This is a genomic window from Helicobacter sp. L8, assembly GCF_003660355.1.
GTDB classification, from domain to species: Bacteria; Campylobacterota; Campylobacteria; order Campylobacterales; family Helicobacteraceae; genus Helicobacter; species Helicobacter labacensis.
The window spans coordinates 1-42,575 of sequence record NZ_QXQR01000011.1; the positions used below are offsets into that span (position 1 = coordinate 1).

Here is a 42,575-nt window from a genome sequence, read left to right on the forward strand (position 1 = left end):
TGTTGGGGGCTGGGGGGTGTTGGGGGGTGGTGATGATGATATAGAGGTGCTTGTCCGTGTGGTTGATCTTATAACTCCCCTCTGGATAGAGCACGACTATCTTAGCCAAGCCTGCTTTACTGCGTGCAATACTAATAGAAGTCTGGTTATCAAAATGGTAATGTTTGGGCGGGAGTTTGAAATGCGCCCTGATGTCTAGCACGCTCTCAAACTTGCCCACATGGGTTTGTTTGATATGGTGTTTGCCAAGGGGTTGATCAAAGCTCAAACGCACGCTACTTGTGCCAAAGGGCACAACCTGCGTGATACTCAAGGCATGCGCGTAAATCCCAATGAGCAGACAAATGACAAAGCGCACCCATTTAGCCCTTGATGAGTTCTTGCACCAGCTCGTGCACGCTTAAAATGCGCTCGATTCTATACCCATTGGCCCCCGTGAAATAAAGCCCCTCTTCTTTATTGCCCAGATAACTGCGCCCCAGCCCATCGGCGATACAATAACCCACTTTCTTGGCTTCTTCGCCACGGTTGCAGGGCGCGACACAATTACTCACACAGGCGATCTTAGGGGCATTGCCCTCTTTGATGCGTTTGAGCACCCCCGTATTGATCGCGCGCGCGGGGTAACCCACCGGGGATTTAATAAGCAAGATGTCCTCTTTTTGCAAAGAGGGTAAAATCTGCGCATACACCTTAGCATCGCATTCTTTGGTGCCTAGAAAGCGTGTTGCCATCTGCACCCCACTAGCCCCCAAAGAGAGCATGGTGTCTATGTCCTTGCGATCCCAAATGCCCCCAGCTGCAATAATGGGAATATTGCCCCATTCTTTGGAGGCTTCTACAATGCCCGGGACCAAGTTTTCTAGCTGGAACTCTTCTTTAAAGCAATCCTCATATTTAAAGCCCTGATGCCCCCCGCTTAGAGGTCCTTCTACGATGATCGCATCGGGCACGCGTTTATAGCGCGCGCTCCAGCGTTTGCAGATGATGTGTAAGGCTTTAATAGAGGAGATAATGGGCACCAGTGCCACATTGGGGAAATCTTTAGTGAATTCGGGCATGTTGGTGGGCAAGCCCGCTCCAGTGATGATCACATTCGCCCCTGCCTCACAGGCATCGCGCACCACCCGCCCGTATTCATTGATCGCATGCAAGATATTCGCGCCCAAAGGGTTAGAACCACAGATTTTACGGGCGTTTTTAAAGATTTCATTGAGGGCTTGTTTGGAGTAGAAATTCAAGGCTTCAAAGGGCTTTTTAGCGACCATCTTTTCTACAAAGCGCATATTCTTATAATAGCCCGTGCCTACCGCTGAGATCACGCCCAAAATGCCCTCTTTAGCGGCACTGCCGGCTAATTCATCCCAACTGATCCCCACCCCCATACCCCCTTGAAAAATAGGATACTTGAGGGTGTGTTTGCCAATTTTTAGGGGTTTGAGTGTGGAAACCATGCGCTATCCTTTTAGTGGATATGGACCAAGGCAAATTTTCTTTTCCCCACCTGCAGGACATAAGAGCCTTGGCTAAATTGGTAGCGATCATCTTTTAGCACCTCGTGATTGAGGCGCACCCCCCCCCCTAAAATGTCCCTGCGCGCTTGTGAGCTAGAGGAACAGAGTTGACTCTCTTTGAGCACATTGCCAATCCATGCCCCATTTTCAAAATGCCATTCGGGCATCTGGCTTGGGGCTTGTTTTTGGCTAAAGACTTGATCAAACTCAACCTTAGCGCTTTGGGCTTGTTGCTCAGAGTGCCAACGCGTGGTGATCTCTAGGGCTAATTCCTCCTTGATTGCTTTAGGGTGCGCTTTGCCCTCCTGCACGCTTCGCTGTAATTGGGCGATTTGCTCGGGGGTTTTGGTGCTCAAAAGCTCGTAATAACGCCACATCAAATCATCACTAATGCTCAAAAGCTTGGCATACATGCTAGTGGGCTCCTCAGTGATTGCGATGTAATTGCCCAAGCTCTTGCTCATCTTGTGCACGCCATCCAAACCCTCTAGCAAGGGCATGGTGAGCACGCTTTGTTCTTTGTTTAATCCGTAGGCGCGTTGTAAAAAGCGTCCCACTAAGAGATTAAACTTTTGATCATTGCCCCCCAATTCTAGATCGCACTCTAAAACAACCGAATCATAACCCTGCAACAGGGGGTAGAGAAACTCCACAATGCTAATGGGTTGGTTAGCGCGGTGGCGTTTTTCAAAATCATCGCGCTCTAGCATGCGCGCTACAGAGAATTTAGCACTCAGGGCTAACATCCCCGCACTCCCCAAAGCATTTAGCCATGTGGAATTAAAACACACCTCTGTCAAGGTGGGGTCTAGCACTTTAAACACTTGTTTAGCATAAGTCTTGGCGTTCTCTTGCACTGCCTCCTCGCTCAAGGGCTTTCTAGTTTCACTCTTGCCACTGGGATCGCCAATGCGTGCGGTGAAATCCCCGATGAGAAATTTAACAAGCCCGCCATGTTTTTGCAAGGTAGCAAGCTTTTCTAAGAGCACGGCATGCCCTAGGTGCAAATCTGGGGCTGTGGGGTCAAAACCTGCCTTGATGATAAAGCGTTTCCCGGTGTGATAAAAGCGTTCTACTAGGCTTTGCAATAAGTCTAAACCAATGCACTCCCCCATGCCCTTAGTGATCTGAGCCATCGCGTGTTGAATTTGTGCTTGCATGCTTGTCCTTTAGGCTTGGTAAGCGTCTTTAGCGCTTAAGAAACTCACCAATCTCTCTTGGTATCTCTGGGAGAGAATTTCTTTAAGCACGCTGGCTTCCCTAGCGTTGTATTCAATAGAAACTTCACAATGCGAAGAGAAATTATCCCCATGCGCTAAATAATTCACGCCCATGATCGTGCAGTCGTTTTTAGCCAAAAAGTCTAACAGACGCACTAACGCGCTTTTTTTATCCTCAAGATAAAAAAATCCCCTTATAGATTTCTCTCTTGCGCTTACTCCACTGCACAAAGACCATGGGCAAACCCAAATCGATCTCTGCGCCCACTTCCTTGCATAGTTTATGGTGCACGACGATCTTGTGATCTTTATAGGTGGGCATGATCGCCACAATTTCATCGCCGTATTTAGGGTGGCAACAATCATCAAACAACACTTGTTTGACATGCACATAGGGGTTGGTGTAGATGATGAAATGCTCCAAATAACTCTTTTTCAAGCCGATGTGGGGATTGATGAGGTTGAGCATTTTATTAGTCAGGCGGAATTGCAAGAGATTCTTCATCAAAAACCCAAACTCATTGTATTGCACCTTTTTCTTTTGGTGTTTGGGGGTTTCTTTAACCTTCTCTTGGATTTCTTCAACTAATTTTTTTAAATTCCCGATGTTCTTGCTAGCTTCACTCAAAGAGGTCTCTACCCCATATTGCGCGAGTTTTTTCTCAAACAAGGGGTAATCTTTGGGTCCGATCTCTTGGGTGAAAATAGGACCTTCAAAAATGCAAGAAAGGATATTGATCATGCTCTTTGCGTCGATCTCTTTGATCTGGTTCTTGCGCTGTAATTTGAGGTGGTTTTTGGCGCGCGAAGTCTTGAGCTGGTCGATCCAAATGTAGCGTGGGATAGAGTGCTCGCCCTTGATAATTTTCACCACATCGCCACTTCTGAGTTCCTGATTGAGAGTAGCCTTTTGGTTATTCACAAAGGCTTTAGCAGCGCGATCGCCTAGATCGCTATGGATCATATAGGCGAAGTCCAACACAATCGCCCCAGCGGGCAAAGTGTAGGTATCCCCATCGGGAGAAAAGACGGTGATGTCTTCGCGGTAGAGATCGTTTTGCACTAAGGCGTAAAATTCTTTGGGGTTGGACTTAGAATCATGACCTTGGTATTTAAAATTGTGCAACCATTTAAGCGCGTCCGGTTCTGCGCCTCCGGCCTTGTATTTCCAATGCGCTGAGTTGCCATATTCTGCGCCCATGTGCATCTCAAAGGTGCGCACCTGGATTTCATAAATGGAGGATTGATCAAAAATAGTCGTGTGGATAGTTTGGTAGCCATTCTCCTTAGGCAAGGCGACATAGTCTTTAAAGCGCGAAATAATGGGCTTGAAACGCAAATGCACGATGCCCAAAATTCTATAACAATCCAGCGGGTTTTTCACCAGCACCCGCACCGCCATCAAGTCTAATATCTCATCCTTGCTCACCGCGCCCTTGCGTTGCATTTTGAGATAAATAGAATAGGGGCGCTTGATGCGCGTGCTGATGGTAAAATCCCCTTCAGCAAACCCGGCTTTAAAAAATAACTTCTCTAATTTGGTCGCAAAACCATTGAGCTTGAGAGAGAGAGATTGTTGGTTTTCATTGAGGTAGGCTCGAATTTCTTGGTATTCTTGGGGGTAAATGTAATAAAAACTCTTGTCTTCTAATTCGTTCTTAATGGATGCCATCCCTAGACGGCTGGCAATGGGTGCATACACGGCTAAAGTTTCTTTGGAGATGCGGATTTGCTTTTCTCTAGGCAGGGCTTCTAGGGTTAAAATATTGTGTAGGCGATCGCTAATTTTCACCACCAAAGCACGCGGATCGTCAATCGCGCTCACTAAAATTTTTCTAAAAGTCAGGGCTGAGGCTAAAAGCCTAGAATCTTGGGCATCTTTAGGGAACTCCTCTTTTCTAATTTCGGTGATCTTGGTGAGCGCGTCTACCAAATGCGCCACATCGCCCCCAAATTCGCGTTCTACATACTCCACACTACAGGGGGTGTCTTCAACCACATCATGCAACAAAGCTGCGCACACCATCGCTTCATCGCCATCGCAAAAGCCTACAATAGCGGCGACACAAATGGGGTGGGTGATATAGGGACCACCACCCTTGCGTGTCTGACCTTCATGAAAGTGGTAAGCGACATCTAAGGCATGCGTGATCTTAGGGGTGATGCGGGTAACATTTTCTAAAATACGCGTGGCCTCGCGCGGGCTACAAACTTCCTTGATCGCGCCTAGAATCTCCAGCAAATCCCCATAGACTTTTTTCTTAGTATCTTGGTTCAATGCATTCAAGACTGATTTTCCCTTGCGCGACTTCTAGGATCGCGATGTCGGTAAGCTTGTGGTGCTTGGTATCCAGCCCCACCAAAGGTTTAGCCCCAGCTCCCAGCTGTTTGACACGCGTAAAGATCAAATTGGAGAGCACATAGCGATCATTATCCACTTTGGCTAGGGCTTGGGCGACAATTTCCTCTGTTCTCAACGCCATATCCTTTAGAGTTTTCCTCTATTTTACCACAGAAAACACGCCTTGATTGTGTTTCACCACCTGTAATAGATTGTCTTTTTTAAACATGTTGCACACCACAATAGGGAGTTTGTTATCTTTGGCTAGGGAAATAGCCGTGTCATCCATCACTTCAATATTGCCAATGAGCGCGTCATTATAACTTATCGTATCGATTTTTTGCGCGTCTTCAAACTTGTTAGGGTCTTTATCGTAAATCCCATCGACTTTGGTCGCCTTGACAATCACATCTGCCCCAATTTCAATAGCGCGCAAAGTGGCGGCTGTGTCGGTGGTGAAAAAGGGGTTGCCCGTGCCCGCTCCAAAGACTACCACGCGCCCTTTTTCTAAATGGCGGATCGCCTTTCTGTAGATATAGGTTTCGCAAATTTCCTTGATCTCAATGGCACTTTGCACACGCACTTCTAAGCCTAAATGCTCTAGTGCCTCTTGCATGGCGACTGCGTTGATCACTGTGGCTAACATGCCCATGTAATCTCCGCTGGTGCGCCGAATAACCCCCCCTTTAGCCGCGCTCACCCCGCGGATAATATTACCACCACCAATAACGATTCCCACTTCTATGCCGTGTTCGGCGAGCATTTTGATCTCTTTGGCGATGTAGCTCAACACCTGAATATCAATCCCAAAATGATTTTCCCCTGCCAACGCTTCCCCAGAAAATTTCACCAAGACACGCTTATTCTTATGCCCTTTATTCTGCATGCACTCCCTTACATCATAAAGCGCGCATTGTATAGTAAAAAGGCTTAAAGTGCCCCTGAAAGATACCCTTGTTTCTATACGCTACAAGGAGGCATAATTAAGGGAGTTACTTAGGGCGTTGTTGGGTTTATGAGATTAGAGTTACACAAACTTTACAAAAGGAAAGACATGCAAACTACTATCGGGCAATACCTCTTAGACAAGCTGAAAGACTATGGGGTGCAACACCTCTTTGGAGTCCCCGGAGATTATAATTTGTCCTTTTTGGATTTGGTTGAAGACGATCCGCACTTACAATGGGTGGGTAATTGCAATGAGCTCAATGCGGCTTATGCTGCTGATGGGTATGCGCGTTTAAAGCCTATGGGGGCATTGTTGACAACCTTTGGGGTGGGGGAACTCAGCGCGATCAACGGGGTAGCGGGCTCTTACGCCGAGAGCGTGCCTGTGGTGAAAATTGTGGGCATGCCCTCTAGGAGCATAGCTTATAAGCGCAAATTCGTGCACCACACCTTAGGCGATGGGGAGTTTTTGAAATTTTACAACATGTATAGAGAGGTGAGTGTCGCCCAAACCATCCTAGACAAACAAAACGCTCCCACAGAGATCGACCGGGTGCTAAGGGCATGCTTTTTGCATAAGAAGCCCGTTTACATCGGCATTCCTGCCGATGTCGTGCATAGCCCTATTGAAATCATTCTGTGCTCACCCATGCCCCCCAAAAGCGATCGCAAAATTTTGGGGGCTTTCATAGACGCTGTGCAAGGTGTGCTTAAGAAATCCAAGTCCCAAGCCGTGTTAGCCGATTATGAAGTCAATCGTTACCGCCTTAACCAAGAACTCAAAACCTTTATTGAAACCAGCCAATTACCCTTAGCCTCGCTGTCTATGGGCAAAGGGGTTTTTGATGAAACCCACCCCAATTTTGTAGGGGTGTATAGCGGGATTTTAAGCGACTCCAAAGTCAGCGCGTTGATCAAGCAGGCAGATTGCGTTTTGATGATCGGAGTCAAACTCACCGATTCACTGACCGCTGGCTTTAATTATGTCCGTAAACAAGGTCACCAGATGATAGAGATTCATCCTCTTTATAGCCAAATTGGGGAGAGAATTTACAATGACATATTGATGCAAGATGTGCTAAAAGCCCTAGCGGATTTAAAATTTACACGCCATGTTCTCAAAGACTCCATGCCTAAAACTCCCCGCCTTAGTGGCAAACTCACCCAAGACAAGTTTTTCAAGGTGATCCAAGCGTATTTACGCCCCGATGATGTGTTGATCGCCGAGCAGGGGACTTCTTTTTTTGGCGCGCTCTCCATGCCCTTACCTAGCGGGGTGAGTTTTATAGGTCAGCCCCTTTGGGGTTCCATTGGCTACACTCTAGGGGCTTTGCTGGGTAGCGCATTAGCTAATAGGAATCGGCGCAATATCCTTTTAATTGGCGATGGCTCTTTACAATTAGTTGCCCAAGAGCTCTCTACTATGCTAAGAGAGAATATTACGCCCATCATCATAGTGATTAATAATGATGGTTACACGGTGGAGCGTTGTATCCATGGTCCCCAGCGCCACTATAACGACATCAACATGTGGCATTACTCCAAATTGCCTAGCGTCTTTGATGTGAAGTTGTCTAGGGAGTGCTTGAGTTTTCAGGTTTCTAGCGTGCCTGAATTACAAAAAGCGCTCAATAGCGCTAGAGAAGAGCCCACTAAGCTGGCTTTGATCGAAGTCTTCATGGATAAACATGACGCGCCAGCTTTGCTCAAAAAACTAGGCGCGCTCTTTAGCGCACAAAACAATGCCTAGAGCAATTCTAAAACGATTTCCCTGAGCACGCGCGCGATATACTGGATTTGTGTCTCATTGATACAATAGGGGGGCATGCAATAGATGGTGTTGCCTAAAGGACGCAAGAGCACGCCCTTTTGCATGGCTTTAGCAAAGATAGCCAAACTCGCCCGCGTGCTGCCCCTATAGCCCTCCAACTCAAAGGCAAAGACCATGCCTAGCGCGCGCAAGTTAGCTACCCCCTTTAACCCCCCCAAAGACTCCTGCAAACACGCCTGCATGTGCGCGCTCAAAATGCGGTTGTGTTCTAAAACATTCTCTTGTTCTAACACATCTAAGGTAGCGTTAGCGCAGGCGCAGGCTAGAGCGTTGCCCGTGTAACTATGCGAATGCAGGAAGTTTTTATTTTGCGCGTAGGGGGCATAAAATTGCTTGTAAATGCGATTAGAAGTGAGCACCACGCTTAGGGGTAAATACCCCCCACTAATGCCCTTAGAAAGGCACAAAAAATCCGGCTTAACCCCACATTGTTGGTAAGCAAAGAGGGTCCCCGTGCGCCCAAAACCCACAGCAATTTCATCAAAGATCACATGCACCCCGCGCTCTTGGCACATCTGGCTAGCTTGGCGCACATATTCCGGGCTATAAAAGTGCATCCCTCCGGCGCATTGGATGAGGGGTTCTAAGATAAACGCGCTTAGAGTCTTGTGGTGCGTGTCTAATTGTGCCTCTAGCGCGCGCAAAGCTAGAAAGATGTGCGCATCGCTTTTGGGCACAGGAGTGCTTAGGTGCTCCAAAAATAAGGGTTTATAGGTGTCTTTATAAAGCCCTACATTGCTAATGGAAAGCGCGCCCAAGGTTTCGCCATGGTAACTATTGCTCAAGGAGAGAAACTTAGGTTTGTGCGCGCCCTGTAGCAAATGGCTATGGTAGCTCATTTTCAAGGCAACCTCTATGCATGACGAACCATTGTCCGCGTAAAAACATTTTTCAAAGGTGCTCAGTTGGCAAAGCCGTTCTGAAAGGCGGATAATTTGGGGGTGGGTAAAGCCAGCCAGCAAGACATGCTCTAGGGTGTCTGCTTGGGCTTTGAGTTGTTGGGTGATGTAGGGGTGGTTGTGCCCTAAAAGATTCACCCACCAACTGCTAATCGCATCGATATAGGCGTTGTTTTCAAAGTCATAGAGATAGATTCCTTGGGCGCGCGCAATGGGCACTAGGGGGAGCTGTTCGTGATCGTGCATTTGGCTACAGGGATGCCAAATGTAGTGCATATCCAAATCGTGGTAGCGGGCGTTCATCTAAAAATCTTTGTAAATCGTCATTTTGGCTAAAAACCAAAATCTTAAAGCAGATTTTAGTCAGCTTTGACTAAAATAGCCCTTTAGCAAATTATACGCGGGGCTTTCGTGATCACCTGGATGCAAAAGCATAAGAAATACCTAGTTGTTACTATCTGGATCAGCACCATCGCCTTTGTGGCAGCGGGCATGATCGGCTGGGGGCAATACAGCTTTTCATTAGGGGGGGGGAGCGTGGCTAAGGTAGGGCAAGTGCTCATCACCCAAGAAGAGCTAGATATGGAGCATAAACGCTTGCTAGATGTCTACAGCCAAAGTATCCCTAGTTTTAAAGATTTAGACACCAAGCAAATCCAAGCGATGGGCTTAGAAAAAAGCGCGTTGCGCATGCTAGTTAACCAAGCCTTGTTAAAAAATCTTGCCCTAGATGTGGGCTTAGGCGTGAGCGATGCAGAGATCATTGCTGAGATTCAAAAAAGCAAGATGTTCCAAAAGGACGGGCATTTTGATGAAGCCCTGTATAAAAAACTCTTGCAAGAAAACCATTACCGCCCTAGTGCCTTTGAAGACAATGTCAAAAACGCCCTGCTTCTGCAAAAAATCTCCGCTCTTTTCCCCAAAGCCACTACGCCCCTAGAACAAAGTGCCTTTGCCTACCCCTTGCGCCTGCAGGATCGCGCTTTCATCAAAATCTTGCATGCCAAGGACGCGCCCATCAAGCTAGATGAGGACGCGCTCAAAACCTATTACCAAGCGCATAAGAGTGCTTATAAATTGCCCCCCAGCTACACTTTAGTGGCATTGCAAATAGAACCTAGCAAAACTCCCCCGGACAACAACGCCTTGCAAAAGCATTACCAAACCCATAGGAGTGCCTACATGGACGCAGATGGCAAGCTAGAAGATTTTAAGCATGCCAAACCCAAGGTGATTCATGATCTTTTACAAGCCCAAGCTAAAGAACGCGCTCTAGAGCAGTATTTGGCTCTTAAAAAAGGCAAGCTCACCCCAGCAGAACAGACCTTTAGCGCTTTGCCCTATAGCCAAGAGATTAACGCCCACATAGAAAAAATGCGCCCCGGGGAGGTGCTTAAGCCTTTAGAATACCAAGAGGGGTTTGTTGTGCTCAAATTAGTGAAAAAATCCAGTAACGCGCTCAAAGACTTCAAACAGGCGCGCCAAGCCGTGTTAGAGGAACTCACCAAAGAGAAACAACGCGCCTGGTTGCAACAAGAAGCGCGCAGGGAACTTAAAAATTTCAAGGGCGATGACATTGGCGCGATTTCGCCCGAATTTCAAGGCAGTATTCAAGAGTTAGACCCCAAGCAGGCTAAAGAACTCATCAGTTACATTTTCAAACGCCCCGATGCCAAGGGTTTTCTTGTCCTAGAGGATAAAGCCGTGCTCTACCAAATTTACCAACAGGACTTCCAGCATGCCCTGCAAAATCAACCCTATTTAGAGGAAATGGCTAGTGATCTCAAAGCGCAGGACTTCGATCGCGCGTTGGTGGAGTTGCTAAGGAGCAAGTATCCGGTGGTGATCTATGCCAAGCACTTGCAGGAGTAGGTCGTGAATCCCATCATTCTTGGTGTAGACATCGGGTCGAGCAAGATTTGCGCCATCATCGCCGAGCTCAAAGAGAGCGTGCCCCAAATCATCGGGTCGAGCACGCAAAAATCTGAGGGGGTGCGCAAGGGGAGCATTAGCAATATCTCCCAAGCGGGCGAGATTGTCAAAAAAGCTATTGAGGATGCCAAGCGCATGGCTGGTTTGGACTTCATAGAAAAAGCGATCGTTTCTATCTCGGGGGCGTATACGCAAAGCGTGAATAGCTCAGGGATCATCAATGTGCCCAATAATGAGATCACGCTCAAAGAGATCAACCGCGCCTTAGACACCGCTTTGCACAACGCCTCTATCCCAGCCGGGCATGAGGTGATCCACATTCTGCCCTACCAATTCAAGCTGGACAACCAAGATAATATTGAAGATCCGATGGGGATGAGTGGATCGCGCCTAGAAGTCTTTACCCATATTGTTACTGTGCAACACAGCAGTTTAGAAAACTTGCGCCGTGTGATCCAAATTGCTGGAGTCAAGATTGAAAACATCGTTTTAGGAGCTTATGCGGCTTCTATTGCAGTCTTAAGCGAAGATGAGCGGGCTTTGGGGGTGGCTTGTATTGACATTGGAGGGAGCACTTGCAATATCATGGTTTATGAGGGCAATTCCATGCGCTTTAATGGCTATGTGCCCGTAGGATCAGAGCACATTAGAGATGACTTGGCTATTGGTTTGCACACCCCTTTGGGGGCGGCTGAATATGTCAAGCGCGAATATGGTAACTTGCTGGCTGAAGAGAGCGATCAAGAGATTGAAGTGCCCGCTGTGGGGGCAGAGAACAAAAAGAATCGCTTCCCCTTAAAATTCGTGCACGAGATCATCAATACCCGCGTGTTAGAGGTGTTTAACTTGCTCAATAACGCGCTCATTAGTAGCAAGCTTAAGGATAGCTTGGGGCGAGGGGTGGTTCTCACTGGAGGAATGACCCACATGCAGGGCATAGCCCATGTGGCCGGGGCGATCTTTGGGAACATGCCCGTAAGGATCGCTAAACCTATGGAAATTAGCGGGTTGTTTGAAGAGCTCAAAGACCCCACCTACGCGGTGGCGATCGGCTTGATTCTCTATGGGGCCGGGGGGCATACCAATTATGAAAAGGATTCCGAAAAGACGATCCGCTATAAGGAGAGTCGGCATAACGCCCAGCCTAATTTCTCTTACGCCCCAGAGCGCAATTACATCGAAACGGATTTAACCAATCTCAAGCACAGCAGTGAACCCCTTAAAGAGGGCGCAAAAGAGCGGAAAAAAGATATAATATACCCCTATAACACACCTAAGGAAGCGGGCTTTTTAGAACGAATCAAAGAGTGGGGATCGAAGTTATTTTAAAGGATCATGGGTGGCGATATTGAACGAGACGGGCGTAGAAGTAGAAGAAATCTATGAAACCAATGGGGCCAGGATTGTGGTGATCGGGGTGGGGGGTGGAGGATCTAATATGATCGCCCATTTGATTGCCACGGGCACTTATAAGGACATCACGCTCGTTGTGGCTAACACGGACGGGCAGGCTCTCAAGTCTTCTAATGCCAAGAATAAAATCCGCTTGGGAGAAAAGATCACGGGGGGTAGGGGGGCTGGCATGAAGCCAGAAATTGGCAAGCAAGCCGCTCAAGAATGCGTAGAAGTGATTAAGGAGATGGTTGCAGGGGCGGACATCGTCTTCATTTCGGCTGGCTTGGGCGGGGGGACGGGCACGGGAGCAGCCCCTGTGATCGCCCAAATCGCTAAGGACGCGGGGGCATTGACCATTTCTGTGGTTACAAAACCCTTTGATTTTGAGGGGCGTAAGCGCGCCAAGATCGCCGAAGAGGGCTTGCAAGAGCTCAAAGCTGTGAGCGATTCGATCGTAGTGATCCCCAATGAAAAGCTGATCGGTTATGTTGGCAAAGACATGGGTATGAAGGATAGTTTTAAGGAAGTGGATAATGTGCTAGCTAAGGCGGTAAATGGCATTTCTGGAATAATCATCAATTATGGCGAGAACGATATTAATGTGGATTTTGCAGATTTGAAAACTGTGATGCAACACCGCGGGTTGGCTTTAATGGGGATTGGAGAAGCCACGGGAGTCAACGCAGCCACAGTGGCACTAGAAAACGCCATCGCTTCGCCCTTGTTTGACAATGTCTCTATCAATGGCGCAATGGGAGTGCTCATCAATTTTGAATGCCATCCTGATTACCCCCTTTTAGAGATCACCACCTCAGTGAGCATGGTCGAATCCATGGCCGATGAAGACGCGGATATTATCTTTGGCAAATGCACCTCCACTAACGCCCCCAGCGATCATGTCAGGGTTACCATCGTGGCGACCGGTTTTGAAAAACCCGCTCCCCCCAAAGAAGAGGGCAATCTAGAACCCTCCTTTAGCCTCTCTAAAAGCGCGCTGGAGAATATTAAATTAGTGAGCAGTGGGGAAACTTATCAAGGTATTGATTTAGATAAACCTGCTTTCTTACGCAACCAAAAGGACTAGCCCAACCTCTCTAGCATGCGGGTTTTGTAACGCGCGTAGCGGTGTTGCAAAATAGCCTCTCGAGCCCCGCGCACCAATTCTAGGTAGAAATGCAGATTATGCCAACTCGCCAAGCGGAAATAGCTCAACTCTCTAGCCCTAAAGAGGTGGTGTAAATACGCTTTAGAATAGTGCGCGCAGGTGTGGCAGGCGCAACTAGCGTCCAAGGGCGTATCGCTGTCCTTATAGCGTGCGTTTTTGATACTAATCTTGCCCTGCATGGTAAAAAGTGTGCCATTTCTAGCGTTGCGTGTGGGCATGACGCAATCAAACATATCCACGCCCAAATCGATGGCTTCTAGTAAATCTTGGGGTGTGCCCACTCCCATTAAGTAGCGGGGTTTATGGGTGGGCAAAAGAGGAGTGGTGTGTGCGATGGTGTCATACATGGCTTGCGTGCTCTCGCCCACAGCCAGCCCGCCAATGGCAAGCCCGTCAAAATCTAGCGCGCTTAATTCCTGTGCGCTTTGGGCGCGTAGGGCTAGATGTGTACCTCCCTGCACAATCGCAAAGATGTAATTAGTGGGGTTGGCGTGTTGGCGGTGGTGCTCTAGGCTGGCTTGCGCCCAAGCTGTGGTTTTTTGCACCGCTTGTAATAAGCGATCGTAAGAAGCGGGCAAACCCACCAGATCGTCTAGCACCATGCAAATATCGCTATTGAGCGCGTATTGGATGTCCAAGACTTTAGCGGGGGTGAAAAGGTGCGCGCTCCCATCAATATGGGATTTAAACACGATCCCCTCAGGGTGCTCTTTGGTGTTGTGGCGCAAAGAGAACGCTTGAAATCCCCCGCTATCGCTCAAGAAATTCCCCTCAAACCCACTAAAGCCATGCAAGCCTCCCAACTTGGCGATGCGCTCAGAGGTGGGGCGCAAATAGAGGTGGTAGGTGTTGGCTAAAATAATGGGGGCTTGCAAAGCGTGTAAATCCTGCGTATCTAGGCTTTTGACACTGCCTTGCGTGCCTACGGGCATAAAAATGGGGGTTTGCACGCGCCCATGGGCTAAATGGAGGGTGAGCGCGCGCGCACGCCCATCTTGTGCGTCCAAGCAAAGATGTAGCATGTGCCTTAACTTTTTTTGCTATATAATAGCCAAAAACACTAGGAAGTGCTTGAAACGAGTCGCGTTGATTTTAGAGGGTGCTGTGGCTAAAAAATTTTTAGAAACACTAGCCAGCAAGTATTTTAGCAACAATTTCTATTTGGTTATCACAAAGGACGCTTCTTTTCTGCCTAGCACTCTGCCTAGCACCTTTGAGGCGCATGTTTTTGATCCCACCTCTGCTTACAGACTCCACGCCGTTTTGGACGCGAAGATCAGCGATGTATTTGTCATGTTGGACAACCCTCAAGAGCAACACGCCATCTATGAGATCATCAGGCAGCGCAATAAAGATGTGCGCCTATTGGTGAACTTGCCCCGCGCGGACATGTGGGGGGGAATCAAAGACGACAGGTTAGTCATCATAGATAATACCCAGATTCTGGCTAATAAATGCATCGCCAAGATTCCCAATGTGCCAAGTGTCCCCCAAGGCTTTGGGCTAGAACAAGGGGAGGTGATGGAGATTGGCGTGCCCTATGGGAGTGTCTTTGCTTACCGCCACATCGGGGCGTTGCGCCAAAAAGATTATAAAATCGTGGGGATTTACCGCAAAAACAAATTCTTTTTAAGCCACCCTTCTACGATCATTCTGCCTAGAGATCAGCTCCTAGTGGCGGGCAACCCAGAGGTGCTTAACAATGTCTATTTACAAGTCAAAAGCAATGTGGGGCAATTCCCCGCCCCCTTTGGGCGCGATATTTATCTCTACATAGACATGCGCTTACAAAGCCCCCAAGCCCTAAATCGCGATCTCAAACAAGCCCTATTTCTACATGAAAATCTCAAGAGCTTGGCGTTGTATGTGTGTGTGCTCAACCCTAAAGTCGGGATGATCGAATCGATTCGTGCCATAGAAAAGCCAGACATCCATGTGGTGTTAGATTTCAGTGGCGCGCCCTTCATGGAAAAACTCTACACAGATAGCCAAAAGAAAATCGGTCTAGTGGTGGTGGGTCCAGAACTCTTCATGCACCAAGAGAATAGGAAAGCGCTTTTTGGGATCACTACACCCATTTTTAAAACCAATACCAAAGGTTTAGAAGGCATTAAAAAAGGCATGGTGGTGCTCAATGAGAGCATGCAACAAAGCGAGGACATCTCTTCGGTGATGTTTGATATTTGCGCGCAAATGGGTTTAGACATGCTATTATACGACTTTGATCCGGACAAGCGTTACAAGGTGGAAGTCATTGACAATTACAAACACCTCTCTCACATTTACAGCCGTAAAATCAAGATCATCCGCACATCTATGAAAAACCCTATCTTATTTTTGAGAAAATTAGAGGCATCGATTATGCAATTCCTACCCTTTGAATCTTGTATCACCCAGAGTCAGTTATTTTGGATGCTCTCTACTAAGGTAGAAAAGATCGCCTTTTTAAGCAATACCCATCCCCAGATTTTTATCCCGGTGGTAGAATGATGCATTTGTCTATCCAAACCCAACAGGGAGTGTATCGCGTGAGTGTGGGCGCACTGCCTCCCCTGAGCATACCCGGTAAGGTGTTAGTGGTAAGCGATAGTGAGGTAGCAAAATTACACTTGGAGGGGTTTTTGAAAAATTTACAGGCTGAGGCAGTGCTAACACACCTAGTGCCTATAGGGGAGGCTTTTAAAAATTGGCAGAGCCTAGAGGGGATTTTAGAGAGCGCTTTTAGCGCGCATTTAAGCCGCTCAGATTGCATGATCGCCCTAGGGGGCGGAGTGGTGAGCGATATGGTGGGTTTTGCCAGCGCGATCTACAAACGGGGCATAGATTTTTACAATGTCCCCACTACACTGTTAGCCCAAGTGGACGCGAGCGTGGGAGGCAAAACGGGGATCAATAACGCGCATGGCAAAAACCTCATCGGGGCATTTCACCCTCCAAAAGCGGTCTACATCGATCCAAATTTTTTAAAGACTTTGCCACAGCGCGAGTTTAGGGCGGGCGTAGCAGAGATGCTCAAAAAGGCGATCTGTTTGGACGCGCCTTATTTTGAGTGGCTACACACCCACCCCATAGAGGCGCACTTAGAAGAAGCGATCTTTAAAAGTGTGCAAATCAAGGCTAGGGTGGTGCAAGCTGATGAGAAAGAAACAGGTTTGCGTATGGGGCTCAACTACGGGCACACCTTTGCCCATGCCATTGAAAAAGAGGGGGATTATGTGGAGTTATTGCATGGAGAGGCGGTAGCAGTGGGCATGCAGATGGCAAACGCGCTAGCCCTCGAGCTAGGCTTGCTAGATTCAAAAAGCCATGCGCGCATCCAAGCCTTGTTGCGCGCCTATAATTTGGATTTGTCTTATACAATCAAGGACATGGAGAGTTTCTATGCCACCATGCAACAAGACAAGAAAAACCGCCACGGGGTGCGCTTTGTGTTGCCCAAGGGAATCGGGGCGTTTGCCATGCTAGATAATTTGGATAAAGCATTAGTATGCGGGGTGCTTAAGGCATGGGCTTAAGAGTTTTGATCGCGCTATGCGCGCTATGTGTGGGTTTGGGCGCGCAGGATAAAGCCAGTCTGCAAGCCCAGTTGGATCGCCTAGATAAGCAGCTAGAACCCAATGCATGGGTGCAAAAGTTTAAAAATTTTGAGCGTTATGGCAAGCTCTCTTCGCAAATCCAAAGTATCCAGCACCAGCTCAAGGCTTTGCACGACAAGGGCGAACACGGCTTAGACATGAGCGCGTTAGAACACAGCCTGCAAACCCTCCAGCACCAACAAAAGCTCCTAGAAGCCTATAAAAGCCACCCTTTTAAAGAATTGGTAGAAAAACCCCCTATTGCGAATGTCCCCCCCATCACCAACCCCTTTGCTATCATCGGGGGTCTCTCTTTTATGAAGGGTTTGCAAGCGCATTACCAAAGTATGCAAGCCAATTTAGAGAGTTTAAAACACACCTTGCGCCTGATCCAAGAAAAGCTCACCCTCTTAGAACAGCTCAACGCCCAAGCTCCAGACCCCAAACTCGCCCCACAAATCTACCACGAACAAGTTAAAATCATAGAGTTCCAAAGCGCGCAAAATCTCTTGAGCGCAAGTATGGAGAGTTACGCTAAGGACATGGACGCGGTGCGCCTAAGTATCAAATCCCAAATTAAAGACCAGCTGTTTAAATTACTTTGGGTGGTGCTAACCGCGTTAAGCAGTGTGCTATTGGCGTGGTCGCTCAAACGCTTGAGCCATAAGTACTTGGTGGGCGATGAGAGAGCTTACACCATTAATAAAGCCATTAATTTTATCAACGCCAATGTGATCGTGCTCATCTTCCTATTTGCCTATTTAGAAAATGTGTCTTATCTCATCACCTTTTTGGGCTTTGCTAGTGCCGGGTTTGCTATTGCCATGCGCGATGTGTTCATGAGCGCGCTAGGGTGGTTGGCTATTGTGTTAAAGGGAAGCGTGCATGTGGGCGATCGCGTCAAAATCTCCAAAGATGGCAACACCTATGTGGGCGATGTGCTAGACATTTCCATGCTCAATATCACCATTTTAGAGGATGTAACCCTCACCACCTACACCAAGAATAACGGGCGTGCCGGGCGCATCATCTTCGTGCCCAATAACTACATCTTCACGGGTTTGTTTTCCAACTACACCCACTTAGGTCTAAACACGGTGTGGGATAGCCTAGACTTCTTATTGCCATTTGGTTCAGATTACGCGCGCGCTATAGAAATTGCCCTAGAGATCGCCACCGCGCACGCTAGAGTGCATAGCGAGGCAACTCGCCTGCAATTAGCCAAGATGCGCACCAAATACGCTCTACGCACCTTAGATTCTAGCCCCAAAGTGGCTTTGATGCCCGAAAAAGAGGGCTTGCGTCTGTATGTTTCTTACTTAGTGAGCGCGTATGACACTCTAGGATTGCGCTCCCAAATCGCTCTAGAGATCACCCAAGCCTTCGAACGCGCTGAGAGCATTCTTATCAACCCTAAGCCGGCTTCATGAAAAAATGGTGGGCATGTCTGTTATTAGGGGGGGTGCTATTGGGGTCCCAAGATTCTAGTATGCCCGGTCAAGATGGGCGCGCGCAATTACTTGCTGAGTTAACCAGTCTAGAAAAACACCTAGATAATGGCAATAATATTTGGTTAAAGAAATTCAACAATGTGGAGAGTTACGATCAAATCTACACCGAAATCCAAAGTATCCAAACCCAACTCAAAGCCCTCAAACACAAAAAAAGCAATAATGCCCTGCAAATTAGCACACTAAATCACACCTTGCAAGCCCTCAAGCACCAAGAAGAACTCTTGGAGCAATACAAACTCAACCCCTTTAAAGAATTGGTAGAAAAGCCCCAAATTGGCAATATCCCCACCATTAGTAACCCCGTGGCGATCATTGGTGGGATTTCCTTTGTGAAAAACATCAAGGGACAATACGCCACCATGAAGCGCAACCAAAAGCTGTTGATGGAAGCTCTAGGTTTTTTGGAACAGGAAGTGAGTCTTCTCACCCGCTTACAGGCTTTGCAAGATGATAGCAACACGGCTAAGAAACTCTACCAAGAACAAATCAAAAAGATCGAATTGCAAGGGGCGCAAAAACTCCTAAAAACTAGCATGGACTTGTATGCCAAAGACATCGAAGAGGTGGACGCTAATGTCCAAACCCAAATCAAAGCCCAGCTCTTCAAGCTCTTGTATGTGGTGTTGATCGCCTTAGTGAGCATCATCTTAGCATGGATTTTGAAAGTCATTAGCCATAAGTATGTGCAAAGCAATGAGCGCGCCTACACTATTAACAAGGCGATTAACTTCATCAATGCTAATGTGATTTTGCTGATTTTTCTATTTGCCTATTTGGAAAATGTGTCCTATTTAGTGACCGTGCTAGGCTTTGCTAGCGCGGGGCTAGCCATCGCGATGCGCGATTTGTTTATGAGCTTACTAGGTTGGTTGACGATCATGGTGGGGGGGAATGTGCATGTGGGCGATCGCGTCAAGGTTTCTAAAGAGGGCAATACCTATGTGGGCGATGTGCTAGACATCTCCATGCTCTATATCACTATCTTTGAGGATGTAACGCCCCTAGCCTACAAAGAGAACCATTGCCGTGCGGGGCGCATTGTCTTTGTGCCTAATAACTATATCTTCACGAGTCTCTTTGCCAATTACAGCCACTTTGGCATGAAGAGTGTTTGGGATGGGGTGGTGTTCCACCTCACCTTTGACTCCAATTACAAAAAAGCCATGGAGATCGCTTTTAACACCGCCAACACCCATGCCAAGCAGTATACCGAGATGACCTATAAACAGCTCAGTAAAATGCGCACCAAGTATTCTCTGCGCAACACCAGTGTGAGCCCTAGGGTGTTCATGGCGTTAGAAAAGGACGGGATTCAAATTAGCGTGTGGTACCAAACCAACTCTTATGCTACACTCGCGCTCAAGTCTAAGATTTCTAGCGATATTATAGAAGCGCTCTTACAAGAACCCGACATTTTTGTGGCTTATAACACGACCAAGCTTGTGCGCGATGTGGGCGATGGGTTTGGGAATAAAGATTACGATCTTAGGAAGAAACATGAAACAGAAAATATACTTTAAAACCTTTGGTTGCCGCACTAATCTCTTTGACACCCAGGTGATGTTGGCGCACTTGAGGGATTTTGAACACACCCAAGCAGAGGATCAAGCCGATATTGTGGTGCTTAACTCTTGCACGGTAACCAATGATGCCGATTATAGCGCGCGCGCCTACGCCAAAAAGATGAGTGCCTTGGGTAAGAAAGTCTATTTTACCGGATGTGGGGCTAGCTCCCAAGGCTTAGAGCTTTTTAAAAATGGGCATGTCTTTGGGGTTTTTGGGCATGATCGCAAAGAACATATCAATGCCCTCTTGCACACCAAAGAGGGCTTTTTTCACGCCGATAATTTGGCGCATGTGGATTCTAGCATTGTGCCTCTCTTTGTGGGCAAAACCCGGGCGTTTGTCAAAATCCAAGAGGGGTGCGATTTCAAATGCAGTTATTGCGTGATCCCTTTGGTGCGGGGCAAATCTAGGAGTTTGCCAGAGAGTCAAATTTTAGAGCAATGCCAAGTGTTAGCCCAAAGCGGGGTGTTAGAAATTGTGCTCACAGGGACCAATGTGGGGAGTTATGGCAAGGACACTAAGAGCAATATCGCGCGCCTGATTAAAAGAATCGCGCGCATTGAGGGGATCAAACGGGTGCGTATTGGGAGTTTAGAGCCTAGCCAAATTGATGACGAGTTTTTAGAACTGCTCGATCACCCCATTTTGGAGCGCCATTTACACATTGCCTTGCAACATAGCCATGACACTATGTTAAAGCGCATGCGGCGGCGTAACCGGGTAGCTAGCGATGCCAAACTCTTAGAAGTTATCGCCTCTAAGGGCTTTGCATTAGGCACGGATTTCATTGTGGGACACCCTTATGAAAGCGAGGCAATTTGGCAAAGCGCGCTAGAAAACTTCAAAACTTTGCCCTTGACTCATATCCACCCCTTCATCTACAGCCCACGCGCGCACACACTCTCAGCCACCATGCCAGAGCGCGTGCGGGGCGATGTGGCTAAGGCGCGCTTGAGACTACTTAGCGCATGGGTGCAAGAAAATAACCATGCGTTTCGCGCGCGCGCCCAACACACCCCTTTAGAAGTGTTGGTAGAAAGCTATAAAGAGGGGCTCTACCATGGGCGTGATCAGTATTTCAACCCCATAGCCATTAGCGCGCCGCGTGATTTGCGCGCCCAGTGGGTGCGCTTAGAAAATTACCAAGTGCAAAAAGAAAGAACCTATGCGGCGCTTTAATAAAAAAGTCCTATTTGGGGGCTTGGGGGTGTTATTGGGGGCGATTGTGGTGGTGTTTTTGTTCTTCAGGGATCAAGTCAAGTTGGTGAGTATCAAGATTTTAACGCTCTCTTGCACTCCGATAAAATCCAAAGCATCCAGATGGATGAAAATTACATCTACTTAAAAGTGGACTTCAAGACTTACAAGACCGCACGGGTGGGCTGGAAAGATTCTTTGCAATTCCCTAGCAATATCCCCATTGAGATTCTCAAGGAGGAAAACACGACTCAACAACTCTTGGACATGGTGATCATCTTCTTTTTTCTCATCGTGTTGGCTTTGCTCTTGCGCTTTGCTTGGAGCAAGAAGAATCTCCCCCTGCCTAGTGCTTATGACAACGCGCTCAAACTCCAAAGCACGGGCTTGCCCTCCCTGCACGCCACCTTGCCTAGCGTGCGCTTTGAAGATGTGGCTGGCACTAAGGAAGTCAAAGAAGAACTGTATGAAATTGTGGATTATCTCAAAAACCCCAAGAAATACCAAGCTTTGAAGATCAAACTGCCTAAGGGTGTGCTCTTAGTGGGACCTCCGGGAGTGGGCAAAACCATGATCGCCAAGGCTTTGGCGTGCGAGGCTAAAGTGCCTTTTTTTTACCACAGTGGGAGCGCGTTTGTGCAAATTTATGTGGGTGTGGGGGCTAAGAGGGTGCGCGAACTCTTTGCTAAGGCAAAGGCGTTTAGCCCCTCGATTGTTTTCATTGATGAAATTGATGCGGTGGGCAAAGCGCGCGGACACCAACGCAACGATGAGAGAGAAGCCACGCTTAACCAACTCTTAACCGAAATGGATGGCTTTGAGGAGAGCTCACAGGTGATTGTGATCGGCGCGACTAATAAAATTGATGTGATCGATGAAGCCTTGCTCAGAAGTGGACGTTTCGATCGGCGCATTTTCATCTCTCTGCCAGACTTGCAAGAGCGCGTGCAGATTCTAGATTCGTACCTCAAAGACAAGCAACATGATTTGGATTGTAAAGAGGTGGCTAAAATCTGTGTGGGCTTTAGCGGGGCGATGTTAGCGTCTTTAGTCAATGAGAGCGCGCTCAATGCTCTAAGGCGCAACGCGCAGGTGATCACCATGAGGGACATTTTAGAAGTTAAGGACAAGATCGCCTTTGGCAAGAAAAAGCATGTCGCTCTGAGTGAACAAGAGAAGAATCTCTACGCCCTCTACCAAAGCGCAAAGGCGATTAGCGCGTATTGGCTGGAAGTAGAGTTTGACAAAGTCTTATTGGTGGGGGATTTTCTGGTGGCTAGCGATCAAAAGGTGCGCAGCCAGAGCGAGATGAATAATAGCATTAAGGTGTATTTAAGCGGGATGATCATCTTGGAACTCTTTTTTCAAGAACACTACACCTTGGCTAAAGAGGATCTCAAACACGCCTTTGAAATCGCCAAGCGCATGTGTGAGGAGTATGGCATGGGGCATAAATTCATCGGGGATCGTGCGGACATGGAAGCCTTGCTGGGCGCGCTGTATAAAGAACAAAAGGAATTTTTAAGCAATTCTAAAATGCAGGTGCAGGCGATGGCTAAGGTGCTCTTAGAAAAAGAGAGACTCTCTAAAACCCAGTTGCAAGAAATCTTGCGCTCCTTTGTGTGATGGTGGGGCGTTATTTTAGTGGTTTTGGTTTTCAAGATGAGGCTTGGCTATTTGCGTGGCTATTAGAACAAGGCACTCTGTATGATGTAGCAGGTTTTAGCTATGGGGCTATTTGCGCGCTAGAATTTGCCTACAATCAAGTCAGGCAGGGCAAGCGCGTGCAACGCCTAATATTGATCGCTCCTTGCATGCTTGCCCACAAAAGCCAAGCCTTTAAGAACTTACAACTCAAAGCCTACCAACAAAATCCGCGCACCTACATGCAAGCTTTTTTTGAAAAAATCGGTTGGAACGCGCTACTGCAACAAGATCCCAGTCTAGCGCGCTACACACATTTAGGCAGTTTGGAGGATTTACAAACCTTGCTCAACTACCACTATGCCCCTCAAAAACTAGAATTTTTATGCGCTAAGGGGGTGCACTTAAAAGTCTTTATCGGGCTAGAAGATGCGATCATGGATGCCCAACGCGTGCGCGTCTTTTTTAAAGATCATGCCTGCGTGTGGAGCTTTAAGGAGGCTAACCATTTGCTCCGCAAATGCCAACAGAGGGGCTAGAATCACAGAGAACCGACTCCATTTTTTGACATACTCCCCATAGCTAAAGCTAGGGGATTTTGGTATCATCAAGGCTTGCCCACTAGGCGAGTCTTACAGCCTCTACTCCAAGAGTTGATGCCCCAACTCTGTGGCGGACTATAGCGTGAATCGCCCCTCCTTAAAGGGAGGAGCTTCCTAACTAACAGAAACTAGCGTTTCTTAAGCTCGAAAGGCTTTGCTGTTTATAGTCCGCAAGGCTAGTTTCAGTTCCCAAAAGACTTACAGACCCATTAGCATGGGCGGAGATTAGCGAGTAACCCGTCATTATGCTCGTTTTAATGGCTAGAATGAGCGTATCCAACTCTGCCATATCGGGTTTTTACTAATCTCACTTACCTATTGCGAGGGTAGCTTTTCTTTCCTTAGTGTGCGCTTACATCTCCGCCCTAAAGGACGGAGTTTTACGCGCGTTCAGATAAAAACGCCTTATATCCCCATGGCTAAAGCTAGGGCTTTATGGCATCGTTGGTAACTAGGGGCAAAAACTCGTTGAAATGCTTCCAGCCTTGCGCTTCAAACATGCCCGTGTCGTCGTCTGTTAAATTGATGGTGTTATCACCAATGGCGCTATTCCCGGGCTCTTCAAGATCAGGATCGCCCTCACCACAATTTTTGATAATATCAAGCTTTTCAGCAAGATTATGCGCTTTGCTAGCTTCGTTGAAACAAGCATTGGCAGCCCAAGTGGTTTCATCTCCATCACAAGATGTATCGCCACAATCATCCGTGGGCAATTGGCTGAGTGATCCCACTAAAATGACATGCACCGCATCCCCTTGTTGGACCTTTGCTAGAATCCTAGAGGTGAGATTGATGGGGGCTTCATCAATATCTGCAAGCGAATCGACATAGCTAGGCGAAGCCTGCACAATCACATAAAAATCTCTTTTGGCATTTCTAGGCACTAGATCGATTCTATGGGCTTTTTGGAAAAAAGCTTTTAGGGGTTTGGCATAGGTTTTCACATAATTATAGGCGGATGCCTCCTCTGCAAAATCGCTCAAAAGCACTTGATCGTTTTTATGCAACCTGCGCACCCGTCCGGGTTTAAACCACAACTTGGCTTGTGGGCTAAAAAGCCACACGCTTTGCTCACGGCTTTGTTTGTCTTGCAAGAGCGCGATTTGAAAGGGGGCATGGGTTAAAGTAGCCTTTTTTACAATCTTGTAGGCACTCAAATCCTGCGCTTTTGTGGGGGGTTTATCCCCTATAGGGGTGTCTAAACTCTTTAAAAAATCGCGCGCGCTGATGAGCCCTATTTTAGGATTGTAAATATAGGGAGTGGGGTTGTTGTTGTCCAAATATGCCCCTGTATCATTGTGTTTGTCTGCAATGCCAAAGAGAAAGGTATCCCAAGTTCTGCCCGTGTTGCCCACTTTTTTTAGCTGGCTATCGGGCACATCACAAGCACCTTTAAGAGAAGTGGCGTGGAATTGTTCTTTGAGGCGGTGGTAAGTTTTAGACCGACTTAGGGTAAAGACATGCACGCGGTAGCGTTTTAAAATGGTGGGGAATTTGTCAAGGATTTCTTTTGTGCGTTGGTAGAGATTTGTGTAATCAGGATCAGAGGTCTCAAAATCTAAGACAAGGTAGAGATCGGGAGCTTTGGGGTTTGTGGAGGGGAAGTGATCTAAGCAGGGTTTAGGCAACACCTCAAAAAAAGAGCCAAAGAGAAGAGGGGCTTTTTTAGCGCTCAACGCTTGGGCGCGCGCGTTGATTTCATTAAAGAGGGTGGCATGATCTCCAAAGGCTTGCTTAACTTCTATGGCTTGGGTGGTGTTTTTATCTATGAGCCACACACTGGGACCATCAAAGGTAGCACTCTGCCATTGCGTGCCTTGCAAGGGTTTTAAAGAAAGCAGGTTTTCTTTAAAGTCAATAAAGCTAGTTACATCAAAGTCTGTCGTGTTGGTCAGGAGGTTATACATCTTTAAGGGCATAGCTTGGTCGTGTGCGGCTATGTCATTGCCTAGGTCAGCACCACGGTAGTTATCTGGTCTTTTATTAGTCAGTCTAAGCGTCTGTTTATCTATCCACCACGCGCTCCATTTGCCCTCGTAATCCACAATCAGTGCTTTATAACCCGGACTATAAGAGTAACCATCGTTATATAGACTTGTTTCCACAGACTTAACCACCTTGCCTAGGACGTGATTTTGCTCTAGGATAGCTTGCCCATCGATCTCTTGTATCTTCTTAGCCACAAGGCATGCCACACACAAGCTCCATAAGATAAAAAGACACTTCAGAGTGCTTGAAAACTTGGGTAATTTTTTAATATCTCTGCACATGTTCTAATCCTTTATTGCTTTAAAGATTCATCATAAGTGTCTAGCAATCACAGACCTTAGCTCACTCTTTGTCGGGGTCTGGCAACAGCTCGTTCAAATGATTCCACGCTTGGGCTTCCAACATGCCATTGCTATCATCTATTAAATTGGTGGTGTTATCCGTAATGGCACTCTTCCCGGGATCTTTACCTGTGAAATAAGAGTAGCCATAGTAGCCACCCTCGTCATGAATGCCACAATCTTTTTTTATCATCTTGAGTTTTTCAGAAATGTCCTGCGCTTTGCTGATTGCATTAAAACAAGCCTCAGCAACCCTAGTGTTGTCATCATCATTACAAAAATATCTGCCACAATCATAAACGGGCAATCGGTTCAATGATCCCACTAAAATGATATGCACTGCATTCCCTTGTTGGACCTTTGCTAGGATTTTAGAAACTAGGTTGATGGGGGTTTTATTGATATTTGCAAAGTAATCAGTAGAATCGGGCGAAGCCGACACAATCATGTAAAAATCTCTCTGTGCATTTTTAGGCACTAGATCAATGCTGTGGGCTTTTTGGAAAAAGGTTTTTAGGGGTTTGCTATAGGCTTTCACATAATTAAAACCTGATGCCTCCTCTTTCAAATCATTCAAGAGAGCTTGATCGTCTTTATGCAATCCGCGCACACGCCCGGGTTTAAACCACAGCTTGGCTTGTGGGCTATACAACCACACGCTTTTATCATGGCTTTGTTTGTCTTGAAATAATGCGATTTGAAAAGGCGCATGGGTCAAAGTGGTCTGTTTTAAAATCTTATAAGCATCTAGACCCTGCGCTTTTGTGGGGGGTTTAGGAGTGTCTAAACTCTTTAAAAAATCGCGCGCGCTGATGAGCCCTATTTTGGGGTTATAGATAATGGGGGTGGGGTTGTTGTTGTGTAAATATGCCCCCGTTTTATTGGGGTTTCTTGCAGGTGCGTGGCGGCTGTTGTCTACAACGCCAAAGAGAAAGGTCTGCCAATCTCTGCTTGTATCGCCCACTTCTTCAGCACCTTTAGGCACTTCTTCTAGGGGGCCATGTGGTATCTTACAAGCACCTTTAGTAGAGGTAGCATGGAATCTTTCTTTGAAGTATTGGTAAGTTGCAGATAACTCCCCCACATTGTTTATAAGGAAAACATGCACGCGGTAGTGCTTGATAATGGTGGGGAATTTTTTAAGGATTTCTTGCGTGCGTTGGTAGAGATTTTTGTGGTTATGCCCAAAACTCAAAATCAAATAGAGATCGGGAGCTTGGGGGTTAGTGGAGGGGAAGGTATCCAAGCAGGATTTAGGCAACACCTCAAAAAAAGAGCCAAAGAGAAGAGGGGCGTTTTTAGCGCGCAATTCTTGGGCGCGTGTATTGATTTGATTAAAAAGAGTGGCATTATCTCCAAAAGCTTGCTCAACCTCTATAGCTTGGGTGGTATTTGCGTCCATCAGCCACACACTGGGACCATCAAAGACAACACTCCTCCAAGGCGTGCCTTGTAAGGGTTTTAAAGAAAGCAAAGTTTCTTTAAAAATAGGCATGTCTTCCCGGAGATTGTTTGTCCCACTGATGAGAAGTTGATACATCTTTAAGGGCATGGCTTGGTTGTGTGCCCATATTGCATCGTATATTGGGCCAATATCATAACTGAACGAACAATAGGGGTAACAAGAAGGTGGTTGGTTAGCTAGCTCAAGGTCTCTTTTATCCACCCACCATGCCGCCCATTTGCCCTTGTAATCCACAACAAGCACCTTGAAATCATAGGCATCAACAGACTTAACCACCTTGCCTAGGATGTGATTTTGTTGCAAGATGGCTTGCCCATTAATCTTTGCTGTCTCCTCAGCCACAAGGTATGCCAAACACAGGGCATATAAGATTGCGAAAAAACTCATTAGTCTTAAACACGCTTTGCCATAAAAAGCAATTTCTACAGCAACCTCTTTGAGCACAGAAATCGCCCACACCAGACAAGACAAGCCCATCAACAACCCCTTGAGAAGAAGTGTTTCACTCTAGCGTTTTTGGTTTAATGGGCAAATAAACACCCATTAAATCCCATGCTAAATGCCCCTTTATCCCACAGAAGAGTTGATGCATGCAAGTAGCCCCAGAAAAACTAGAACAAGCGATTAAAAAGTTTAAGCGGGCGTACCATTTGGCTAAAGGCATGCTAGAAGAGGGCGCAACTAATAGACAGGCATTACGCCAGTTCGAAGAAAGCCCTAAAGACTCTATGGGAAACCCTTGCTAAAAGCTTTTGGAGTAGGAGGTTTTTCTTTTAAACCAAATCCATCGTACAAGGTGGGATTTTTCGCACAATGGCATAAAAATGCTAGACAAACAATGAGTTTAGGGCGATCTTGCTATAATGCGCTTTATTATGCTCAAAGAAGGACGAACATGCAATTTGATTACGATTTGATTGTCGTAGGGTTTGGCAAAGCGGGCAAAACTTTGGCTACTAGCGCGTCTAAGTTAGGTAAAAAGGTCGCGCTTGTGGAACAATCCAAGGAGATGTATGGGGGGACTTGTGTCAATATAGGTTGCATTCCCTCTAAATTCCTTGCCCATCTGGCTACCCACAAAAAGGGATCTACAGGTTATAAGGACAGCATTGAGGAAAAGAATAAATTAGTGGCTTTTTTGCGCCAACAAAATCACCAAACCTTAATTAAGGCGGGTGTGCAAGTGGTAGAGGGGAGAGCGAGTTTCAAAGACCCCCACACCTTGATGATCTACCACAAAGATAGCTGTAAAGAAATGAGCGCGCACAAGATCGCCATTAATACCGGATCCATCCCCGCGCTCCCTGCTGTGCCCCTTAATTCACATAGGGTTTATGACAGCACAACTTTAATGCAACTCAATATGTTGCCCGCGCATCTAGTGGTTGTCGGCGGAGGATATATTGGACTGGAGTTTGCTAGCATGTTTAATCTCTTTGGGCGCGCGGGGACTAAGAGTCTGACTAAGGTGAGTGTCTTGGTGCGTGGACCTAGTTTTTTGCCCAAAGAAGATAGCCTATTCCAACAAAGTATTTTAGAATCGCTCAGCCAAGCGGGCATAGAGATCATTTGCAACGCGCAACTACAGAGCATTTCAGGCCACCAGCTCTATTACAAAAACACCCAGACCCAACAAGAGCATTGCTTAGAAGCGGACGCGTTTTTGCTAGCCACCGGGCGCGTGCCTAACACCGCGGGCTTGCAGCTAGAAAAAGCGGGCTTGCGCTTGGGGAAATACCAAGAAATCCTTACAAACGAGTTTCTCATTGCCAATGCTGATCACGAGGGCAATGTCTACGCGCTAGGCGATGTCAAGGGAGGAGAAATGTTCACCACCTATGTGAGTTTGGACGACTTTAGAATCGCTTTTGGGCATCTCTATGGCGATCAATCCCGCACCACTAAAAACCGCGGAGTTTTACCCGAAGTGCTTTACATAGAAACCCCCTATAGCCATGTGGGCATGCGCGCTAAAGACATGGAGGGTTCGGATAAAAAAGTGCTACTGAAAACTCTGCCTAGCACCTCCATTGCAGGCACAAGGATCGTAGAGGATAGCATAGGGCATTGGCAAGTGCTAGTGGAGGACAACGCCCAACAAAATATTTTAGGGGCTAGCTTGCACTGCACACTTTCTTACGAACTTATCAATCTATTTACCCTAGCCATCAACCAAAATATCGGCTTTAACACCCTTAAAAATATGATTTACACCCACCCTTCCATTATAGAGGGGCTCAATTTGCTTTAAGACCCCCATCTTAAGCTTTTATCAAACGGTTAGGTATTTTGCGCTAAAATGGAGCTCTAGCTTAGGGCTAGAGAATAAACACAAAAAGGATTTTGCCTCATGAAAGCAAAAGTGGTTGACTTACTCAAACAACTCCAAGCTGATAGTCTTGTTTTGTTTGTGAAATTGCATAATTTCCATTGGAATGTTAAGGGACCGGATTTTTACCCCGTGCACAAATTCACCCAAGAGGTTTACGAACAGTTTGCCGAACTCTTTGACGACTTAGCCGAGCGGGTTACCCAGCTGGGGCATGTGCCCGTGGTAACTCTAGGTGAAGCCCTTAAAGTTGCCCATGTCAAAGAGGAGAGTAGGCATAGTTTCAGCTCTAAAGAAGTGTTTGAGGCGGTGCTGAAGGATTATGAACACCTAGAAAAGCATTTCGCGCAACTCTCAGATTTAGCCGGACAGACTGATGACAAGGTTACCGTCGCTTACGCGGATGAACAGCTGGGGCATTTGCAAAAAGCTATCTGGATGCTGAAGGCTTCTTTAGCCTAAATGGAGGAAATCTTTGAAGGCGACCCCATTGAGAAGTGGGGGGATGTGATCTTGCATGCCAGCCAAAAGCCCGTGAGGGCTGAATTAGAGCGACTCTTGGAGTTGCAGGCTTTAAGCGCATTGCTTTTAGAAGAGGCGGGCTTAGAAGAGAAATTAGAGACCCAGCTTAAACAATATAGGCTAGATCACAGCTTAGAAGAGCGCGTGCGCGCTAAAAAAATTGATATTGTGATAACCTCAATGGCTAATATTTTGGGGCATGAGTAGGCTTTTTGCTATTTTGATTGTTTTAGCTCAAATAGCTATGGCAAAGAGCCTAGATAAATTGCTCGATCTCAAAAAAGATCAAGTGTATAGGGGGGAGTTGCAACTAGGCACATTTAAAAAACCCCTCTCCTTGCGTTGGACGCTTTTTAAAGATGGCGGTTTGGTGGTGCATCTCAAATGCAATAACTTTCCCTACCAGTTTATTCTCTATCTAGATTTTCAGCGCGACACTTTCAGACTCGATCTCTTTAAAGAAGTTGCCCAATCCCACACTAGCGAGGGCACTGACCCCACTCCGCCCTATTTTGCCCTGAGCTTTAAGAAGTTCGACTCCGCCCAACAGGTTGCCACTCTACGCGTGCGCGCCTCTGAAAAACTCAAATGGATCGAACAGCCCTAATGTTAGAACAAGTAGCTCAGAGAATCCAAACCTTTTTAGCCCAAGTGCAAAGCGCGCCCATAGAGCACATGGCTGGTGCGCTAGGGCAGGGCAAGATGTTGCGTAGCAAATTGATCTTAGCCATCTGCCCTAAACACCCCCAGCTTTTAGACTTTTGTGCCATCATTGAGATGATTCAAAGCGCGTCCCTCCTGCATGACGATGTGATCGACAACGCCCAAACTAGGCGCGCGCACGACTCCATTAACCACACCTTTGGCAACCAAAACGCCATCATGTTAGGCGATGTCTTTTACGCTAAAGCCTTTGTGGAGCTCACCAAATTAGATATTAATATTGCCCAGTTAGTCGCCCATAGCGTGGTGGAGCTCTCTAGGGGGGAGATTAAAGATGTGCTCGCCTCTAGCGCGTTCCACACCGACACCGCGCGCTATATAGATATTATCCAAGATAAAAGCGCGTCCTTAATGGTAGCAAGTTGTGCGGGCGCAGCCATGTTGGCTGGGCTCAACCCACAGGCTTACCGCATTTTTGGGCTAAATTTTGGGATCGCTTTTCAGATTATGGACGATCTACTAGACATCACCCAACCCAAAGAAGTCTTAGGCAAGCCTGCCTTTAGCGATTTTAAAGAGGGCAAGAGCACTCTGCCCTATATTTTATTGCACCAACACCTAGACTCCAAAGACCAAGCCCATCTACAAGCCTGCTTTAAAAACGCCGATGAACAAGCCCTCACATGGTGCGCCCAGCAATTTGAAGATCACAACATCGCTCCCCAAGTTTTAGAGCACATTTATCATTACGCACACCTAGCCCTGCAAGCCATCAAGGGGCATAGCGCGCTAGAAAAGCTAGCCTCTAGCTTGATTGAAAGAGAGTTTTAGTGCAGGCGGCTTATCTCACCTTAGGTTTTAGCCACAAACTCTTAAGTTTAGACACGCGCGAAAAACTGGCATTTCAACAAGAAGCGTTATTAGAGTTTTTAGCCCATTTCAAAAGAGAACACCCCGGCGTTGAGGAAATCATGGCGCTCTGCACCTGCAACCGCGTAGAGTTTTATCTCTATGCGCGCACCCCCGATCAGATCGCCTCTTGCCTGCTTAAAGCCCTCGCACACGCCAAACAAGTGGATATAAAAACCCTGCAAGGGAGTTTAGAAACCCACACTAAAGAGCAGGCTATCCACCATGTCTTTTGCGTGGTGAGCAGTTTAGATAGTTTGGTGGTGGGCGAAACCCAGATCACCGGGCAGTTTAAAGACGCTTTTAAACTCTGTTTGCAAGCGCGCTTGTGCGCCAAACACTTAAGCCGTCTAGCCCATTTCGCGCTCAAATGTGCGGCTAGCGTGCGTAATGCCACGGCGATCTCCTCTCAAGCAGTCTCTATTGCCTCTGTGGCAGTCAAACAGGCGTTAGAGATTTTAAATACAGAAAAAGTAGACAAACGCGCGGTGGTGGTGGGTGTGGGAGAGATGGGACGCTTGGTGTGCAAACACTTGCTAGCTAAGGGTTTTGAAGTGTTGCTTTACAACCGCAGTATAGAGCGCGCTAAGGACTTTGCTAAAAATTTGGGCGATCCCAATTTGCAGATACAACCCTTCAGCGCGTTAGAGCAGGGGATCAACACCCATGCTTTCTTATTTTGTGCTACGGGCGCGCCCTCTAGTGTGATCACGGCTAAGATGGCACGCCCTTGTGATTTTAGGCGTTGGTGGTTTGATTTAGCTGTGCCTAGAAATATTGAAAACCCCACACAGCCCCATATTTGGCTTTATAGTGTGGATGACTTGCAGGGGGTGGTGGCGCATAATTTAGAACAACGCCAAAAAGACACCCGCCATGCCTATCAAATCGTGGGGCAATTTAGCGTGCAATTTGCCCAATGGTTGCAGAGTTTAGAGGTAGATCCACTCATCAAGGATTTAAGAGGCTTAGCTAAAGAGGCAGCCCTCAAAGAGTTACACCGCGCGATCAAAAAGGGTTATTTGCCCCAAGAGTATGAGCAGAGTGTGGCGCGTATTTTACACAATGCTTTTAACACCTTCTTACACCACCCTAGTGCCACCCTTAAAAAAAACGCTCACAAGCCTGAGGGCGACATGTTAGGCGAATGCCTTAAAAGCCTGTTTAATTTAGGTAAAGAGAGTCTGTTTATTAACCGCTACAAATGCGAATTTAGTGAGGAAGGATTCTAATGCGTTTTTCTGCTCTCTTTGCCCCCACCACAAAAGAAATTCCCAAAGATGCGCTCCTTAAAAGCCACCGCTACATGCTACAGGGGGGCTACCTCCAACAAATGGGGAGTGGGCTTTACCACTTTTTGCCCTTAGGGCATAAGGTGTTAAGCAAGATTAGGGCACTGATTAAAGAAGTGATGGACTCTTATGGCGCACAGGAGTGCACGCTAGGTTTTGTCGTGCCCGCGTCTTTGTGGCAGGAGAGTGGGCGTTTTGAGCAATACGGTAAGGAGCTTTTGAGCTTTTTAGATCGCAAGAATAACCCTTGTGTGCTCTCTCCCACGCATGAAGAAGCGATCACCCAAATTATCAAAGCCCATGTCAAGAGCTATAAGCAACTCCCTTTAAATCTCTACCAAACCCACACCAAATTTCGCGATGAGATCCGCCCCCGTTTTGGACTGATGCGCGCGCGCGAATTTGTGATGAAAGATGCCTATAGTTTCCATGCCAGCACAGAATGCCTAGATAGAGAGTTTGAGCGCATGCATGCAGCCTATAGCGAAATTTTCACAAAACTAGGTCTGGATTTTCGCGCGGTGGAGGCAGATAGCGGGGCAATTGGGGGGAGCAAGAGTAAGGAATTTGTGGTCTTGGCTGAATGCGGGGAGGATAGCGTGATTGTGTGCCAAAATTGCGCTTATGCGGCTAATATAGAGATTGCCAAGCGCGCTAAACGCGTTGAGCCAGACAATGTCCCCAAAGCCCATTTTGCTAAATTTCACACCCCCAACACCCCCACCATTGAAAAACTCAGCGCGTTTTTCAAAGTGCCCCCCTACTTTTTGATGAAGGCGGTGATCAAAAAAGCCCGCTTGCATGAGGGGGCGCGCCCGGTGGTGTTTTTCTTAAGAGGGGACGATCAATTAGAGGAGACCAAAGCCCTGAATGCCTTTAATAGAAGCACCCAGCAAAATGCCCTAGAATTAGAGGAGATGAGCGCAAAAGAGATCGCGCAATTGGGGTTGCCTGTGGGTTATATCGGGGCTTATGGGATCAAACACTTAGTGCCTGATATAGAAGTGATTTTTGATATAGATTTGCAAGAGGCAGATTGTCTGATCTGTGGGGCTAATGAAGTGGATCAACATTTCGTGGGTGTGGATTTGTCCAGCTTTGCCAATCTCAATTACCAAGACATCGCCCAGACCCGCCCAGAGGACGCTTGTCCAGAATGTCAGGGAGCTTTGAGCGCGCAACGCAGTATTGAGGTGGGGCATATTTTCAAGCTAGGCAATAAGTATTCTAAGAGTATGGAGGCAACTTACCTAGACAAAGAGGGGCAAACGCAATATTTTGAAATGGGTTGTTATGGCATTGGGGTGACTCGCTTAATGAGCGCGATTTTAGAGCAAAATAGCGATGAAAAGGGCTGTGTATGGAGCAAGGCGAGCGCGCCCTTTGAGGTGGTGGTGGTGGTGGCTAACCCCAAAGATAGCGCGCTGGAGGCTTTGGGCGCGCAGATTTATGAGGAGCTCAAGGGGGCAGGCATTGATGTCTTGCTAGACGATCGCCCCGATCGCTTTGGGGCTAAGATGGCAGATTTTGAGCTCATTGGTTGCTCGCATGCGCTCATCATCGGCAAGCAAGCCCTAGAGGGACAAGTTGAGCTCATCACAAGACAGGGTTTGAGCAAACGCATAATCGCGCGCGAGGCGATTGTATCTACCCTCTTAGAGGCACGGAGTTAATGCCCTTTTTGCTTGTCTTGGGGGTGTTTTACCTCGTAGTTGAGGTGATTTTAATCATCAATGTCGTGCAGGATTTTGGCTTATTTGCCTTTATTTTGGAGGTGGTGTTGAGCGCGTTTGTGGGTGGGGTGGCACTATTCAAGGGGTCTTTAAAAGCCCTAGATTTTAGCACGCGCGATCCTTTGAAACTCATGGAGGGAGTGTTTTTGCGCACCATTGGGGGGTTGCTCTTGATTTTACCCGGGGTGCTCTGTGATGTCTTTGGACTCTTGGCTTTGCTCATCGCATGGCTTAGAAAACCCCCCCAAAGAGACGATGGGATCATTGATGTAGAGGTGTTAGACAAGGATAAAGATGGGCACTAAGATTGTCATTGGGAGTCGGGGGAGTGCTCTAGCCCTCTGGCAGGCTAGGCATGTGCAAGGGCTTTTGAAATCTTTGGGTTTAGAGAGTGAAATTAGGGTGGTGAAAACTAAGGGGGATAAGATTTTAGATGTGCCCCTAGCCAAGATCGGGGGTAAGGGGCTTTTCACCAAAGAATTAGAAATCTTGCTACTTGAAGGGGAGATCGATTTAGCGGTGCATTCGCTCAAAGATGTTCCCGTAGATTTGCCAGAGGGGCTAGTGCTCGCCTGTGTGAGCGCGCGCGCTAATCCCCAAGACTGCTTTTTAAGCTACAAATACCCTAACTTGCAAGCCCTGCCTAAAAATGCGCGCGTGGGCACGACCTCGCTTAGGCGCGCAATGCAGCTTAAAATCCAACGCGCAGATTTGGACCCCTTGAGTTTGCGCGGGAATGTGCAAAGGCGTTTAGAACGCTTGCAAGAGGGGGATTTTGAGGCGGTGATCTTGGCGTGCGCAGGGGTGGAGAGGCTAGGCATCGAGCTACCTTACCAAGTGCGCTTGGGCTTAGAGGAGATGATCCCTAGCATGGGGCAGGGCGCGCTAGGCATTGAAATGCGCGCTGATCACCCCATTTTAGATCAAATCTTTAGTTTGAATGACCCTGACAGCGCGCTGTGCTGTGGGATAGAGCGCGATTTTGTGCGCGCTTTGGGTGGGGGGTGTCAAGTGCCCTTAGGCGTGCATGCACGCTTGCTAGGTGAGCAAATAGAAATCCGCGCTATTGTGGGGCTTTTAGATGGCAAAAGCTTTATTAAAGAGCGCGTGTTGGGCGTGCGCGATCGCGCTGAAGTGCTGGTGCAAAATTTAGTATCTTGTTTCAAGCAACAAGGCGCGTCAGAGATTTTAGCCCAAACCATGCTACAAGATACCAGTGCCACCAAAGTGGATCGAAAGCGCAATACGGAGTAACCCAAATATCCAAAATACCACCAAATTTCCTTAAACTGGCATAGCCACCTCCCCTAAGTTGGTGTGTGGGGGATACAAGATCGAGCCCTAAAGAGGGGGTGTTGGTGATGCCAAGTCAGACATCCTGTTCGGGCATTCTTATAAACTTGAGTCCTGCTAAAGCCTAAATGAGCCCTTTATCCCTAACTTTAGCCAAGAGGCGCAAAAGGCTTTAGAACCCGTGTTAAAGGGTGAGACCATCCAACTCACTAAGGGGAGTTTAGCAAAACTAGCCCAAAGGGAGAGAGGGGCGTTATTGCCCCACATTAGACCCGCTCTAGAACAAAGTGATTTGATCCTGCACGATAAAGAAGGGGCATTGATTTTTGTTAAGGATGTGGGCAAAACTTATTATTTAACAAGTGTAGCGCGCGCCAATAATGGGGAATGGACAATCCGCACCAATTCGTTTAAAACCCTCAATCGGCTTAATAATATCGTTGATAATGAGGGGCAAGTGTTGCATTTGAGCGAGAAAGCCCCAAATATACTCGCCGAAACTTTTAAGGCTAAAGCGTTTTCTAGCCAACTCGCAGACAACTCTAGCACAACCCCGCTTAACATCCCATCTAACCCCGCCTTTGAGGAAAACTTTGCCGAGTTTGAGGGCAAAGGTGCAGAGGCGGTTAAAAAGCTTTAAAAGAGAAACACGGGCAAGTAGCAGGGGCGTTTTATAGGGAGGGGTTGGGCTATATTGATTTGGTGTGGGGAAATGTGAAGGGCAAGAAGTCTAAGGCTGAAGGGTGGGGTTTGTCTAAAATCTTAGAAAAGCATATCGATGACTTTAAGGGGTTTGAGGGGGTTACACCTACTGAAAAGCTAGGTAATGGGATTGGGGAGATTATCAAAAATGGGGAGTTAGTCAAAAGAGTGGGGAGAGCCAAGACTTATAACATTGAGCATAACGGCTTTATTGTGGGCGCGAATAAGGGTGAGATGATACGATTAAACCTATTCAGGGAGATAAAATGACTACCTTAAAATGCCTAACTTACCTAAAATCAAAATAACAGAGAAATTTAGATTTAGAGGCAAAATCAATGATGCAACCATCACGCAACGCAACACAACTCTAAGTTCTTTATATCGCTCTAATATTAACACCACACAAGAGGAGTTTGGGCGCACTCATAAACCCATAATCAATAACCACACTCTAGGCATCAATACCGGCATTAAGGTGCTTGCTAGTCCACTATTATGAGCGAGAAATTAAAATAGCGGACACATTCTATCCTAGCTCTAAGACTTGCTCTAGCTGTGGTGATGTCAAGATCGCTTCAACACTTGGCGAGTGGGTGTATCAATGCAATCGTATCAGACCCAAGTTTTTCTAGCCCTCTGGGATATTCTGTTTTTCTATACTTGTAAATGTCTTTGGGCAAGGTAGAGATGAGGGAAGGGCTTGTTTTAAATCTAAAAAAGCTTTGGGTTTATTGGTGAGCTCTAAACCTTTTTGACCAGTGTGCATTTGCACATTTCCCAAGATATACTCAGGGTGCTTGATGAAATACTCACTGAGGCAAAAACCTAAGAGTTCCTTTTTGTTCTTCTCAAAAAAGGCGCGTACCTGCTCTTTTTGTGCCTCATCCCAGTCTGGGACAACCAATTCTGGCGTGCTATTAACCTTGTCAATGCCTAAGAATCTATCAATATCTTTAGCTAGTCTAAGATACTCATGAGCGTGGGTGCCCCTCTACAACAAGTGTTTCTAGTAATACCACACCTGCGTCCCTTATGCTATTGCATGTCCGCTCTGAGCAAATGCACCACTTTGTTTCAGTGTGGTTGATGGCACGCGCATGCTTATTCTCTCTTGCCTAACTTGGGGTGCGCATTAATACACTTTCGCGCTCTAAAAAAGACACTTGGAATACGCTGGATTCTTAAAAAAAGCGTGCTCTAACACCACACAGATATGGATACGCCTTTACTATATAAAGACGCAAGCGATAAAAACCTTCAAAATGCTATGGTGGTGGTTTAAGCGTGCTAGCAAGTTTTGCTTAAAAAGCCTCCATAGGGTTTTCAAAGACCAAATAACCCGCCATAAGCTCTGCGCTCTACATAGTTTAAGACAAATGCAGATAGTTTTTAAGCCTCAATCACCACTCCCAACCTCCACCAATACGCATGGCTAGGTAATTAGGAATTTTAAGATGAGATAGACTGCCTAACAAACCACCCTCTCCACTGCCACCTAGAGCGACTGTTTGCAAGCCAGACTGCACAGAAATGTCTAGTACTTTGAACAAGCGTATTCCGCCAGTCAAAATCACGCCTTGGTGTAGCCCTTCTTTTGCAACATTGCCCATCGCGCCCAATTTCAGCGCGAACCATTTCCAATTAAACATCACTCCGCCCCCAATCATTTGGCTACGCTTATCCAACATAAGCATTTTATTAGAGGTGAGATCAAAATCCATAGCCAAATTGAGCCACTTCCAACGATACCCTAAACCTAGACGCACTTGTGGATCAATACGCATACTAGGTATGTGGGCATAGGTGATTTTAGGCGCATTGAGGTATTTACCCACCAAACCTACAGCAAAACCTTTAATGCGATAAGCTGTTCCCAAATCTAGACCAAAGTGGCTTTGGCGCACCATGTCCTGCGGACTAAAAGAAAAGTTTGATAATAATTGTTCGGTTTTATTTATGAAATCACTTCCAGAAGCACCAAAGCCGTAACTCAGAGTGTATAGATACCTAAAGGTTACCCCTACAGAGAGTTTGCCCGCTTTGTTAAAGTCAAACCCTTTAGCGTAGCCAATGGGGAGAGAACCAATGGCTAGGGCTTGCACACGGGCGGCATTTTGCGCATAGGGAGAGAGAAGCGAATTATTGATAAAGGCATTTTGGCTACTTGGAGAGATGGTTAGACTATTTGGGCTTGCACTTACACCAGCGTATATACCATTACCTATGGGACCTACAATGAGCTGCCTATAGCGCGGGTCAGTTACTACACTTGCTCCAGCAAAGATGCTAGCAAAAATACCTACCCCAAAAGTCCCAATCCCACCTTTGACTTTTTTAAGTTTAGGGTGAATCTGCACCACAATGCCATTTTGGGAACTCATATTTACACCATTCAACGACAAAAAACTTTGTAAGGCATTAGCGGCTTGCACTGCTGTTTGTGCGGCTGGACCTTGAGCGGCACTAATACTAACACTCTTCCCGCTCATAAAATTCCGCAGACTAGAGCCAGATAACAGACTAGAAATATCGAGGTTACTTAAATTCATATTCTCTAGGGCTGTAGAAGCTAATGGCAGAATATTTTTCTCACTAATTCCCATGCCAAAGCTGTAACCTAGCTTGGTGCGCGCATCCATGTCTAATAAAGCCGGATTGTAATACAGCCCCCAAGCCGAGTTTTCTAAAGCAACCCCAGCCCCACCCATGCCAAAACTGGTATTCCCCATTTCACCAAATTCTAAAGCCTCTGCACCCACACAGGCTAAAGTGCACCAAATTAGCGTTTTACTAACAGACATTAAACACCTTTGAAAGATTTGGGTAATGATAGCATAATCCTTAGCCATTAGCTTTGGCTTTTGAAAACATTGATGGGTTGAAAACACATTAAGCAACAAAGTTCTGCTACTTTGGCACAGGTCTATCCTGTTTTTCTCTCTGCTAAATCCCAACAGGTGCGCCCTAAGACACTCCACGCATATGCGTACTATTGCGCCCAGATTGTGGCACGACTTGGGGATGTCCCTCTTAATCATCTCACCGCCTTGATGATAGAGTCCTTTTTGCAAGAATTTCATGGCAAGAGTGCGCGTTTTAGGGCGTTTTTGTATATGTTGCTCAAAGCGGGGCTGAAACTAGCGAAGAGTCATTTTGGAATAGATAGACTGGAGGTGATGGAGAATGTCGCGCCTCCTAAGATTGATGATAAAAGAGAGCGTTTTTTGAGTGTAGAGGAGATTACGCGCTTGAAAGAGGCCATTAGAGGGGATTGGGAGTTAGAGTTATTTGTGGCTTTGTCTTTGAGCACGGGGGCGCGCGCGCATGGGGTGTGCGCGATTAAGAAAATTGACATTGATCTAAATGCCCAAAGTGTGCGCCTCAAGGATTTTAAGAGTAATAGTGTGTATATGGGCTTTTTGAGTGGGGAGTGTGTAGAATTGTTACAAAGACATTTAGAGAGATTGGAGAATCAAGAGGGGATTTTTAGGGCGGGGGCTTTTTCTCGCGTGCAAACAAAGCTTTCTAAACTTTTTGCTTCTTTATTCAACACGCCCACACCTCCAAGACCTCTTAAAGTGGTGGTGCATACTTTGCGCCACACTTTTGCGAGTCATTTAGCCATCCAAGGCACACCTATACACATTATTTCTAAATTGCTCAACCACCGCGACATTAAGCAGACAATGCGCTACGCGCACCTGCTCCCTAGCAGTGGCAAGGAGTATGTTTTGAGATTGTGGAACCTTTGTATCGGTCGTTTGCCCAAGTCCTAGCTCATAACTAGGGTGCTTGGGGTGCTCTTGTAGCATTGCCGAATCAAAGGCAGGATTACTGCGTAAGTCTCCCCGCTCAAAATACATCGTTTTAAAAGCTAATTCATTTTGTCCCTTACGGATTTGCTCCACCACCACATAATGCCCATCAATTTGTTTCCCACTAATGATCACTTCCCCTGCGTGGTTGTTGCCCAATACTTTTACATCGGCTTCATCGGCGTATTGGGGGTATTTGGCGATGTCCTCTATAGTTACAGCGGGCTGTTCTCTTGCGCGTTTGATTGTCCCATTCTCTCCGTGCCGCTCTAGCACATGGAGTATCTCGCTTTTATCAATGGTGCGGCGCACATCTGCAGGGTGCTTAAAGCCCCATTCTAGGGCTTTTTGCTCTTCTAAAAGCTCAATGGCGATTTTCTTACTACCCCCCTTAAACTCTAGCAAATAATCCACTACAGCGGGGCTAAAGTTTTCCCGCCCTATGAGTGGCATATCTTAGGGTGTTTTTTCATAAAACTTATTTGCGCAATACACTCTTTTTCTGTGGGTGTCAAATTGCGGGCTCAATAAATCCTTGCTCTCAATATTATCCTTTGTGTGAATTCCCACTAAGGGTAAAAGGGTGTGAATCAGATCATCGCTCATAAAGGGCTTGTGCACCGCTTGGGCAAGTTGTTGCACTTTTTGGGGGTGTTTTTGTTTGAAAGTGTTAGTAACATAGATCACAAAGGGGATTTCTACACCATAGGCAGAGCATTTATGCCCATAAGTAGAAGCACTCTCAAAAATATCTTGGGCATGATCAGAGAGATAGATAATTAACGCGTCCTTGTCTTCAAAGAGTTTAAAGATTTCTTCTAAAACATGATCGGTGTAGTAAAGTGAATTGACATAATCCGCGACGATCTGTTTGTCTTTCTCATCTTTGATGTGCAAACCTTGGTAAGGAATATCTGCCGGGGTGAACTTGGCGTAAGCTTTGGGGAAGCGGTTTTGATAGAGCACATGGCTACCGATGAGATGGAAGAGAATAAAATTTTGAGTCCCTAATTGGGGTTTGATCTGGGTATTAAAGGTGCTTACTAAAGCTAAATCGTAAAGTTTTTTAAAAGAAATTTGGGTGTAGACATGGCGATCAAAGCGGCGGGCAATGAGACTATAGGCATTGCTGGAGCCTGATTCTTCTTGATTATCCAACCAAAAGGTTTTATAGCCAGCAAGTTTAAAAATATCGCCTAAATTCTTCTGTTTATACCAAGGTTCAGTGCGGTTTTCATGATCGCTATAATTTAACAAAACTTGAAAAACGGCCATGGTGCTTGCAAAAGCTGAGATCACATCATCAAAGACAAATAAATTTTGTGATCTCTCTCTCTCTCTCTCTCTCTCTCTCTCTCTCTCTACTAAGCCACTAAAAAAGGGCGTGTCAGGCACACTATAGCCATAAACTCCCATAAAATTCCTAGACGCGCTTTCTCCGATGATAAGGACTACATTAGGCACGCTGTTAGATTCGAGCTTTGTATACCCTTTTGGATAAGGTTGTTTGAAACTTTTATAAATGCGTTGGACTTGGTGGCGATCTTGAAAGGCATTATAAAGCGTGTTCATTTCTTTGATGATGGGAGTGGTGTGCGTTGCAATGATAAGATTAACAAAATACCCTTTTACCCCCTGTTGTAAATTCCAACCTGTGCGGATGGAGTGCAAAGCAATACCGCTTAGCAGAAGCGCAAGAATGAGGCTAGATTGGTAGTAGCTAAGTTGTACTTGTATGCGCACTGTGTATAAAAATACCCAACAAAAAAGCAAACACGCCCCTATAATTCCCCAATGGGGCATGACCATGCCCACAAAGAAGGCATAGCTTTCTTCTGCATTAGTGGCTAAAATGGTGTCTACTAGTGCTTGGTTAAAACCCATGCTAAAGTAATAGGAGGTAAAGAAGTCGATAAAAGCAAAGGAAAGACTGAAAACGAGCATTGTGGTTTTCAACCCCTGAACTAGACCTTTGTGTTTAATGGGATTCACTAAAAAATAAAATAGGTAAAAAAGTAAGAAGCCATAGAAGGCGACTTTGAGCACATGGCGCATCAAAGACCCCCCCATGTGCACATCCAGAGAGAAACAACTCGCCACCACTGGGGCTAGCCACATCAAAAAGAAGCGGTTATCTAAGCGCACAGCCAACCTTTCCCAATATTTGCTGTATTCC

34 protein-coding genes and 3 pseudogenes are annotated in these 42,575 nt (G+C 46.7%); 24 read left to right on the top strand and 13 right to left on the bottom strand.

From position 1 onward, the window contains the following. The 6 genes and pseudogenes from EAO37_RS06160 to pyrH all read right to left on the bottom strand — a co-directional run. A pseudogene (locus tag EAO37_RS06160) lies at positions 1-358 on the bottom strand (N-acetylmuramoyl-L-alanine amidase); the annotation flags it as partial. A 4-nt stretch (positions 359-362) separates the two neighbouring features. After that, entirely contained in the window at positions 363-1,454 is a 1,092-nt protein-coding gene (locus tag EAO37_RS06165; protein ID WP_120944353.1) for a nitronate monooxygenase, read from the bottom strand. Between the two features lie 11 nt (positions 1,455-1,465). Next, complete coding sequence (gene tyrS / locus EAO37_RS06170; protein ID WP_120952435.1) at positions 1,466-2,674, bottom strand: tyrosine--tRNA ligase; 1,209 nt, start codon at positions 2,672-2,674, stop codon at positions 1,466-1,468. Between the two features lie 9 nt (positions 2,675-2,683). Further along, positions 2,684-5,021: pseudogene (locus EAO37_RS06175) on the bottom strand (RelA/SpoT family protein). Next, on the bottom strand, positions 4,996-5,217 hold the full coding sequence (locus EAO37_RS06180; RefSeq protein WP_162982168.1) for a DNA-directed RNA polymerase subunit omega: 222 nt from the start codon (positions 5,215-5,217) through the stop codon (positions 4,996-4,998). Before EAO37_RS06180 ends, EAO37_RS06175 begins: the two are co-directional and overlap by 26 nt. An 18-nt stretch (positions 5,218-5,235) precedes the next feature. Beyond that, on the bottom strand, positions 5,236-5,961 hold the full coding sequence (pyrH, locus tag EAO37_RS06185) for a UMP kinase (RefSeq protein ID WP_120944361.1): 726 nt from the start codon (positions 5,959-5,961) through the stop codon (positions 5,236-5,238). A gap of 168 nt (positions 5,962-6,129) precedes the next feature. On the opposite strand from pyrH, the gene EAO37_RS06190 reads away from it, so the two are divergent. Beyond that, complete coding sequence (locus EAO37_RS06190; RefSeq protein ID WP_120944363.1) at positions 6,130-7,773, top strand: alpha-keto acid decarboxylase family protein; 1,644 nt, start codon at positions 6,130-6,132, stop codon at positions 7,771-7,773. On the opposite strand, the gene EAO37_RS06195 is transcribed toward EAO37_RS06190, so the two are convergent. Then, the gene (locus EAO37_RS06195; protein ID WP_120952438.1) at positions 7,770-9,056 is read right to left on the bottom strand and encodes an adenosylmethionine--8-amino-7-oxononanoate transaminase; all 1,287 of its coding nucleotides are present in this window, start codon (positions 9,054-9,056) and stop codon (positions 7,770-7,772) included. The genes EAO37_RS06190 and EAO37_RS06195 overlap by 4 nt on opposite strands. Before the next feature lie 108 nt (positions 9,057-9,164). Here EAO37_RS06195 and EAO37_RS06200 point away from each other — a divergent pair, with 108 nt between their 5' ends. Genes EAO37_RS06200 through ftsZ form a run of 3 tightly spaced genes read left to right on the top strand, consistent with a single transcriptional unit; the run spans position 9,165 to position 13,164 of the window. Continuing rightward, positions 9,165-10,625, top strand: a complete 1,461-nt coding sequence (locus tag EAO37_RS06200) for a peptidylprolyl isomerase (RefSeq protein ID WP_120952441.1) — start codon at positions 9,165-9,167, stop codon at positions 10,623-10,625. A 3-nt stretch (positions 10,626-10,628) separates the two neighbouring features. Further along, positions 10,629-12,014, top strand: a complete 1,386-nt coding sequence (gene ftsA, locus EAO37_RS06205; protein WP_120944367.1) for a cell division protein FtsA — start codon at positions 10,629-10,631, stop codon at positions 12,012-12,014. Positions 12,015-12,024: 10 nt separating this feature from the next. Continuing rightward, complete coding sequence (gene ftsZ, locus EAO37_RS06210; RefSeq protein WP_235852983.1) at positions 12,025-13,164, top strand: cell division protein FtsZ; 1,140 nt, start codon at positions 12,025-12,027, stop codon at positions 13,162-13,164. Here the strand turns inward: ftsZ and tgt are convergent. Then, positions 13,161-14,267, bottom strand: coding sequence for a tRNA guanosine(34) transglycosylase Tgt (gene tgt, locus EAO37_RS06215; protein ID WP_120952444.1), 1,107 nt, complete (start codon positions 14,265-14,267; stop codon positions 13,161-13,163). The genes ftsZ and tgt overlap by 4 nt on opposite strands. A gap of 49 nt (positions 14,268-14,316) precedes the next feature. Here tgt and EAO37_RS06220 point away from each other — a divergent pair, with 49 nt between their 5' ends. The 7 genes from EAO37_RS06220 (at position 14,317) to bioV (ending at position 23,280) form a co-directional block, all read left to right on the top strand. Further along, positions 14,317-15,735, top strand: coding sequence for a TrkA C-terminal domain-containing protein (locus tag EAO37_RS06220; RefSeq protein ID WP_205589478.1), 1,419 nt, complete (start codon positions 14,317-14,319; stop codon positions 15,733-15,735). After that, on the top strand, positions 15,732-16,760 hold the full coding sequence (gene aroB / locus EAO37_RS06225) for a 3-dehydroquinate synthase (protein ID WP_120944373.1): 1,029 nt from the start codon (positions 15,732-15,734) through the stop codon (positions 16,758-16,760). Before EAO37_RS06220 ends, aroB begins: the two co-directional genes overlap by 4 nt. After that, positions 16,751-18,250, top strand: a complete 1,500-nt coding sequence (locus tag EAO37_RS06230; RefSeq protein WP_120952447.1) for a mechanosensitive ion channel domain-containing protein — start codon at positions 16,751-16,753, stop codon at positions 18,248-18,250. Before aroB ends, EAO37_RS06230 begins: the two co-directional genes overlap by 10 nt. After that, a complete protein-coding gene (locus EAO37_RS06235) occupies positions 18,247-19,854 on the top strand; it encodes a mechanosensitive ion channel domain-containing protein (RefSeq protein WP_120952450.1) in 1,608 nt (535 codons plus the stop codon). The genes EAO37_RS06230 and EAO37_RS06235 overlap by 4 nt, the downstream gene beginning before the upstream one ends. Then, positions 19,832-21,079 (top strand): tRNA (N(6)-L-threonylcarbamoyladenosine(37)-C(2))-methylthiotransferase MtaB, encoded by a 1,248-nt coding sequence (mtaB, locus tag EAO37_RS06240; RefSeq protein ID WP_120952453.1) that lies wholly within the window; start codon positions 19,832-19,834, stop codon positions 21,077-21,079. The genes EAO37_RS06235 and mtaB overlap by 23 nt, the downstream gene beginning before the upstream one ends. A gap of 141 nt (positions 21,080-21,220) precedes the next feature. Then, positions 21,221-22,723 (top strand): AAA family ATPase, encoded by a 1,503-nt coding sequence (locus tag EAO37_RS06245; RefSeq protein WP_240451754.1) that lies wholly within the window; start codon positions 21,221-21,223, stop codon positions 22,721-22,723. Further along, entirely contained in the window at positions 22,723-23,280 is a 558-nt protein-coding gene (bioV, locus tag EAO37_RS06250; RefSeq protein ID WP_120952456.1) for a pimelyl-ACP methyl ester esterase BioV, read from the top strand. Before EAO37_RS06245 ends, bioV begins: the two co-directional genes overlap by 1 nt. A 488-nt stretch (positions 23,281-23,768) precedes the next feature. Here bioV and EAO37_RS06255 read toward each other — a convergent pair whose 3' ends face one another. Both EAO37_RS06255 and EAO37_RS06260 read right to left on the bottom strand, forming a co-directional pair. Further along, positions 23,769-25,613 (bottom strand): hypothetical protein, encoded by a 1,845-nt coding sequence (locus EAO37_RS06255; protein ID WP_120952459.1) that lies wholly within the window; start codon positions 25,611-25,613, stop codon positions 23,769-23,771. Between the two features lie 61 nt (positions 25,614-25,674). Next, on the bottom strand, positions 25,675-27,615 hold the full coding sequence (locus EAO37_RS06260) for a hypothetical protein (RefSeq protein ID WP_240451755.1): 1,941 nt from the start codon (positions 27,613-27,615) through the stop codon (positions 25,675-25,677). 113 nt (positions 27,616-27,728) lie between these two features. Here EAO37_RS06260 and EAO37_RS09285 point away from each other — a divergent pair, with 113 nt between their 5' ends. The 12 genes from EAO37_RS09285 (at position 27,729) to EAO37_RS06315 (ending at position 36,851) form a co-directional block, all read left to right on the top strand. Next, entirely contained in the window at positions 27,729-27,884 is a 156-nt protein-coding gene (locus EAO37_RS09285; RefSeq protein WP_162982981.1) for a hypothetical protein, read from the top strand. 149 nt (positions 27,885-28,033) lie between these two features. After that, positions 28,034-29,389, top strand: a complete 1,356-nt coding sequence (locus EAO37_RS06265) for an FAD-dependent oxidoreductase (protein ID WP_120944385.1) — start codon at positions 28,034-28,036, stop codon at positions 29,387-29,389. Positions 29,390-29,488: 99 nt separating this feature from the next. Further along, positions 29,489-29,929, top strand: coding sequence for a DNA starvation/stationary phase protection protein (locus EAO37_RS06270; RefSeq protein WP_120944387.1), 441 nt, complete (start codon positions 29,489-29,491; stop codon positions 29,927-29,929). Then, complete coding sequence (locus EAO37_RS06275; protein WP_120944389.1) at positions 29,930-30,196, top strand: DUF2018 family protein; 267 nt, start codon at positions 29,930-29,932, stop codon at positions 30,194-30,196. A 37-nt stretch (positions 30,197-30,233) separates the two neighbouring features. After that, entirely contained in the window at positions 30,234-30,596 is a 363-nt protein-coding gene (locus tag EAO37_RS06280; RefSeq protein WP_235852988.1) for a hypothetical protein, read from the top strand. After that, the gene (locus EAO37_RS06285) at positions 30,596-31,483 is read left to right on the top strand and encodes a polyprenyl synthetase family protein (RefSeq protein WP_120952462.1); all 888 of its coding nucleotides are present in this window, start codon (positions 30,596-30,598) and stop codon (positions 31,481-31,483) included. The genes EAO37_RS06280 and EAO37_RS06285 overlap by 1 nt, the downstream gene beginning before the upstream one ends. Further along, on the top strand, positions 31,483-32,793 hold the full coding sequence (hemA, locus tag EAO37_RS06290) for a glutamyl-tRNA reductase (RefSeq protein ID WP_120952465.1): 1,311 nt from the start codon (positions 31,483-31,485) through the stop codon (positions 32,791-32,793). The genes EAO37_RS06285 and hemA overlap by 1 nt, the downstream gene beginning before the upstream one ends. Continuing rightward, on the top strand, positions 32,793-34,526 hold the full coding sequence (locus EAO37_RS06295; RefSeq protein WP_120952468.1) for a proline--tRNA ligase: 1,734 nt from the start codon (positions 32,793-32,795) through the stop codon (positions 34,524-34,526). Before hemA ends, EAO37_RS06295 begins: the two co-directional genes overlap by 1 nt. Next, positions 34,526-34,891 carry an FxsA family protein gene (locus EAO37_RS06300; protein WP_120952471.1) on the top strand — a complete coding sequence of 122 codons (366 nt, stop codon included), beginning with the start codon at positions 34,526-34,528 and terminating at the stop codon, positions 34,889-34,891. The genes EAO37_RS06295 and EAO37_RS06300 overlap by 1 nt, the downstream gene beginning before the upstream one ends. Beyond that, positions 34,881-35,840 carry a hydroxymethylbilane synthase gene (gene hemC, locus EAO37_RS06305; protein ID WP_120952474.1) on the top strand — a complete coding sequence of 320 codons (960 nt, stop codon included), beginning with the start codon at positions 34,881-34,883 and terminating at the stop codon, positions 35,838-35,840. The genes EAO37_RS06300 and hemC overlap by 11 nt, the downstream gene beginning before the upstream one ends. 220 nt (positions 35,841-36,060) lie before the next feature. Continuing rightward, positions 36,061-36,519: a PBECR2 nuclease fold domain-containing protein gene (locus EAO37_RS06310; RefSeq protein WP_120952477.1), complete on the top strand. Its 459-nt coding sequence runs from the start codon at positions 36,061-36,063 to the stop codon at positions 36,517-36,519. Between the two features lie 44 nt (positions 36,520-36,563). Further along, positions 36,564-36,851 carry a hypothetical protein gene (locus tag EAO37_RS06315; RefSeq protein ID WP_120952480.1) on the top strand — a complete coding sequence of 96 codons (288 nt, stop codon included), beginning with the start codon at positions 36,564-36,566 and terminating at the stop codon, positions 36,849-36,851. Between the two features lie 1,133 nt (positions 36,852-37,984). On the opposite strand, the gene traF is transcribed toward EAO37_RS06315, so the two are convergent. Then, complete coding sequence (gene traF / locus EAO37_RS06330) at positions 37,985-39,385, bottom strand: conjugal transfer protein TraF (protein WP_120945383.1); 1,401 nt, start codon at positions 39,383-39,385, stop codon at positions 37,985-37,987. A gap of 111 nt (positions 39,386-39,496) precedes the next feature. Here traF and EAO37_RS06335 point away from each other — a divergent pair, with 111 nt between their 5' ends. Continuing rightward, the gene (locus EAO37_RS06335) at positions 39,497-40,360 is read left to right on the top strand and encodes a site-specific integrase (protein ID WP_120952489.1); all 864 of its coding nucleotides are present in this window, start codon (positions 39,497-39,499) and stop codon (positions 40,358-40,360) included. Between the two features lie 78 nt (positions 40,361-40,438). Here the strand turns inward: EAO37_RS06335 and EAO37_RS09645 are convergent. Together EAO37_RS09645 and EAO37_RS06340 are read right to left on the bottom strand one after the other, a co-directional pair. Then, positions 40,439-40,852: pseudogene (locus EAO37_RS09645) on the bottom strand (hypothetical protein); the annotation flags it as partial. Positions 40,853-40,855: 3 nt separating this feature from the next. Then, the coding region (locus EAO37_RS06340; protein WP_346427018.1) for a phosphoethanolamine transferase at positions 40,856-42,575 on the bottom strand (1,720 nt) is incomplete at its 5' end.

Excerpts from the sequence above, each read along its gene's own strand:
- EAO37_RS06260 (WP_240451755.1), bottom strand. The coding sequence starts at position 27,615 with ATGGGCTTGTCTTGTCTGGTGTGGGCGATTTCTGTGCTCAAAGAGGTT.
- EAO37_RS09285 (WP_162982981.1), top strand. The coding sequence starts at position 27,729 with ATGCAAGTAGCCCCAGAAAAACTAGAACAAGCGATTAAAAAGTTTAAG.
- EAO37_RS06265 (WP_120944385.1), top strand. The coding sequence starts at position 28,034 with ATGCAATTTGATTACGATTTGATTGTCGTAGGGTTTGGCAAAGCGGGC.
- EAO37_RS06165 (WP_120944353.1), bottom strand. The coding sequence starts at position 1,454 with ATGGTTTCCACACTCAAACCCCTAAAAATTGGCAAACACACCCTCAAG.
- EAO37_RS06190 (WP_120944363.1), top strand. The coding sequence starts at position 6,130 with ATGCAAACTACTATCGGGCAATACCTCTTAGACAAGCTGAAAGACTAT.
- aroB (WP_120944373.1), top strand. The coding sequence starts at position 15,732 with ATGATGCATTTGTCTATCCAAACCCAACAGGGAGTGTATCGCGTGAGT.
- EAO37_RS06300 (WP_120952471.1), top strand. The coding sequence starts at position 34,526 with ATGCCCTTTTTGCTTGTCTTGGGGGTGTTTTACCTCGTAGTTGAGGTG.
- EAO37_RS06275 (WP_120944389.1), top strand. The coding sequence starts at position 29,930 with ATGGAGGAAATCTTTGAAGGCGACCCCATTGAGAAGTGGGGGGATGTG.
- EAO37_RS06270 (WP_120944387.1), top strand. The coding sequence starts at position 29,489 with ATGAAAGCAAAAGTGGTTGACTTACTCAAACAACTCCAAGCTGATAGT.
- traF (WP_120945383.1), bottom strand. The coding sequence starts at position 39,385 with ATGTCTGTTAGTAAAACGCTAATTTGGTGCACTTTAGCCTGTGTGGGT.
- EAO37_RS06245 (WP_240451754.1), top strand. The coding sequence starts at position 21,221 with ATGGATGAAAATTACATCTACTTAAAAGTGGACTTCAAGACTTACAAG.
- hemC (WP_120952474.1), top strand. The coding sequence starts at position 34,881 with ATGGGCACTAAGATTGTCATTGGGAGTCGGGGGAGTGCTCTAGCCCTC.
- EAO37_RS06295 (WP_120952468.1), top strand. The coding sequence starts at position 32,793 with ATGCGTTTTTCTGCTCTCTTTGCCCCCACCACAAAAGAAATTCCCAAA.
- EAO37_RS06285 (WP_120952462.1), top strand. The coding sequence starts at position 30,596 with ATGTTAGAACAAGTAGCTCAGAGAATCCAAACCTTTTTAGCCCAAGTG.
- EAO37_RS06230 (WP_120952447.1), top strand. The coding sequence starts at position 16,751 with ATGGGCTTAAGAGTTTTGATCGCGCTATGCGCGCTATGTGTGGGTTTG.
- EAO37_RS06180 (WP_162982168.1), bottom strand. The coding sequence starts at position 5,217 with ATGGCGTTGAGAACAGAGGAAATTGTCGCCCAAGCCCTAGCCAAAGTG.
- tyrS (WP_120952435.1), bottom strand. The coding sequence starts at position 2,674 with ATGCAAGCACAAATTCAACACGCGATGGCTCAGATCACTAAGGGCATG.
- EAO37_RS06195 (WP_120952438.1), bottom strand. The coding sequence starts at position 9,056 with ATGAACGCCCGCTACCACGATTTGGATATGCACTACATTTGGCATCCC.
- bioV (WP_120952456.1), top strand. The coding sequence starts at position 22,723 with ATGGTGGGGCGTTATTTTAGTGGTTTTGGTTTTCAAGATGAGGCTTGG.
- EAO37_RS06280 (WP_235852988.1), top strand. The coding sequence starts at position 30,234 with ATGGCAAAGAGCCTAGATAAATTGCTCGATCTCAAAAAAGATCAAGTG.
- pyrH (WP_120944361.1), bottom strand. The coding sequence starts at position 5,961 with ATGCAGAATAAAGGGCATAAGAATAAGCGTGTCTTGGTGAAATTTTCT.
- mtaB (WP_120952453.1), top strand. The coding sequence starts at position 19,832 with ATGAAACAGAAAATATACTTTAAAACCTTTGGTTGCCGCACTAATCTC.
- EAO37_RS06255 (WP_120952459.1), bottom strand. The coding sequence starts at position 25,613 with ATGTGCAGAGATATTAAAAAATTACCCAAGTTTTCAAGCACTCTGAAG.
- EAO37_RS06235 (WP_120952450.1), top strand. The coding sequence starts at position 18,247 with ATGAAAAAATGGTGGGCATGTCTGTTATTAGGGGGGGTGCTATTGGGG.
- tgt (WP_120952444.1), bottom strand. The coding sequence starts at position 14,267 with ATGCTACATCTTTGCTTGGACGCACAAGATGGGCGTGCGCGCGCGCTC.